General features: G+C 72.0%; 52 protein-coding genes and 1 pseudogene (2 of these 53 only partly in view). 20 read left to right on the top strand and 33 right to left on the bottom strand.

Features of this window, described 5'->3' with window-relative positions; translation table 11 throughout:
• Both ABZ567_RS12205 and ABZ567_RS12200 read right to left on the bottom strand, forming a co-directional pair.
• Positions 1-463, bottom strand: the 5' portion of a protein-coding gene (locus ABZ567_RS12205; RefSeq protein ID WP_360787444.1) for a permease prefix domain 1-containing protein. The gene continues 236 nt to the left of window position 1, outside the view; only the first 463 of its 699 coding nucleotides appear in the window; the start codon lies at positions 461-463; the stop codon falls past the left edge of the window.
• Positions 460-804 carry a helix-turn-helix transcriptional regulator gene (locus tag ABZ567_RS12200; RefSeq protein ID WP_360787441.1) on the bottom strand — a complete coding sequence of 115 codons (345 nt, stop codon included), beginning with the start codon at positions 802-804 and terminating at the stop codon, positions 460-462. The genes ABZ567_RS12205 and ABZ567_RS12200 overlap by 4 nt, the downstream gene beginning before the upstream one ends.
• A 97-nt stretch (positions 805-901) precedes the next feature.
• Here ABZ567_RS12200 and ABZ567_RS12195 point away from each other — a divergent pair, with 97 nt between their 5' ends.
• The gene (locus tag ABZ567_RS12195; RefSeq protein WP_360787438.1) at positions 902-1,381 is read left to right on the top strand and encodes a DUF2269 family protein; all 480 of its coding nucleotides are present in this window, start codon (positions 902-904) and stop codon (positions 1,379-1,381) included.
• A 15-nt stretch (positions 1,382-1,396) separates the two neighbouring features.
• Here ABZ567_RS12195 and ABZ567_RS12190 read toward each other — a convergent pair whose 3' ends face one another.
• The 4 genes from ABZ567_RS12190 to ABZ567_RS12175 all read right to left on the bottom strand — a co-directional run bounded on the left by ABZ567_RS12190 (position 1,397) and on the right by ABZ567_RS12175 (position 6,775).
• Entirely contained in the window at positions 1,397-2,068 is a 672-nt protein-coding gene (locus ABZ567_RS12190; RefSeq protein ID WP_360787435.1) for a hypothetical protein, read from the bottom strand.
• Complete coding sequence (locus ABZ567_RS12185; protein WP_360787656.1) at positions 2,068-2,604, bottom strand: SigE family RNA polymerase sigma factor; 537 nt, start codon at positions 2,602-2,604, stop codon at positions 2,068-2,070. The genes ABZ567_RS12190 and ABZ567_RS12185 overlap by 1 nt, the downstream gene beginning before the upstream one ends.
• Positions 2,588-3,661: a LacI family DNA-binding transcriptional regulator gene (locus ABZ567_RS12180; protein WP_360787432.1), complete on the bottom strand. Its 1,074-nt coding sequence runs from the start codon at positions 3,659-3,661 to the stop codon at positions 2,588-2,590. Before ABZ567_RS12180 ends, ABZ567_RS12185 begins: the two co-directional genes overlap by 17 nt.
• 192 nt (positions 3,662-3,853) lie before the next feature.
• Positions 3,854-6,775, bottom strand: coding sequence for a glycoside hydrolase family 48 protein (locus ABZ567_RS12175; protein ID WP_360787429.1), 2,922 nt, complete (start codon positions 6,773-6,775; stop codon positions 3,854-3,856).
• A 276-nt stretch (positions 6,776-7,051) separates the two neighbouring features.
• On the opposite strand from ABZ567_RS12175, the gene ABZ567_RS12170 reads away from it, so the two are divergent.
• The 3 genes from ABZ567_RS12170 (at position 7,052) to ABZ567_RS12160 (ending at position 11,347) form a co-directional block, all read left to right on the top strand.
• Complete coding sequence (locus ABZ567_RS12170) at positions 7,052-8,614, top strand: cellulase family glycosylhydrolase (RefSeq protein ID WP_360787426.1); 1,563 nt, start codon at positions 7,052-7,054, stop codon at positions 8,612-8,614.
• Between the two features lie 38 nt (positions 8,615-8,652).
• Entirely contained in the window at positions 8,653-10,395 is a 1,743-nt protein-coding gene (locus ABZ567_RS12165; RefSeq protein WP_360787423.1) for a glycoside hydrolase family 6 protein, read from the top strand.
• A 202-nt stretch (positions 10,396-10,597) separates the two neighbouring features.
• The gene (locus ABZ567_RS12160; RefSeq protein ID WP_360787652.1) at positions 10,598-11,347 is read left to right on the top strand and encodes a D-Ala-D-Ala carboxypeptidase family metallohydrolase; all 750 of its coding nucleotides are present in this window, start codon (positions 10,598-10,600) and stop codon (positions 11,345-11,347) included.
• A gap of 340 nt (positions 11,348-11,687) precedes the next feature.
• Here the strand turns inward: ABZ567_RS12160 and ABZ567_RS12155 are convergent, their stop codons facing one another.
• Complete coding sequence (locus tag ABZ567_RS12155; protein WP_360787420.1) at positions 11,688-12,710, bottom strand: LacI family DNA-binding transcriptional regulator; 1,023 nt, start codon at positions 12,708-12,710, stop codon at positions 11,688-11,690.
• Between the two features lie 370 nt (positions 12,711-13,080).
• Between ABZ567_RS12155 and ABZ567_RS12150 the strand changes: the two genes are divergently transcribed.
• The 4 genes from ABZ567_RS12150 to ABZ567_RS12135 all read left to right on the top strand — a co-directional run bounded on the left by ABZ567_RS12150 (position 13,081) and on the right by ABZ567_RS12135 (position 17,960).
• The gene (locus ABZ567_RS12150; RefSeq protein WP_360787417.1) at positions 13,081-14,430 is read left to right on the top strand and encodes an ABC transporter substrate-binding protein; all 1,350 of its coding nucleotides are present in this window, start codon (positions 13,081-13,083) and stop codon (positions 14,428-14,430) included.
• A 93-nt stretch (positions 14,431-14,523) separates the two neighbouring features.
• Positions 14,524-15,528: a sugar ABC transporter permease gene (locus ABZ567_RS12145; RefSeq protein WP_360787414.1), complete on the top strand. Its 1,005-nt coding sequence runs from the start codon at positions 14,524-14,526 to the stop codon at positions 15,526-15,528.
• Between the two features lie 4 nt (positions 15,529-15,532).
• The gene (locus ABZ567_RS12140; RefSeq protein WP_360787411.1) at positions 15,533-16,447 is read left to right on the top strand and encodes a carbohydrate ABC transporter permease; all 915 of its coding nucleotides are present in this window, start codon (positions 15,533-15,535) and stop codon (positions 16,445-16,447) included.
• Between the two features lie 79 nt (positions 16,448-16,526).
• Complete coding sequence (locus ABZ567_RS12135; RefSeq protein WP_360787408.1) at positions 16,527-17,960, top strand: GH1 family beta-glucosidase; 1,434 nt, start codon at positions 16,527-16,529, stop codon at positions 17,958-17,960.
• A 77-nt stretch (positions 17,961-18,037) separates the two neighbouring features.
• Here the strand turns inward: ABZ567_RS12135 and ABZ567_RS12130 are convergent, their stop codons facing one another.
• Together ABZ567_RS12130 and ABZ567_RS12125 are read right to left on the bottom strand one after the other, a co-directional pair.
• Complete coding sequence (locus tag ABZ567_RS12130) at positions 18,038-18,508, bottom strand: hypothetical protein (protein WP_360787405.1); 471 nt, start codon at positions 18,506-18,508, stop codon at positions 18,038-18,040.
• Positions 18,509-18,677: 169 nt separating this feature from the next.
• Positions 18,678-19,397, bottom strand: a complete 720-nt coding sequence (locus ABZ567_RS12125) for a helix-turn-helix domain-containing protein (protein WP_360787402.1) — start codon at positions 19,395-19,397, stop codon at positions 18,678-18,680.
• Positions 19,398-19,543: 146 nt separating this feature from the next.
• On the opposite strand from ABZ567_RS12125, the gene ABZ567_RS12120 reads away from it, so the two are divergent.
• On the top strand, positions 19,544-20,506 hold the full coding sequence (locus ABZ567_RS12120) for a glycerophosphodiester phosphodiesterase family protein (protein WP_360787399.1): 963 nt from the start codon (positions 19,544-19,546) through the stop codon (positions 20,504-20,506).
• An 18-nt stretch (positions 20,507-20,524) separates the two neighbouring features.
• Here the strand turns inward: ABZ567_RS12120 and ABZ567_RS12115 are convergent, their stop codons facing one another.
• The 4 genes from ABZ567_RS12115 to ABZ567_RS12100 form a co-directional block, all read right to left on the bottom strand.
• Positions 20,525-21,580 (bottom strand): CU044_5270 family protein, encoded by a 1,056-nt coding sequence (locus ABZ567_RS12115; protein WP_360787396.1) that lies wholly within the window; start codon positions 21,578-21,580, stop codon positions 20,525-20,527.
• Positions 21,577-22,347 carry an RNA polymerase sigma factor gene (locus tag ABZ567_RS12110; RefSeq protein WP_360787394.1) on the bottom strand — a complete coding sequence of 257 codons (771 nt, stop codon included), beginning with the start codon at positions 22,345-22,347 and terminating at the stop codon, positions 21,577-21,579. The genes ABZ567_RS12115 and ABZ567_RS12110 overlap by 4 nt, the downstream gene beginning before the upstream one ends.
• Positions 22,344-22,898, bottom strand: coding sequence for an HD domain-containing protein (locus tag ABZ567_RS12105; RefSeq protein WP_360787391.1), 555 nt, complete (start codon positions 22,896-22,898; stop codon positions 22,344-22,346). The genes ABZ567_RS12110 and ABZ567_RS12105 overlap by 4 nt, the downstream gene beginning before the upstream one ends.
• 62 nt (positions 22,899-22,960) lie before the next feature.
• The gene (locus ABZ567_RS12100; protein WP_360787388.1) at positions 22,961-23,665 is read right to left on the bottom strand and encodes a DUF2470 domain-containing protein; all 705 of its coding nucleotides are present in this window, start codon (positions 23,663-23,665) and stop codon (positions 22,961-22,963) included.
• 171 nt (positions 23,666-23,836) lie between these two features.
• Here ABZ567_RS12100 and ABZ567_RS12095 point away from each other — a divergent pair, with 171 nt between their 5' ends.
• Both ABZ567_RS12095 and ABZ567_RS12090 read left to right on the top strand, forming a co-directional pair.
• Positions 23,837-25,156: a hypothetical protein gene (locus tag ABZ567_RS12095; RefSeq protein ID WP_360787385.1), complete on the top strand. Its 1,320-nt coding sequence runs from the start codon at positions 23,837-23,839 to the stop codon at positions 25,154-25,156.
• Between the two features lie 92 nt (positions 25,157-25,248).
• Complete coding sequence (locus ABZ567_RS12090; protein ID WP_360787382.1) at positions 25,249-25,719, top strand: hypothetical protein; 471 nt, start codon at positions 25,249-25,251, stop codon at positions 25,717-25,719.
• An 83-nt stretch (positions 25,720-25,802) separates the two neighbouring features.
• Here ABZ567_RS12090 and ABZ567_RS12085 read toward each other — a convergent pair whose 3' ends face one another.
• The gene (locus ABZ567_RS12085; protein WP_360787379.1) at positions 25,803-26,078 is read right to left on the bottom strand and encodes a hypothetical protein; all 276 of its coding nucleotides are present in this window, start codon (positions 26,076-26,078) and stop codon (positions 25,803-25,805) included.
• Between the two features lie 155 nt (positions 26,079-26,233).
• Here ABZ567_RS12085 and ABZ567_RS12080 point away from each other — a divergent pair, with 155 nt between their 5' ends.
• Genes ABZ567_RS12080 through meaB form a run of 3 tightly spaced genes read left to right on the top strand, consistent with a single transcriptional unit; the run spans position 26,234 to position 31,199 of the window.
• Positions 26,234-28,045, top strand: a complete 1,812-nt coding sequence (locus ABZ567_RS12080) for a methylmalonyl-CoA mutase family protein (RefSeq protein ID WP_360787376.1) — start codon at positions 26,234-26,236, stop codon at positions 28,043-28,045.
• Positions 28,045-30,219, top strand: a complete 2,175-nt coding sequence (gene scpA, locus ABZ567_RS12075; RefSeq protein WP_360787373.1) for a methylmalonyl-CoA mutase — start codon at positions 28,045-28,047, stop codon at positions 30,217-30,219. The genes ABZ567_RS12080 and scpA overlap by 1 nt, the downstream gene beginning before the upstream one ends.
• A complete protein-coding gene (gene meaB / locus ABZ567_RS12070; RefSeq protein WP_360787370.1) occupies positions 30,216-31,199 on the top strand; it encodes a methylmalonyl Co-A mutase-associated GTPase MeaB in 984 nt (327 codons plus the stop codon). Before scpA ends, meaB begins: the two co-directional genes overlap by 4 nt.
• A gap of 133 nt (positions 31,200-31,332) precedes the next feature.
• Here meaB and ABZ567_RS12065 read toward each other — a convergent pair whose 3' ends face one another.
• Positions 31,333-32,529, bottom strand: coding sequence for a nitric oxide synthase oxygenase (locus ABZ567_RS12065; protein ID WP_360787367.1), 1,197 nt, complete (start codon positions 32,527-32,529; stop codon positions 31,333-31,335).
• 105 nt (positions 32,530-32,634) lie between these two features.
• On the opposite strand from ABZ567_RS12065, the pseudogene ABZ567_RS12060 reads away from it, so the two are divergent.
• Positions 32,635-32,751, top strand: a pseudogene (locus ABZ567_RS12060) (DNA alkylation repair protein); the annotation flags it as partial.
• Between the two features lie 16 nt (positions 32,752-32,767).
• Here the strand turns inward: ABZ567_RS12060 and ABZ567_RS12055 are convergent.
• The 13 genes from ABZ567_RS12055 to ABZ567_RS11995 are packed head-to-tail and all read right to left on the bottom strand — an operon-like array spanning position 32,768 to position 44,758.
• Positions 32,768-33,481 (bottom strand): hypothetical protein, encoded by a 714-nt coding sequence (locus tag ABZ567_RS12055; RefSeq protein WP_360787364.1) that lies wholly within the window; start codon positions 33,479-33,481, stop codon positions 32,768-32,770.
• Positions 33,482-33,528: 47 nt separating this feature from the next.
• Positions 33,529-34,071: a nuclear transport factor 2 family protein gene (locus ABZ567_RS12050; protein ID WP_360787361.1), complete on the bottom strand. Its 543-nt coding sequence runs from the start codon at positions 34,069-34,071 to the stop codon at positions 33,529-33,531.
• 26 nt (positions 34,072-34,097) lie between these two features.
• Complete coding sequence (locus ABZ567_RS12045; protein ID WP_360787359.1) at positions 34,098-34,709, bottom strand: hypothetical protein; 612 nt, start codon at positions 34,707-34,709, stop codon at positions 34,098-34,100.
• On the bottom strand, positions 34,706-35,266 hold the full coding sequence (locus tag ABZ567_RS12040) for a hypothetical protein (protein WP_360787356.1): 561 nt from the start codon (positions 35,264-35,266) through the stop codon (positions 34,706-34,708). Before ABZ567_RS12040 ends, ABZ567_RS12045 begins: the two co-directional genes overlap by 4 nt.
• The gene (locus ABZ567_RS12035) at positions 35,263-36,552 is read right to left on the bottom strand and encodes an MlaD family protein (protein ID WP_360787354.1); all 1,290 of its coding nucleotides are present in this window, start codon (positions 36,550-36,552) and stop codon (positions 35,263-35,265) included. Before ABZ567_RS12035 ends, ABZ567_RS12040 begins: the two co-directional genes overlap by 4 nt.
• Entirely contained in the window at positions 36,549-37,790 is a 1,242-nt protein-coding gene (locus tag ABZ567_RS12030) for an MCE family protein (RefSeq protein WP_360787351.1), read from the bottom strand. The genes ABZ567_RS12035 and ABZ567_RS12030 overlap by 4 nt, the downstream gene beginning before the upstream one ends.
• Entirely contained in the window at positions 37,787-38,821 is a 1,035-nt protein-coding gene (locus ABZ567_RS12025) for an MCE family protein (protein WP_360787348.1), read from the bottom strand. Before ABZ567_RS12025 ends, ABZ567_RS12030 begins: the two co-directional genes overlap by 4 nt.
• The gene (locus tag ABZ567_RS12020) at positions 38,818-39,864 is read right to left on the bottom strand and encodes an MCE family protein (protein WP_360787346.1); all 1,047 of its coding nucleotides are present in this window, start codon (positions 39,862-39,864) and stop codon (positions 38,818-38,820) included. The genes ABZ567_RS12025 and ABZ567_RS12020 overlap by 4 nt, the downstream gene beginning before the upstream one ends.
• Positions 39,861-40,922, bottom strand: coding sequence for an MlaD family protein (locus ABZ567_RS12015; RefSeq protein ID WP_360787343.1), 1,062 nt, complete (start codon positions 40,920-40,922; stop codon positions 39,861-39,863). Before ABZ567_RS12015 ends, ABZ567_RS12020 begins: the two co-directional genes overlap by 4 nt.
• Positions 40,919-42,172, bottom strand: coding sequence for an MCE family protein (locus ABZ567_RS12010; protein WP_360787340.1), 1,254 nt, complete (start codon positions 42,170-42,172; stop codon positions 40,919-40,921). Before ABZ567_RS12010 ends, ABZ567_RS12015 begins: the two co-directional genes overlap by 4 nt.
• Before the next feature lies 1 nt (position 42,173).
• Complete coding sequence (locus ABZ567_RS12005; protein ID WP_360787337.1) at positions 42,174-42,980, bottom strand: ABC transporter permease; 807 nt, start codon at positions 42,978-42,980, stop codon at positions 42,174-42,176.
• A 3-nt stretch (positions 42,981-42,983) separates the two neighbouring features.
• Positions 42,984-43,748 carry an ABC transporter permease gene (locus tag ABZ567_RS12000; RefSeq protein ID WP_360787334.1) on the bottom strand — a complete coding sequence of 255 codons (765 nt, stop codon included), beginning with the start codon at positions 43,746-43,748 and terminating at the stop codon, positions 42,984-42,986.
• Entirely contained in the window at positions 43,745-44,758 is a 1,014-nt protein-coding gene (locus ABZ567_RS11995) for an ATP-binding cassette domain-containing protein (protein ID WP_360787332.1), read from the bottom strand. Before ABZ567_RS11995 ends, ABZ567_RS12000 begins: the two co-directional genes overlap by 4 nt.
• A 628-nt stretch (positions 44,759-45,386) precedes the next feature.
• Between ABZ567_RS11995 and ABZ567_RS11990 the strand changes: the two genes are divergently transcribed.
• The 4 genes from ABZ567_RS11990 to ABZ567_RS11975 all read left to right on the top strand — a co-directional run bounded on the left by ABZ567_RS11990 (position 45,387) and on the right by ABZ567_RS11975 (position 50,243).
• On the top strand, positions 45,387-46,022 hold the full coding sequence (locus ABZ567_RS11990; protein ID WP_360787329.1) for a hypothetical protein: 636 nt from the start codon (positions 45,387-45,389) through the stop codon (positions 46,020-46,022).
• 119 nt (positions 46,023-46,141) lie between these two features.
• Complete coding sequence (locus ABZ567_RS11985; RefSeq protein ID WP_360787326.1) at positions 46,142-47,785, top strand: DUF6801 domain-containing protein; 1,644 nt, start codon at positions 46,142-46,144, stop codon at positions 47,783-47,785.
• Between the two features lie 83 nt (positions 47,786-47,868).
• Positions 47,869-48,813, top strand: coding sequence for a hypothetical protein (locus tag ABZ567_RS11980; protein WP_360787323.1), 945 nt, complete (start codon positions 47,869-47,871; stop codon positions 48,811-48,813).
• Between the two features lie 218 nt (positions 48,814-49,031).
• On the top strand, positions 49,032-50,243 hold the full coding sequence (locus ABZ567_RS11975) for a helix-turn-helix domain-containing protein (protein ID WP_360787321.1): 1,212 nt from the start codon (positions 49,032-49,034) through the stop codon (positions 50,241-50,243).
• A gap of 22 nt (positions 50,244-50,265) precedes the next feature.
• Here the strand turns inward: ABZ567_RS11975 and ABZ567_RS11970 are convergent, their stop codons facing one another.
• From ABZ567_RS11970 to ABZ567_RS11955, 4 genes are all read right to left on the bottom strand, one after another.
• Positions 50,266-51,057 (bottom strand): ABC transporter permease, encoded by a 792-nt coding sequence (locus ABZ567_RS11970; protein WP_360787318.1) that lies wholly within the window; start codon positions 51,055-51,057, stop codon positions 50,266-50,268.
• Positions 51,054-52,037 (bottom strand): ATP-binding cassette domain-containing protein, encoded by a 984-nt coding sequence (locus ABZ567_RS11965; RefSeq protein WP_360787315.1) that lies wholly within the window; start codon positions 52,035-52,037, stop codon positions 51,054-51,056. Before ABZ567_RS11965 ends, ABZ567_RS11970 begins: the two co-directional genes overlap by 4 nt.
• Positions 52,038-52,116: 79 nt before the next feature.
• Positions 52,117-52,965 carry a DUF4097 family beta strand repeat-containing protein gene (locus tag ABZ567_RS11960; protein WP_360787312.1) on the bottom strand — a complete coding sequence of 283 codons (849 nt, stop codon included), beginning with the start codon at positions 52,963-52,965 and terminating at the stop codon, positions 52,117-52,119.
• Between the two features lie 82 nt (positions 52,966-53,047).
• Positions 53,048-53,566, bottom strand: coding sequence for a hypothetical protein (locus ABZ567_RS11955; RefSeq protein WP_360787309.1), 519 nt, complete (start codon positions 53,564-53,566; stop codon positions 53,048-53,050).
• A gap of 215 nt (positions 53,567-53,781) precedes the next feature.
• Here ABZ567_RS11955 and ABZ567_RS11950 point away from each other — a divergent pair, with 215 nt between their 5' ends.
• A complete protein-coding gene (locus ABZ567_RS11950; protein ID WP_360787306.1) occupies positions 53,782-54,318 on the top strand; it encodes a hypothetical protein in 537 nt (178 codons plus the stop codon).
• Between the two features lie 81 nt (positions 54,319-54,399).
• On the opposite strand, the gene ABZ567_RS11945 is transcribed toward ABZ567_RS11950, so the two are convergent.
• On the bottom strand, positions 54,400-55,667 hold the 3' portion of the coding sequence (locus ABZ567_RS11945; protein WP_360787649.1) for an aspartate aminotransferase family protein. The gene runs 133 nt beyond the window's last position; the window shows 1,268 of its 1,401 coding nt (coding positions 134-1,401); its start codon lies beyond the right edge, outside the window — the gene reads right to left on this strand; its stop codon occupies positions 54,400-54,402.

The raw sequence follows: 55,667 nt of genomic DNA, 5'->3' as shown, positions 1-55,667 counted from the left end.
TGGGCAGCCGGCGGGCGAGGGGGCCGGTGACGGCCAGGGCCGCGGCGGCGAACAGCGTGGCGACGACGGCGACGCCTGCCGCGTTCACGGCCAGGAGTCGTGCGGCGTGGGAGACCGGACCGGACGGATCGGGACCGGGGGCGCCCGCCAGGTACCAGCAGGCGATCAGGAAGGGGACGGTGAGGGCGACGGACCGGGCGGTGTGCCGGGCCTGGGCGAGGGTCAGTTCCCGCTGGCAGCCGGGCACGAGCTCGTCGACGGTCCCGAACTCCCGTACCGCCGCCCGGAACGCCTGCCGGTGGGGCAGCCCCCGGTCGGCGTGGGCGTCCGTGGTGTCCAGGAGGCCGCCGCGGATCTCCTCGACCATCCGGGCCTTGGCGCGGGCCGGTCCGTGCAGGGCGGCCGTGAGGTCCGCGACGTACTCCCGGACGGGGTCGGTGTCGTCGTGGCCGGGGGCGTTCACGTGGCGAGCCCGGGCGGCGGGGTGGCGGGGTTCAGGACCGAGCCGATCGCGGCGGTGAACTCGTTCCACGCCGTCCGTTCGCCGGCCAGCGTACGGCGGCCCGCGTCGGTCAGCTCGTACGCCCGGCGGCGCCGTTCGCCCGAGGACTGCCAGCTGCTGCTCAGCAGCCCGGTCCGCTCCAGCCGGTTCAGCGCCGGGTAGATCGTGCCCGTGCGCAGTTCGAGCACGCCTCCGCTGCGGCTCTGCACCGCGGCGATGATCGCGTAGCCGTGCAGCGGGCCCGGTTCGAGCACGGCGAGCAACAGTCCGTCCAGGTGCCCTCGCACCGCATCCGCCTTCATGAGTAGGCAGCCTACCCAATGAACCGGTAGGCAGTGTATGTATTGGTGCCATACATATTGGCAGCCAATATATTGAGCCGAGCCGGAGGCCCGCGCCGTGACCAAGTTCCTGCTGTCCGTCCACGTTCTGGTGGCGATCCTGACCGTGGGGTCGATCACCGTGGCCGCGTCGATGTTCCCGCGCCACGCGCTGCGGGCCTGCCGCGGCGAGACGCCGGACGGCGGCCCCGAGGGGCTCGGGACGGCGGTCCTCCTGCACCGCGTCTGCTCCGTCTACGCCGTCGCGGGGGTCGTCGTGCCGGTGTTCGGGATCGCCACCGGCGCCCGGCTCGGCGTGCTGACCGACGCCTGGCTGATCGCCTCGCTCATCCTCACCACGATCGCCGCGGCCCTCCTCGGGCTTGCCGTGCTGCCCGGCCAGCGACGCCTGCTCGCCATGGCCGAGGGCCCTTCGACCGAGGAGGAGGCGCGGCCCACGGCGACCCGTCTGGCGATGCTCACCGGCGTCTTCAACGTCCTATGGGCGGTCGTCGTCGTCCTGATGATCGTCCGGCCCGGCTCCACCACGGGCGCGTGACCGCACCCCCGCGGGTCACTTCGGGGAAGTCGCCCCGAAGTCGCCCCGAAGCGTGGACCGGCCGCCGTCGGGGCCCGTCAGGACGACGGTGTACGTGTCGGCCGAGGCGTCCCGTACCCCCTCGGCGTGGTTGTACTGGCCCGCGAAGACATGGGGGCCGGGCGGAACCGTGCGGCCCGGCCGGAGGGTCCAGCGGTAGACCAGGGCCCCGGCCTCCTCGGCCACCGTCACGGTGAAGTCCTCGGCGGGGCGGGTGCGCCAGTGGCCCGTGCTCACCACACCGGGGGTGCGGGCGACCCGCAGCTCGACGGTGAGCCCGCCGACCGGGGTCTCCGTCGTCACGGCCAGCTCGCTCTGCGCCCACCACCGGTTGCCGGCCGGGTCGACGGTGGCGCCCACCCGCGCCACCGGGCCGGGCGCCGGCACCGCCGTGGCGGGTCCCGCCGGCCGCTCCCCCAGGGTGGTCGTCGCGAGACCGCCGAGACCGACCAGCCCGGCGACCGCCGCGGTCACGGCCACGACCGCCGTCATGCGCCGCCCGCTCCACCGGCTCGCCGGCCGCGGCGGCCGGCCCCCCGGAGCGGGCTCGGCGAGGCCGCGTTCCACCCGGGCGAGGATGCGCGCGCGGTCGGGCCGGTGCGCGAGCGCCGCCTCCCGCAGCTCGCGACGGAGCCGTGTCTCGTCCATCAGTGCCTTCCCGCGGCGAGTTCGGATGCGGCCCGGGGACCGAGCGACCGCTGGAGTTCCGCCATGCCCTTGGCGGTCTGGCTCTTGACCGTACCGACCGAGACGCCGAGCGCGAGGGCCGTGTCGCGCTCGGACAGGTCGAAGGCGTGCCGGAGCACGACACAGGCGCGCTTGCGGAACGGCAGGGCCCGCAGCGCCGCCCGGACGTCGAGGACGGCGGGCACGTCCGGGCCCTCGGTGTGGTCGGGGCGCCGGTCCCAGAAGGCGGCGATACGGCGCCGCTCACGGACGGTGCCCCGGATCCGGGTGCGGACGAGGTTGGCGACGACGCCCCGGGCGTAGGCGGCGGGGTGGTCGGCGGCGCGGACCCGGTCCCAGCGGTGCCAGAGGGCGAGCATGGCGTCGGCGGCGAGGTCGTCGGCGGCGTCGGTCTCACCGGTCAGCAGATGGGCGAGCCGGGCGAGTTCGGCGTAGTGGCGCTCGAAGAAGTCCCGGAATTCCGCGGCCCTTTCGCCGCCCTCAGTGTCCGTCGTGATCACGCCGGTCCTCGGTGCGGGCGGAGGGGGCGCCGGGCCCGGCCGGACCCGTGCTGGCGCGGGCGGTGAGCCGGGGGGCGATGAGTTCCGTGCCCCGGGGGTCCTGTCCCGAGAGGCGTCGGACGAGACGCTCGACCGCGAGCCGCCCCATGTCCTGCGCGGGTACGGAGACGGCGGTCAGCGGTACGGAGGCGTGGACCGCGACCTGGTCGGGGCAGATGGCGACGACGGAGACGTCCTCGGGCACGGCGCGCCGCTGCTGGCGCAGGAGCGCGAGCAGCGGTTCGACGGCGGCCTCGTTCTGGACGACGAGGCCCGTGGTGCCGGGGCGTTCCTCGAAGATCCGGGTGAGGGCGGCGGCGACGGCCGCGTAGGTGCCGTCGACGGGCCGGTGGAGCAGCCCGACACCGTGGGCGCGGGCGGCGGCGCGCAGCCCGGTGAGGGTGCGGGCGGCGAAGCCCGTACCCCGTGCGTACACGGCGGGCGGTTCGCCGAGGACGGCGATCCCGGTGTGGCCGAGGCCGGCGAGGTGGTCGACGCAGCGGGCTCCCGCGGCCTCGAAGTCCAGGTCGACGCAGTCGAGTCCGGCGGTGTCGGCGGCTTCGGCCGACTCGGTGGGGAGCCCGATGAGGACGGCGGGCCGGCGGGCCTCCCGGAGGCCCGGGAGCCGGGGGTCGTCGATCCCGACGTCCATGACGATCATGGCGTCGGCGATGGCGCTGCCCTCGACGCGGCGGACGGCCTCGGGGCCCTCCTCACCGGTGAGCAGGAGGACGTCGTAGCCGTGGGAGCGGGCCGTGGTGGTGACGGCCATCGCGATCTCCATCAGGACCGGTACGTAGAGACCGGTGCGGAGCGGCATCATCAGGGCGAGGATGCCGGTCCGGCTGCTGGCCAGCGCGCGGGCGCCGGCGTGCGGCCGGTAGCCGAGGGCGTCGATGCTGTGCTGGATCCGCTCGCGGGTGGGCGCGGATATGGAGCGTTTGCCGCTCAGCACGTAGCTGACGGTGCTGGCCGACACCCCGGCGTGGCGGGCGACATCGGCGAGGGTGACCACGTGCGCGCTCCTCGGCAGTCCCGGTGTTCCGGGCGTCCGGTGCCCGTCGGTGATTCGAACCCTGACCCTAAGCGGCCGCTCGGCGGGCTGTCCAGGCGGGTTCGGGTCAGGACAGCGGTCAGGACCGGGCGGTCCCCTCGCGGGGCCCGCCCGGTCTCGTCGTACGCGGAGCTCCTCCGTGCGGGGCGGCTGCTATTCGAGCAGTTCCGCGTACGAGCCCATGGCCAGGGCGATGTCCGCCTGGGCCCAGAACCGGTGGTACGTGAAGACGGGGGCGGCGCCGCCCGCCAGGTAGGCCTCGATCTTCGGCCAGGCCGGGTCGTCCTGGTAGAAGCTGCGCATCGAGGCGAAGGTGGAGGTGTTGTTCACCGTGTCGCCGTTCGGCATGACGCCGGTCCAGCCGCTCGGCACGTACACCGGGTCGTCGAAGCGGTTGTAGTCGGCGCGGGTCTCCTCGACGGCGATGCCCAGCGGGTCCTGGTGGTGGTCCCACATACCGTCGAGGAGGGCCTTGGCGACCCGCTTCGCCTCCGCGTGGCCGGACTTGGCCGCGTAGTAGGTGAGGGTCTTGGCGTAGGCGGCGGCGACACCGACGTCGTTCGTGTAGTCGGCGACGGTGACGTGCAGGCCGGCGTTGGCGCCGGGGTTCGCCGCGTTCCAGGTGTCGGGCTTGCCGGACCACTGGAGGGTGGACGGGATGCGGTAGGTGCCGTCCGGGTTGATGGTGGTCTTGGACAGCGCCCAGGAGACCCACTTGTCGAGGACGGTCTTCGCCTCGGCGTCACCGGTCTGCTGGTAGTACTCGGCGACCCGTTCCATGGACCAGGCCTGGAAGCCGAACCACTGGTTGGACGCGGGGTCGTGGTAGACGGGCTTCTCGTCGTAGTACAGCCCGTGGAAGGTGGGGGTGCCGGCCGGCGGGGTGGCGTAGCGGCCCTGCCAGCTGTTGGTGGCGCCGCCCGCGATGGCGCCCTCGTCGGACTGGAGCCAGCGGTAGAACTCCAGCTGCCGGTCGAGGCTGGTCGCCCAGTCCGCCTGTCCTGTCGCGGACTTGGGCTTGAGCGGGGCGTAGGAGCTGAGGGCGTAGGCGGCCAGCGGGTTCTGGTAGCCGCCGTGGGCGTGGCTGGATCCGATGCGCCAGGACCAGCCGGCGGAGGTGTCGGTGGCGCCGCCCCAGGCGTAGTACCAGGACATCAGGTAGTGGGCGCTGTTCTTGCCGGTGCCGGCCGGGCAGGCGGTCGGGCCGACGCAGTTCCCGGCCTTCTTGAAGTACTTGTCGAACATGGCGTACCGCAGGTAGTCGCCCATCTTGGCGGCCTTGCCGACGGTCGCTGACACCTGGGTGCCCTTGCCCTGCTGCTTGGCCCAGAGGTCGGCCCAGTAGGCGGCCTGGACGGCGCGGGCGTCGGCGTCGGGGGCGTTGGTGAACTTCCACTGCTTGGCGTAGGAGGCGTCCCCGGTGAAGAGGTCGAGGTAGCCGTTCTTCCCGCCGTAGGTGAAGTTGTCGCAGGTCGGGTGGGTGACGGTCTCCCAGACGGACTCCTGCGGGCCGCGCTGGAAGGTGTTGATGTACGAGGGGCCGGTCGCCGTCGGTCCGGCGGAGCACTTGCCGGGTTCGTTGCCGAAGCCGTAGACGTTGTCGACGTCCTGGATCCAGTGCATGCCGTAGATGTCGTCGGTGCCGTAGGCGCTCTTGAGTTCCGCGGCGATCGGGTCGGGACCGGAGGTGACGCCGGAGTCGAGCCGGGCCGGGTACTGCGAGGGCAGGTCCCACTCGGGGGCGTACGTCGCGGGCTTCGAGGCGTTGTAGGAGCCGGTGGTGGGCGTGTCGGCGTGGGTGGGGATCATGAACTTCTCCATGGTGTCCCAGGCGCCGTTGAACTTGTTCCAGTCACCGGTGATCTTGCCGTACATGGCCTGGAGCCAGATCAGGTAGCTGTACGCCTCCGAGGTCGTCTCGTGCCCGTGGTCGGGAGCCTCGACGATCAGGGTCTCCACGGAGTGGTACGGAATGCCCTCGGGCGAGAAGTAGCCGTTGGCCGGGTTGGTGATCTTCCCGTGGAGGTCGAGGAAGCGGGCGTCGTACGTGGAGTCCGCGGCCAGCTGGGCGACGGTGACCTCGGCCCTGGTGTGGCCGGGGGCGGACGCGGTGAAGACGGCGGAGCCGGTGCCGGTGGCCGCGGCGGCGACGGTCACCTTCTGGGCGGTGTTCCAGTTCGCCGGGGTGAAGGTGAGCGCGGCCGGGGTCGCGGTCAGGTTGGTGTTGCCGGAGGTACGGGCGACGCTCACCGTGACGTTCGCGCTCGGGGCGGTCGACAGCTTCAGGTCGAAGGTGCCGGTGGTGCCCTGGCGGACGCCGAGCTGGGTCGGGGAGGCGACGAGCGCGGGTCCCGCGGCGACGGTGATGCCGACGGGGGCCGACTCGGCGGAGGCGCCGAGGCTGTCGTAGGCCTTGGCGTAGAGGGAGTGGGCGCCGGCGCGGAGGCCGGCCGCGCTGTGGGTGAAGGGCGCGGTGGTGTCGGTGGCGAGGAGCGTGGTGTCGTCGTAGAACTCCACCTTGGCCACGGTGGCGCTGTCGGCGGCGGCGGCGGTGGCGGCGAGCGGCACCGGGTCGCCCTGGGTGTAGACGGCTCCGGCGGTGGGGCTGGTCAGGACGGTGACCGGGGGCTGGTGGGCGCCCGTGCAGGGGGCGCCGTTGACCGCGAAGGAGGTCGGGGCGGTGTTGGTCCCGCTGTAGGTGAACTGGGCGCCGGTGGTGACGGCCGCACCGGCGGCGAGGGTGCGGTTCCAGGACGCGTTGGTCACGGTGACGTTTCTTCCCGACTGCGTCCAGACGCCGCTCCAGCCGTTGGTGAGCTTCTGGTCACCGGCGTAGGAGTAGGTGAGCGTCCAGCCGTCGAGCGCGGTGGCGGCCCGGTTGGTGAGCGTGAGCTCGGCGGTGAAGCCCGAACCCCAGTCGTTGGTCTTGTAGTCGACGCTGCACTGGACGGCGGCGGCCTGGGCGGTCGTGGCGGTGGTGGCGCCGACGGCCAGCAGGCCGAGGGGGAGGGAGAGCGCCGCGGCGAGTGCGGTCAGCGGCCGGCGTGGGCTCGTTCTTGGTCGTAGGCGTGGCATGCGGGTGGTTCTCCTCGCGGCTCGGGAGGTCGGGGGGAGCGAAGAGCGCGGTAGGTGCCTGGAGACAAGCTCTGAACCAGTGGGAGCGCTCCCACTGTGCAGTTGGGACGCAACGGCGTCAAGGTGCGCGAAGAGTCGAAGGCAATCGACAAGGAAATTTACCCAACCCCTCTTTTGCTTGGCGCCAGTTGACGCTACGGTCTGCCCGACCAGTGGGAGCGAATCCGTCCGGTCGGCACACCGTCAGGGGTGTGCCCTCGCTGCGAGGACTCGCTCATGCGACATCCCCCACGTCTGACCGCGCTGCTCTCCGGAGTGGCGCTCACGATGGCGAGCAGCGCGTTCGCCCTCATGGGTACGGCCTCTGGAGCCGCGGCCGCACCCGACTGCACGGTGGAGTACTCGGTCTCGAACCAGTGGGCCGGGGGCTTCCAGGGTGCCGTCACCGTCACCAACGGCAGTGCCGCCCTGAACGGCTGGAACCTTCGCTTCTCCTTCCCGGCCGGCCAGGTCGTCGGTGAGGGCTGGGGCGGCAAGTGGTCCCGGTCCGGGACGGACGTCACGGTCGTGAACGAGAGCTGGAACGCCGTACTCGGCACCGGCGCGAAGGTGACGGCCGGCTTCATCGCCTCGTGGACGGGGAGCAACCCGGCCCCTACGGCGTTCTCGCTCAACGGCACCCCCTGCACCACGGACGGAACCACCCCGACCCCGACCCCGACCCCGACCCCGACCGACCCCACCATCCCTCCGACCGACCCGCCCACCACTCCCCCGACGACTCCGACCATCCCACCGACCATCCCACCGCCCACGCCGGTGTCCGGGGCGCCCGAACTCGGCGTCGTCGGCCACAAGTTCGTCGACCAGAACGGCGCGGTCCGCCGCCTGCTCGGCGTCAACCGCTCCGGCGGCGAGTTCATGTGCGTCCAGGGCCGCGGCATCTGGGACGGTCCCGTCGACGACGCCTCGATCAGGGCGATCGCCGGCTGGAAGGCCAACACGGTCCGCATCCCCCTCAACGAGGAGTGCTGGCTCGGCCTGGACAACATCAGGCCCGAGTACCGCGGCGCGCCGTACACGGACGCCGTGAAGGACCTGGTGACCAGGGTCCTCGCCCACGGCATGACCCCGGTCCTCGAACTGCACTGGACGTTCGGCCAGTACACCGGCAACTCCGCCGGCTGCTCCGACGTCCACGCCTCCTGCCAGAAGCCGATGCCGAACGCGCGGTTCACCCCGGCGTTCTGGACCTCGGTCGCGAACACCTTCAAGAACGACGAGCGGGTCGTCTTCGACCTGTTCAACGAGCCCTACCCGGACCGGGCGACCTCCACCGCGGCACAGGCCTGGTCCTGCTGGCGCGACGGCGGCACCTGCCCCGGCATCGGCTACGAGGTCGCCGGCATGCAGGACCTGTTGGACGCGGTCCGCGCGACGGGGGCGAAGAACCTCGTCCTCGTCCCGGGCATCGCGTACTCCAACGACCTGAGCCAGTGGCTCACGCACCGCCCCACGGACCCGGCGGAGAATCTGGCCGCCGCCTGGCACGTCTACAACTTCAACACCTGCTCCACCGAGACGTGCTGGAACGACACCCTCGCCCCGGTAGCCGCCCAGGTACCTCTGCTGGCGGGCGAGATCGGTGAGAACACCTGCGGACACGCGTTCATCGACCGCGTCATGAAGTGGTTCGACGACCGCGGCCTCTCGTACCTGGGCTGGACCTGGAACACCTGGAACTGCAACTCGGGTCCCGCACTGATCAGTTCGTACGACGGCACTCCCACCGCATTCGGCATCGGGCTGCGCGACCGCCTGCGTGCCCTCACCCCGTGAAGACCCACGAAAGCCACCTGAAAGGAACCCCCACCCGCATGAGCCGCACCAGTCGCACGAGCCGCACCGCCCTCCTGGCGGCCCTCGGCCTCATCACGGCCACCGGCGCCACCGCCACCGTCCTCGGCACCGCCACCGCCGGCGCCGCCGCCCCCGGCTGCAAGGTCGTCTACCAGGTCACCAACCAGTGGAGCACCGGCTTCGGAACCAACGTGACCGTCACCAACACGGGTGACCCCGTCTCCGCCTGGACCCTCGAATGGTCCTACGCCGGCAACCAGCAGGTCACCCAGGGCTGGAACGCCACCATCACCCAGTCCGGCGCCGCCGTCACCGCGAAGAACGCCTCCTACAACGGAGCCCTGAGCACCGGGGGTTCGACCTCCTTCGGCTTCAACGGCACGTACAGCGGCACCAACGCCGTGCCCGCGACCTTCAAGCTCAACGGCGTCGTCTGCAACGGGGCCACCGAGCCGACGGAGCCCCCGACCACCCCGCCGACCACGCCGCCGACGACCCCGCCGCCGGGCACCAAGGCCGACAACCCGTACGTCGGCGCCAAGGTGTACGTGAACCCCGAGTGGTCCGCCAAGGCGGCGGCCGAGCCGGGCGGCACCAAGATCTCCAACCAGCCCACCGGCGTCTGGCTGGACCGCATCGCCGCCATCAACGGCTCCGCCACCTCCATGGGTCTGCGCGCCCACCTCGACGAGGCCCTGAAGCAGAAGGGCAGCGGAGAGCTCGTCGTCCAGCTGGTCGTCTACAACCTGCCGGGCCGCGACTGCGCGGCGCTCGCCTCCAACGGCGAGCTGGGCCCGACCGAGATCGGCCGCTACAAGACCGAGTACATCGACCCGATCGCCGCGATCCTCGCCGACCCCAAGTACGCGAGCCTGCGGATCGCCACCACGGTCGAGATCGACTCGCTGCCCAACCTGGTCACCAACGTCTCGGGGCGTCCGACGGCCACCCCCAACTGTGACGTGATGAAGGCCAACGGCAACTACATCACGGGCGTCGGCTACGCGCTCAAGAAGCTGGGCGCGATCGGCAACGTCTACAACTATGTCGACGCCGGCCACCACGGCTGGCTGGGCTGGGACGACAACTTCGGCCCCTCCGCCGAACTGTTCAAGCAGGCCGCCACGGCCGAGGGCTCCACGGTCTCCAACGTCCACGGCTTCATCGTCAACACCGCCAACTACAGCGCCCTGAAGGAGGACCACTTCAAGATCGAGGACTCCGTCAACGGCGTCTCCGTGCGCCAGTCGAAGTGGGTCGACTGGAACCGGTACACCGACGAGTTGTCCTACGCCCAGGCCATGCGCGCCAAGCTGGTCTCGATCGGCTTCGACAGCAAGCTCGGCATGCTGATCGACACCTCCCGCAACGGTTGGGGCGGCACCCAGCGGCCCACCGGTCCGGGCGCGCTGACCAGCGTCGACACGTACGTCAACGGAGGCAAGTACGACCGTCGTATCCACCTCGGCAACTGGTGCAACCAGTCCGGCGCGGGTCTCGGCGAACGGCCCCAGGCGGCTCCCGCCGCGGGCATCGACGCGTACGTCTGGATGAAGCCCCCGGGCGAGTCCGACGGCGCCTCGAAGGAGATCCCGAACAACGAGGGCAAGGGCTTCGACCGGATGTGCGACCCCACCTACACGGGCAACGCCCGTAACGGGAACAGCATGTCCGGCGCGCTGCCCGACTCCCCGATCGCGGGCCAGTGGTTCTCGGCCCAGTTCCAGGAGCTCCTGAAGAACGCCCACCCGGCGCTGTAAGCCGCCCGGGGCGCGTGTACACACGCGGTGCCGCATCCGTCCGGGGGGACGGGTGCGGCACCGCCGCGTGCGCCGGGACCCGTCATTGGTCGGACATCTGGCAGTGCTCCCGCGTAGTTGACGCGCGTCGACCGAGCGTCCACTCTGCCCATGGCAGGTGCACATCAACCGACTGATGGAGGCCCGCACGATGGCCCGCACGATGCACGGACACGTTCTCGGTTCACTTCTCCCGAGGTTCCTCCTCGCCTTCGCCTTGCTGGTCACCGGCCTGGCGGGCGTCGTCGCCACGGCCGGGACCGCCCGGGCGGACGGCTGCTACACCTGGTCGCGCACCCTGTCCCAGGGAGCCTCCGGCGCCGACGTGACCCAACTGCAGATCCGGGTGGCCGGCTACCCCGGCAGCGGGGGCGTGCTCGCGATCGACGGGTCCTACGGGCCCGCCACCGTCGCCGCCGTCAAGCGTTTCCAGACGGCGTACGGCCTCGGCGCCGACGGAGTCGCCGGACCCGCGACCTTCGCCAAGATCTACGACCTCCAGGACGACGACTGCACCCCGATCCACTTCTCCTACGCCGAACTGAACAACTGCAACAGCACCTGGGCCGGGGGCGCGGTGAGCGCGGCCACCGCCAAGTCCAACGCCCTGCGCACCATGTGGAAGCTGGAGGCGCTCCGCCACGCCCTCGGCGACGCGTCGATCCGGGTCACCAGCGGCTTCCGCAGCCACGCCTGCAACGACGCGGTCGGCGGCGCCTCGTCGAGCCGTCACCTCTACGGGGACGCGGCCGACCTCGGCGCCGGCCCGCACTCGCTGTGCCGGCTCGCCCAGCAGGCCCGTAACCACGGCTTCAACGGCATCCTCGGCCCCGGCTACGCGGGCCACGACGACCACACCCACCTCGACCACCGAGGCAGCCGCTTCTGGTCCGCCCCCAGCTGCGGAATCTGACCCGCCCCACTGAACCCGAACACGCCGGGGCCCGTCCGGGAAGCCGAGCCGGCCAGGCTTCCCGAGCGGGCCCCGGCGCACACGCTGAGCCTGGCCGGGGAGGCGAGCAGGCCGGGCTTCCCGGACAGGCCCCGGCGCGCACGCCCACGCCCAGCCCCTCCGCACAGGCCGCACCGGGCGGGATCCTGCGGGCCGCCCCGGAGCCCCCACGCTCAACCCCTCCGGAAGGCCGAGCCGGCGGGGCTTCCCGGACGGGCCCCGGCGCGCCCGCACTCAGCCCGTCCGCGCCGGCCGCGCCGGGCCGGGGCTCGCGGACTGGCCGGCCACGGCGCCCCCGTGCTCAGCAGGACTCCCGTACCACCAGCTCCGTCGGCAGGACGTGGCGGCCGGCTCCTTCCGGCGCGCCCGCGATCTCCTGGAGCAGCATCCGCGCCATCGTGCGGCCCATTTCCTCGATGGGCTGCCGCACGCTCGTCAGGGGCGGGTCCATGAGCCGCGCCACCGCCGAGTCGTCGACGCCGACCAGGGCCACGTCCTCGGGCACCCGGCGCCCCGCCTCCCGCAGCGCACCGCGCGCGCCCGCGGCCATCACGTCGGACGCGGCGAAGACGGCGTCCAGGTCCGGCCTGCGGTCGAGGAGCGTCCGCATGGCCCGCCGGCCGCCCTCCTCGGTGAAGTCCCCGGTCGACACCAGCCCCTCGTCGGGCCCGATCCCGGCCTCCGCGAGCCCCGCCCGGTAGCCGCCGAGCCGGGCGCGTGCCACATACATGTCGAGCGGCCCGGTGACGGTCGCGATCCTGCTCCGCCCGCGTCCCACGAGGTGCGCGACGGCCGCGCGCCCGGCACCGATGTTGTCGGAGTCGACGTACGGCACGGGCTCGGCCTCCGCGCGGCGTCCGTTCATGACGACGGGGAGGCCCAGTTCCCTGATCCGGTCGGGCAGCGGGTCGTCACCGTGGACGGAGGCGAGCAGGACGCCGTCGACGCGCTGGGCCGCGAGGTACTGCTCGAAGCGCTGTCGCTCCTGCTCGCTGCGGACCAGCGTGAGCAGCAACTGCTTGTCGGCTTCGGCGAGTTCGACGCTGACTCCGCGGATGAGGTCCAGGAAGTAGGGCTCGGCGAAGAGCCGCGCCTCGGCCTCGGGGATGACGAGCGCGATCGCGTCGGTACGGCTGCCCGCGAGGGCGCGGGCGGCCTGGTTGGGTACGTAGCCGAGTTCGGCGACGGCTCGGGCGACGGCCGTACGGGTCTGTTCGCTCACCCGGGGGGAGCCGTTGATGACCCGGGAGACCGTGCCCCGGCCGACTCCTGCCATGGCGGCCACCTGCTCCAGGGTGGGTCTGCCGCTCTGCCGTCCGCTCACAACTCCCGAACTCCCCTCGTAGGACAACGTGCAGCTCACCACACGCCCGCCGGGAACGAAAGCAGCGATGGGAGCGCTCCCACCGTAGTCCACTCCCGCGCCCCCGCGCCACGCGCGTGCGTTCAGGAGATGACGCGAACATCTCGCCCCTGAGCCGCGAAACCCCCGGAAAACCTTCCGGTAACGAATCCGCGTTCATGTCTTGACACCCGTACCCGCCAGGCAGCAACCTTCCGGCAACGACGTGGGAGCGCTCCCATCCGGGACGCGTACAGCCTTGCATCAGGTCCTGGCGGACACCGCCGAGCCGCGATCATTCGGCCGGACCTCTTGGCGCACAACGAGCACCACCTTGGACGAGGAGAGTGGAATGCGCACTTCCAGCAGCAGACGCGGACGCCGAGCGGCGATCGCGGCGGTCGCCGTCGTCGTGACCGGCACGACCCTGCTCACCGGTTGCGGCAGCGACGAGGACAACGGCAAGGACGGCACCGGCGCCAAGGCCGGCGAGAAGATCACGCTGCGGGTCGGGACCTTCGGTTCCTTCGGCTACGACAACAAGACCGGCGCCAAGCTCTACGCCGAGTACGAGCGGCTCCACCCGAACATCAAGATCGAGGAGTCGAACGTCTCCGACGGTCAGAAGTACTGGGACACCCTGAAGCTGCGCCTCTCCCAGAACAGCGGCCTCGCGGACATCCAGGCGGTCGAGGTCGGCTACATCGCCGAGGCGACCGGACCGGCCATGGCGAACAAGTGGGTCGACCTGGGCAAGGAGGGCGGCGCCAAGCCCGAGGACTTCCTGGACTGGAAGGTCAAGCAGGCGACGACCGCCGACGGCAAGCTCATCGGCCTCGGCACCGACATCGGCCCCATGGCCATCTGCTACAACAAGGACCTCTTCGCCAAGGCCAAGCTGCCCACCGAGCGCGACGCCGTCGGCAAGCTGTGGTCCGGCGACTGGGCCAAGTTCATCGCGACCGGCGAGAAGTACAAGGCGGCCGCGCCCGCCGGCACCGCCTTCCACGACTCCGCGAGCGGCCTCTTCAACGCGGTCGTCTCCAGCGACCCCGTGCAGTACGCCAACACCAGCGGCGAGCTCGACTGGGAGAACAGCCCCGGGGTGAAGAAGGCCTGGGAGACCGCCGTCAAGGCGGCCCAGGGCGGACTCACCGCCAAGCTGCGCCAGTTCGACGAGAAGGGCACCTGGAACGCCGCCTTCAAGAACGGCAAGTTCGCCACCGTCGCCTGCCCCAGCTGGATGACCGGCATCATCAAGGACCAGGCGGGCCCGGCCAACCAGGGCAAGTGGGACATCGCCGCACCGCCGGTGGCCGGCAACTGGGGAGGCGCCTTCCTGTCCGTGCCGAAGTCCGGCAAGCACACCAAGGAGGCCGCCGCGCTGGCCGCGTGGCTGACGGCGCCGGAGCAGCACGCCAAGGTGTTCGCGGTGAACGGCAACATCCCCTCCTCCAAGGACACGCTCACCTCGTCCACCGTCCAGGAGGCCAAGCTGCCGTACTTCGGTGACACCCCCGTCGGCAAGATCTTCTCCAGCGCTGCCGCCGGGATCACGCCCGCGTCCATCAGCCGCTACGACGGCCAGGTGAAGACCTTCCTCACCGACAACGGCATCCTCGACATCGAGCAGCGCGGCACCGACCCGGCCAAGGCCTGGGAGAACGTCAAGAAGCTGGTCGACGACAAGATCGACCAGTAGCGGGGGGCGTCTGCCGGTCCGCCGCCGCCCGTGAGCGGCGGCGGACCGGCACCGTCCGCGCCACCGCACGCATCGACCTGGAAGGACGCCCCCGTGGCCACCTCCGTTCGGGCGAGGCCCGACGGCTCCCCGCCGCCCGCCGTACCGCCCTCCTCCCCCGGCCCGCGCGGCCGCCACTCCGCCCGGAGCGGCTGGCGGAGCACGCTCTACCGCTGGGACCTCAAGGCGATCCCGTACGTCTTCATCGCCCCCTTCTTCCTCACCTTCGCCGCCTTCGGGCTCTTCCCGCTCATCTACACGGGCTGGCTCTCGCTCAACCGGGTCGAGCTCGGCGGTGACCCGACGTGGAAGGGCCTGGAGAACTACACCGACCTGGCGACCAGCGAGTTCTTCTGGAACGCGCTCTTCAACACCTTCACCATCGGTGTGCTGTCGACCGTTCCGCAGCTGCTCATGGCGCTCGGTCTCGCGCATCTGCTCAACTACAAGCTCCGCGGCCGGGGCTTCTTCCGGGTCGCGATCCTCGCCCCGTACGCCACGTCGATCGCGGCGGCGACCCTGGTCTTCGCCCAGCTGTTCAACACCGACTACGGGATGATCAACGGCGTCCTCGGCTGGGTCGGGTTCGACCCGGTGAATTGGGAGTCGTCCAAGTGGCCGGCCCAGATCGCGATCTCCGTGATCGTCACCTGGCGCTGGACCGGCTACAACGCGCTGATCTACCTGGCCGCCATGCAGGCCGTGCCGCAGGACCTGTACGAGGCGGCGTCGCTCGACGGGGCCTCGCGCTGGCGCCAGTTCGTCAGCGTCACGATCCCCTCCATCCGGCCGACCATCCTCTTCACGATCGTCGTCTCCACCATCGGCGCCACCCAGCTCTTCGGTGAGCCGATGCTCTTCGGCGGCAGTGTCGGCATCAGCGGCGGCAGCGGCAACCAGTTCCAGACGCTGAGCCTCCTGATGTACGAGAAGGGGTGGATCACCGGCGCGCTGGGCCAGGCTTCGGCCATCGCCTGGGTCATGCTGCTGCTCCTGCTGTTCGTCGGCGGCGTCCAGGCGCTCGTCTCCCGCCACAACCGCAAGAAGCTGGGGGGCTGACCTCATGGCCCGCACACTCGACACGATGCCGCCCACCAAGACCGAGGCCCCGACGGCGGCCCGGCCGGGGCGCCGGTTCCGGCAGTCGGCCGGCCGCCAGCACCACGCGGGACCGCTCACCTACGTCCTGCTCGCCGTGGCCGCGTTCGTCTCGCTCTTCCCGCTGTACTGGAACGTGGTCGCCGCCTCGCACACCGGCGAGCGGGTCGTGGAGGCCCCGGCCCCGCTGCTGCCCGGCTCCCGCCTCATGGACAACCTCAGCTTCGCCTGGAACCAGGTCGACATGGGCGAGGCGCTGATCAACACCACGGTCGTGGCGAGCCTGGTGGCGCTGTCCACCGTCATGTTCTCCACGCTCGCCGGGTTCGCCTTCGCCAAGCTGCCCTTCCGGGGCCGGGGCATGATGCTCTCCCTGGTGGTCGCCACCATGACGATCCCGCCGCAGCTCAGTGTCATCCCGCTGTACCGGATCATCACCGACCTCGGCTGGTTCGACCAGCTCCAGTCGGTCGTCCTGCCCTCGCTCGTCGCCGCCTTCGGCGTGTTCTTCATGCGCCAGTTCCTGGTGGAGGCGCTGCCGATGGAGCTGGTGGAGGCGGCCCGGATGGACGGGGCGCACAGCCTCCGGATCATCTGGCACGTGGTCTTCCCGGTGGCGAGGCCCGCCATGGCCGTGCTCGGCATGCTGGTCTTCGTCCAGGCGTGGAACGACTTCTTCTGGCCCTTCATCGCCCTCACCCCCGACGGCAGCCCCACCCTGCAGGTGGCGCTCGCCGGTCTCGGCGCGGGCAACCACTCGGTGGACCACGCCATCGTGCTGACCGGCGCCCTGATATCCACCGTGCCGCTGCTGCTCGTCTTCGCGTTCCTCGGCAAGCACATCGTGGGCGGCATCACGGCCGGCGCCGTCAAGAGCTGACCGACGTCACCTCTCCGCACCGCACGTATCTCACGTATCGCACGTCATCACCCCGTACCCGCGTTGGGAGCTCTCTCCTATGACCGCGTCCGAAACCCGGCCGCTCACCGCCACCCGCTCGTTCCCGTCCGACTTCCTCTGGGGCGCGGCCACCGCCGCGTACCAGATCGAGGGAGCCGCGGCGGAGGACGGCCGTACCCCGTCCATCTGGGACACCTTCTCGCACACCCCCGGCAAGGTCTTCGAGGGCCACACCGGCGACGTCGCCGTGGACCACTACCACCGGTTCCGCGAGGACGTCGGCATCATGTCCGAACTCGGCCTGAACGCCTACCGGTTCTCCGTCTCCTGGTCCCGGGTGCAGCCCACCGGCCGGGGGCCCGCCGTCCAGAAGGGTCTGGACTTCTACCGGGCGCTCGTCGACGAGCTCCTCGCCGCCGGGATCGAGCCGGCCCTCACCCTCTACCACTGGGACCTGCCGCAGGAGCTGGAGGACGCGGGCGGCTGGCCCGAGCGCGCGACCGCCGAGCGGTTCGCCGAGTACGCGGGGATCGTCGCCGACGCCCTCGGCGACCGCGTGAGCCGCTGGACCACGCTCAACGAGCCCTGGTGCAGCGCCTTCCTCGGGTACGGCTCCGGGGTGCACGCCCCGGGCCGCACCGACCCGGTGGCGTCCCTGCGCGCCGCCCACCACCTCAACCTCGGGCACGGCCTCGCGGTCCAGGCCCTGCGGTCCGCGCTGCCCGCGGACCGGCTGCTCTCGGTCTCGCTCAATCTGCACGAGGTGCGGCCGCTGACCGCTTCCGCCGAGGACCGGGACGCCGCCCGCCGGATCGACGCCGTCGGCAACCGGGTCTGGCTGGGCCCGATGCTGGAGGGCACCTACCCCGAGGACCTGATCCGCGACACGGCGCGGCTGACCGACTGGTCCTTCGTCGAGGACGGGGACACGGCGGCGATCCACCAGCCGCTGGACCTGCTGGCGATCAACTACTACGCGCCGACGATCGTCTCGCAGGTGGCGGAGGGTGTCGAGAAGCCGCAGGACGACGGTCACGGCAACAGCGAGTTCTCGCCGTGGCCGGGCGCCGACGGGGTCGCCTTCCACCGGGGACCGGGCGAGCCGACCGCGATGGGGTGGGCGGTCGACCCGGACGCCCTGTACGACCTGCTGAAGCGGGTGTCCGACGCCTACCCCCAGCTCCCCCTGGTGATCAGCGAGAACGGGGCGGCGTACGAGGACGTGGTGTCGCCGGACGGCTCGGTGCACGACCCGCAGCGTGCGGCGTACGTGCACGCCCATCTGGAGGCGGTGCACCGGGCGCTGGGCGACGGGGTGGACGTGCAGGGCTACTTCCTGTGGTCGCTGCTCGACAACTTCGAGTGGAGCTACGGCTATTCGAAGCGGTTCGGCGCGGTCCGGGTGGACTACGACACCCTGGAGCGGACCCCGAAGTCGAGCGCCCGCTGGTACGCGCGGGTGGCGCGCACGGGTGAGCTCCACGCCCCCTGATTCCACCGACGCGGGAAACAGGAGGAAGGCCGTGCCGGGTTCCCCGGCACGGCCTTCCCTCATGGGGTGGGCGTCGGTCAGATGTCGATGACGCGGTAGCCGATGACGTAGACGCCGCCGGAGCCCTCGACGGTGCGCCACTGGGTCTCGGCGCCGAATTCGCTGCCGGTGACGAGCGTGGCACCGAGCTTGTCGTCCGGGCTGGTCGAGTCGTAGTCCCACACGGTCATCGTGCGGGCCTGCTCCTTGCCGAGGATGAGTGCCGCGCTGCCGTTGCCGTCGGCCATGGAGCGGACGTAACCGGTCCCCATGGTCTGGTACTTGAGGCCGTTGCCGGGCCAGACCTTGACGGCGTTGCCGTTGGCGTCGGTGATCTTGAGGTACGCCTCGTCGTGGTCGCCCTCGCTGTTCTTCTGGCAGTGCAGTTCGAGCAGTTCGATCTTCACGTAGTCGATCGGCTCGGCCTGGGCGGTGCCGGCGAAGACGCCGACGCTGCCGAGTCCGAGGAGGGCGGTGGCGGCCGTTCGGACGAGTCGGTTCTTGCGCATGTGGTCCCCCCACACATCGGGTCACTCGCGTGACGGTGGTTCCGGCCCGCCACTTCTCGGCGGGGCCGGTGTGCCGTTCCCCTCGGCACGTCCCCTACTGTGCCCGTCCGTCCCACCCGGTTCTACGCGCGTTCCGCTGGGCGGAACAGCGCCGTTCGACCGGCGGGGCTCAGAGCACGGGGGCGGCCGCCGGGACCCTGGTCCGCGGGCCGCCCCGGGCGAGGGCGCGGCTGATCGCGGCGCCCGCCTCGGCGACGCCCCGGGCGAGCGGGTCGAGCGGCCGGCCGGCCGGGACCATGCCGGCGAGGGCCGCGACGGTACGCCCGTCCGGGGTGCGGACCGGCAGCGAGGCGCAGCACACCCCGTCCATCACGTCCTCGCGGTCGAGGATCGCGCCGCCGCGGAGCGGGCCCCGCAGGGCCTTGCCGGCGGCGGTGTCGAGCCGGAACGCGAGGCCGTCGCGCACCGGGAACAGCGGTTCCAGGTCTCCCGGCACCGAGCTGATCGTGAGGGCCATGTCCTCGCGGAGCACGGCGAGGACCACGCTCGCGCCGGTGGCGGCCCGGAGCCGCTGGAGCGGCACCCGGGCGGCGGGCCGCAGTCCGGGGTGTGGCTCCCAGGCCTGGCCGAGGCGGTACAGCTGGGGCCCGACCCGGTAGCGGTTGCCCTTCCGTTCGACGGCGCCGAGCGTGACCAGTTGGTCGAGCAGCCGGTGGACGCTGCCCTTGGGCACCCCGCAGAGGAGCGCGAGTTCGGTCACCCCGGCCTCGCCGCCGCTCCGGCGCAGGGCGTCGAGCAGGGCGAATGCCCCTTCGAGCACACTCCGGCCGCGTACCTTCACGGTGTCGTGGCCCTCGCCGGCCGGTCTGCGTGCCTCGCCGGTGTCCATGAGTCCCCCGATCCCCACGCCCGGCCGTGGACCCCCGATGGTTCGGCTCCGGGCTCCCTCCCACCATGCCGCAGTCCGGGCGATTCCCGCCAAGGGCTCGGGGCGCCCGTCGTGTCGCCGTCGGCAGGCCCGTAGGGTGTCCGGTCATGAGAGACGCCCCACCGCCCGCATCCCGGAACCGTCGGCGCACGGTCGTCGGCCTGGTCGTCGTGGCCACCGCCGTGGCGGGGCTCGCGACCGCCTTCGTCGTCGCCGCCCCGCCCTCGCGGTCCGCGCCCCGTCCGGCGCCGGAGGCAACGGCGGCGAAGGCCACGACGTCGCGGGTCACGCCGTCGCGGGCCACGACGACGAGCCCCTGGATGCGCGCGCCCGGCGCACCGCCGACGGTGATCGCCCACCGGGGTGCCTCCTCGGCCGCCCCCGAGAACACCCTGGTCTCCGACGAGGTGGCCCGGCGGGGCGGAGCCGTCTGGATCGAGAACGACGTCCAGCCCAGCAAGGACGGCGTGCCGTACATCCTCCACGACACCACCGTCGACCGGACGACGGACGGCACGGGCCCGGTCCGCTCCCTGACGTCCGCCCAGCTGGACGCCCTGGACGCCGGCTCCTGGTTCGCGCCCGTCTACGCCGGGACCCGCGTCCCGACCCTCGCGGCCCAGTTGGCGGACCTCCGGGAGCGCGGCGGGAAGCTGCTCCTGGAGATCAAGGGCCGCCACAGTCACGCCGAGGTGGCCCGGATCGTCCAGGACGTCCGGGAGCAGGGCATGACGGACCGGGTCTTCGTCCAGAGCTTCGACATCACGTCCTTGAGGCACGTCCGCGACCTGGCGCCCGAGCTGCCGGTCGGCCTGCTGCGGAGCACGCTCGACGCGGACCCGGTCGCCCTCGCCGGGGAGCTGGACCTCGACGCGTACAACGTCTCGGACACGGCGCTGTCCACCCGCCCGGGGCTCGTGGCCGAGCTGCACGCGGCGGGTGTGGCCGTCAACGTCTGGACGGTGGACAGGGCGGACCGCTGGAAGGCCCTTGACGACCTCGGGGTGGACGGCATCATCACCAACCGTCCGACCGAGATGGGCGGTTGGTGGGCCGGGCGTACTCCCTGAGCGGCCCCGGCCGGGTCCCTACGGCGTGACCTTGATGCCGTCGACGAAGGCCCTGACCATGATCGCGTGGGTGAAGACGACGGTGCCGGGCTTGATGAGGCCGCCCTCGCCGCCGGTGCCCTTCACCTGGACGGTGCGTTCGCCCAGGAAGGTGAGGGTCTTGCTGTCGAAGATCCATTCGGTGCGTACGCCGCTGGTCTCGTCGAGCCGGGCGACCGCGACTCCCTCGCGGCCGGCGGCGTCGGTGGCGCTGTCCACCAGGACTACACCGGGGATCTTGGCGGCGGCCCGGTAGAGCGCGGCCGTCAGCTGCGGGGACGGCCAGCTCTCGACGAGCAGGTCGCCGATGGTGGTGAAGGCCTGCTGGTCCTTGCCGTTGCCCTGCCCCTCGGTCTCCTTGTAGATCTTCCGCAGCAGCGCGTCGGGGTCGGTGGGGAGGGTGGCCAGGTAGTCGTGCGTGGGCGCGCCGAGGTGCGGCTTCGGGGTGTTGCCGGTCTCGTCGGGGCCGGCCAGGGTGATGCCGCCGGGCTCGGTCGTGCCGGGCTCGATCAGCCACCCCTCGAGGCCGTCGGGGGACCGCCACGTCTGCCGGGTGTGCAGGGGCACGCTCACGAGGCTGCTCACGCCGTTCACGGCCCTCACGTGCGTGTTCGCGGCGCGCGTCTCGATGTAGAGGTACTGCCCGGCGCGGCCCTTCGGTGCGTCCGCCCCGGCCGCGGCCAGCGAGATCCGGTCGAGGAGGCGGGGCGCGCCGTGGGCGTCGACGGTGCCGATCGAGGTGGTCAGGGCGGGTCCGGTGGCGAGGTCGCCGGGGCCCTGGGCTCCGCCGGGGGTGAGGAGGAGGGCGCCGACGGCGAGGGCGCCGGCGAGCGCGGTCGCGGCCGGCAGGAGGATCGCCTTCCGCAGGAACGGGTTGCGGGGGGCGGCGGCGCGGCGGTCGTCGTGGATCTGGCTCATCAGGCGCTCCTTGTGGAACTGGTGGCGGCCCGGAGGAAGGTCGTGTTCCTCGGTCGCCGGGAGGTCTCCGCTCTCGTGCCGGTTCGCCGTACGGGGCCGGGTCGGGTCGAGGTTCATCGGATTCCTTCCTGCGCGGGCCGGACCGCGTTCACGCGATCACCTGTTGTCTGTCGGGGGCGGGGGGCGGGTTCCCGTTTTTCCCGGGCGGGTTCCCGTTTTTCCCGGGCGAGTTCCCGTTCGTCCCGGGCGGGTTCGCGTTCGTCCCGGGCGGGATCGCGTTCGTCCCGGGCGGGATCGCGTTCGTCCCGGGCGGGATGCACCGCCTCGCGGGCGAGTTCGACCTCGGCGCCGGTGCGGAGCCTGGCGCGGGCGCGGGAGAGCCGGGAGCGGACGGTGCCGACGGGGACGCGCAGCGCCTGGGCCGCCTCGGTGTAGGCGAGGCCCTCCCAGAGGCAGAGCACCAGGACTTCGCGTTCGGTGCGGCGGAGCGTGCCGAGCGCCCGGAGGGTGGCGGCGATGCGGCGCCGGTCGTCGATCCGGCCGGCGACCTCGGAGGCGTGGTCGGGTACCGGGGCCGCGGCCGGTCCCGCCTCGGCGTACGCGGCGGCGGCCGCCCGGTACCGGCGGTTGCCCCGGCAGTGGTTGCGGGCGACGTTGGTGGCGACGCCGAGCAGCCAGGGGCGGAGCGAACCCCCCTCGGGGTCCACCTTGCGCCGTAGCCGCCAGGCCTCCAGGAAGGTGGCCGCCATCACGTCCTCGGCGACCGACCAGTCGCCGGTCAGCCGGAAGGCGTGGTTGTAGACGCTCCGGGCGTAGGAGTCGAAGAGTTCGGCGAAGGCCGAGGGGTCTCCGTCCCGTATGCGTGCGCGCGTGTCTGTGTTCACGTCTCTGGTCTGTCCGGGCCCCGGGACGGGTTCCCGTGACCCCGGTCACGCCGGGATGCCAGCTCGTCGAGGAGTGCGGGGTTGACCACGCGCAGGATCGTGGCGACGTGCTCGGGGTCGGCCGCCGCCCACAGCACCTCCCGGGCCGCCCGGTACTTGACGGCGAGCCGCTCGCGCCGGTCGGGCGGCAGGGCGTCGGCCCGGTCCGTGCGGCTGTTGTGCGCGTTGTCGGCGATCTTCACGAGGGTGGCGTCGGGGTCCCGCGTGATGCGGCGGATCTTCTCCTCGTAGGGCGTGCCGGGAGTGTTGGTGACGGCTTCGACGATGGCGACGACCCGGTCGGGGATTCCGGCGGCGCGGAGCCCATCGGCCGTCCACGGGGTGTCCTCGATGACGTCGTGGAGCAGCCCGGCCATGGTCAGGTGCGGTCCGAACGGCTCCAGGCCCGCGGCGACCGCGCGGACGTGCCGGACGTACGGGACGCCCGCCTTGTCGGTCTGGCCGGCGTGGGCCCGGTCGGCGAGCGCGTCCACCTCGTCGGGAGTCTTCATCGCCCCATCATCGCGGGGAGAAGGCGGCCGGTCGCACGCTCCCCCGCTGCGCGGGTGTCCGGTCAGGTCAGCAACCGGTTGGGGTGGGAGGAGCGGCGGGCCGCCGCGAGGAGGGCGTGGATCCGGGGCCCGGCCTGGTCGATGTCGGTGACCGGGGTGGGGAAGGGCAGCCGGACGTCCTGGTGTCCGGCGGGGTGTTCGAGCCGCAGGGTGATGCCGTAACGGTCCAGGGCGACGGGGAGGGCGCGGACCATGTCCCGGTCGGGGCGCGGGCGGACGAGGCGGAGGAGCAGCGGCACGAGTTCGCCGTGGCCGTCGACGAGGTGGGTCAGCATGGACGCCTCGCAGGCGGCCATCGGGTCGACGTCGGTCGCGTGGAGTTCGTCGAGGGTGATGTACGTCCGGTCCTCGGCGTCCTCCAGGAGGGCCTGGCCGAACTCCATGCAGATGCCGACGCTCGCCTCCGGTTCGTAGGGCGCGGCCAGGAGTCCCGTCAGGGTGACGCGGGCGCGGAGCCGTTCGCGTACGGAGGTGGGGGCGATGTCGGTGAACTCCAGGCGTACGGGGATCCGTGCGGCCTGTCCGGCATGGCTCTCCTCGGAGGGGTCGTGGAGGTGGATGTGCCCCATCGGTCCGGTCCCGTCGAGGAGGTGGACCTCCTGGTGGACTCCGTCGGTGACGACGGTCATCGAGTGGGCGGCCGCGAGGATCGATCGCACGCGCTCGGCGGGGGTGGGCCGCGCGGCGCGGGGGCTGAAGGGTCGCATCCGAGTTCTCCCGGGACAGGTGACGAGACAGTTACTTAGGTAAGCCTAAGCTAACTTAACGTCTCGGGGGGTGGAAGGGCCTGCGCGGCCTCCCGTAACGGCGACGGAGGCACCATGTGATGATCTTCTCTTCATCGAGCGGATCCCATCGGGGATCCCGGGGGAGAGAACATGGCATACACGGACGCCAACGGCGTCGATCTGTCCGGCGTCACCGGCAGGCTCATCCAGACGGTCGACCTGGTGAAGAGCCCGGCCCCACAGGCGATCGCCACCGACACCGCCAACGGGCACGTCTTCGTGCTCCAGGTGGAGAGCTCGGCCACGGCGCCGCAGGGCAACATGTACCTGAACCGCATCGACCGCCGGACCGGCAAGGTCACCGGCTCGATGCAGCTGAAGGGCTTCGGACACGGCCTCTCGATGGGCGCCGAGCCCGTCGGCGCCGACACGTACCTCTGGACCGAGGTCGGCCCGCTGCACGTCACCTCGGACGGCACGACCTTCGGCAAGGCCGTCACCCGCTTCCGCTTCGTCGACGGCTCGGTCGTCGACGGAGCCGCGATACCGCAGGAGCGGAAGTTCACGCCGCCCGGCAGCACCTCGGGCGTCGGCCCGTCGCTCGACCCGGTGAACAACCTGCTGTGCGTCATGTACCACAAGGACGGAAAGCGGCACTTCACCCGGTACGACCCCGCCGCGGCCGCCGCCGGCTCGTGGACCCCGGTGGGCACCACCTTCGTGATGCCGGCCGGTGAGGACGTCACGCCCGCCGTGCCGTCGCCCCACCCGCTGAAGAAGACCCTCGTCTCGCAGGGTTTCACCGCGCTCGGGGACGTCCTCTACTCGTACCAGTGGGCGCCGTACGACAAGGAGAACAACCCGACGGTCCCCAGCGAGTTCCCCGGGATCGCCTTCCTCACCTCGTACTCGTGGACCACCGGGGCCCGCCTCGACCGGCAGGTCGTCACCAACGCCGACGGCCTCACCCGGCGCGAGCCCGAGGGCGTCGCCGTCGAGGTCGACCCCGCGACCGCCGAGACCCGACTGCTGTTCGGCTTCAGCAACACCGTCCCCGGCACCACCGGTTCGCGTGACGTCACGATCGGCTGGTACCCGACGAAGCCCGCGGTGGACGGGGTCAAGGTGCTCGCGGACTGGGAGGACCTCGCCCTCGAACCCGGCGTCTCCCCCGGCGCCCAGCCCCCGCGCGGTCGGCTGATCGCCCTCGCCGGCACCACCTACCTCCAGCTGCGGGGCACCGTCACCTGCTCCCCCGGCCTCACCGCCGACAGCAGGATCGGGACGCTGCCGCACCGGCTGCGCCCGACCCACCTCACCCGGCAGAACGTGCCCCGCAACAACAACACCGGCCGCTACGTGTGCCGGATCGAGGCGGACGTCCACGGCGCGCTCTGGGCGTACGGCGCCACCAGCGACAACGCCATCACCTGGATCGACCTCGACGGCGTCACCGTCGCCTGGCGGTGAGCCGCCGCCGCGCCGCCGCGACGGCGCTCCGCACCGGACCCGCCGCACCCGTCCCCCCGCCTGCCCGCCCCACCCGATCCGGAGGATCGAGCATGACCCAGCACACCACCAGCCGCCGCTCCCTGCTCGCCGCGGCGCTCGCCGCCCCCGCCGTCGCCGTCGGCGCCCCGCTGCTCACGGCCACCCCGGCCGCCGCCGTCGACCCCGTGGACGGCTGCCAGACCGTCGTCGACTGGACGGCGATCATCGTGGACCCGGCCGTCACGAACGTGGCCGGCGCCCCGGCCGAGGCCCGGGTGATACGTCTCGCGGGGACGGAGTTCCTCCAGCTGCGCGGCACGGTCACCTGCGACTTCAGCGCCGACGGCAAGCTCGGCACGCTGCCCGCCACCATCCGCCCGCCCAAGCTGACCCGCGGTGTCTGCCCGCGCAACAACAGCCAGGGCATCAACGCGATCCGCATCGAGGCCAACACGGCCGGCGCCGTCAACGTCTACGGCCCGCAGGCGACGAACAAGGTGACCTGGATCCAGCTCGACAACTTCTCCTCCGTCCTGCGCTGACCCCGCGCCGCGACCGCGCTCGCGACGGACACGCGCGCGTGACCGGGCGGGGCCCTTCTCGGGCCCCGCCCGGTCACGGCCCGTCAGGGAGCGTCGCCCGACCAGTCGAACCGGCCCGGGTCGCCCGGACGCGGGTCGTAGAGCGAGCGGCCGTCGGCGCCGTAACGGCCGAGCTCCGTCTCCAGGGCGACGCCGTCGGCCACGGCGTCCGGCGGCCGGTCGGTGACGTCGAGGAGTAGCCCGTCGAGCGGGCCGCCGACCAGCTCGGCGTAGACACGGCCGGGCCGGGGGCCCGGCCGCGGGTCGTCGTGCTCCTGGCCGTAGACCCGGCCCCTCAACAGCTCCTCGTCCCTGTCCATACGGCCAGCGTCCCAGCCACCACTGACAACGCCGTACGGGCGCCCGCCACCCGTCCGCCGCACGCCCCACCACACGGATCGCCGCAGGTCGACGAGAAGAAGGTCACAGTCGTACGCCCTCCTGCTCCTTTGTCGATCTCCCCTAGCATCCGAGCATGACGGTCCTGCCTGACGACGGGCTCCCCCTGGCGTCCGAATTCCCCGACGCGCCACACGAGCAGTGGCAACACCTCGTGGCAGGTGTCCTGCGCAAGTCCGGCAAGGAGGTCTCGGGCGACGCCGCCGAGGACGCCCTGTCCACACTCCTCGAGGACGGCCTCGACACCCGGCCCCTCTACACCGCGCGCGACGCCGCCCCCGACGCCGGACTCCCCGGCTTCGCGCCCTTCGTGCGCGGCGGACGCGCCGAGGGCAACACGCCCGGCGGCTGGGACGTACGCCAGCGCCATCTCGCGGCCGACGGCGACGCCGTCCTCGCCGACCTGGAGAACGGCGTCACGTCCCTGTGGCTGGGCGTCGGCGGCACCGGCATCCCGGTCGCCTCCCTGGCCCCGGTCCTCGGCGGCGTCTACCTCGACCTCGCACCCGTCGTCCTCGACGCGGGCGACGAGACGGAGGCGGCCGCCGACCGGCTCTTCCGGCTGTACGAGGAGCGGGGCGTCGCCGCGGACGCCGCCCGGGGCAACCTGGGCGCGGACCCGCTGGGCCACGAGGCCCGCACCGGCCGCCCGGCGTACGACCTCGCGTCCGTCGCCGGTCTCGCGCGCCGCTGCGCCGACCGGTACCCGGGACTCCGGGCCCTGACCGTGGACGCGCTGCCGTACCACGAGGCGGGCGGCTCGGCCGCGCAGGAGCTGGGCTGCTCGCTCGCGACGGGCGTGGCCTATCTGCGCGGTCTGACCGGCGCCGGACTGGGCATCGCCGAGGCGTGCGCGCAGCTGGAGTTCCGTTACGCGGCGACCGCCGACCAGTTCCTGACGATCGCCAAGCTCCGTGCGGCGCGCCGGCTGTGGGCCCGGGTGGCCGAGGTCTGCGGTGCCCGGGAGGCGGGCGCTCAGCGCCAGCACGCGGTGACCTCGCCGGTGATGATGACCCGCCGCGACCCGTGGGTGAACATGCTGCGGACCACGGTGGCGACGCTCGCCGCGGGAGTGGGCGGCGCCGACAGCGTCACCGTGCTGCCCTTCGACGAGGCGCTCGGCCTGCCGGACGCGTTCGCCCGGCGTATCGCGCGCAACACCTCCACCGTCCTCATCGAGGAGTCGCACCTGTCGCGGGTGATCGACCCGGCGGGCGGCTCCTGGTACGTGGAGCGGCTGACCGACGAGCTGGCGCACGCGGCCTGGGAGTTCTTCCAGGGCATCGAGCGGGCGGGCGGCCAGCAGGCCGCGCTGCGGTCGGGGACCGTCGGCGAACGCCTCGCCGAGACCTGGTCGGCGCGCAGCGCGAAGCTCGCCACCCGCCGTGAACCGATCACCGGCGTCAGCGAGTTCCCGAACCTCGGGGAGAAGCCCGTCGACCGCGTTCCCGCCCCCGAGCCGCCGGCCGGCGGTCTCCCCCGGGTCCGGCGCGACGAGGCATTCGAGGCGCTGCGCGCCCGTTCCGACGCGCATCTCGCGGCGACCGGCGCACGCCCCCGCGTCTATCTGGCCGCGCTCGGCCCGGCGGCCGCGCACTCGGCCCGTCTCGCCTTCGCCGACAACCTGTTCCGGACCGGCGGCATCGAGCCGGTCACCGACGGCGACTTCGAGGAGAGCGGGGCCCAGGAGGTCTGCCTGTGCTCCAGTGACGCGGTGTACGAGGAGCAGGCCGAGGTCACCGCCCGGAACCTGCGGGCGGCGGGTGCGCGGCATGTGTTCCTCGCCGGCCGCCCCGGGCCGTACCCCGGCGTCGACACGTACGCCTTCGCCGGCTGCGACGCCGTCGCCCTGCTCTCCACCACCCTCGACCGCATGGGAGTGTCCTGATGTCCATCCCCGACTTCTCCGGGATCGAGCTCGGGACGCCGACCGCCGACGGCGACCCCGAGGCCTGGCGTACGGCGGTCGAGAAGGCGACGGGCGGTGACGACCCGCTCTGGGAGACCCCGGAGGGCATCGGCGTCAAGCCGCTCTACACCGGGCAGGACCTGGAGGGCCTGGACTTCCTGGGCACGTACCCGGGCATCGCCCCGTACCTGCGCGGCCCGTACCCGACGATGTACGTCAACCAGCCGTGGACGATCCGGCAGTACGCGGGCTTCTCCACGGCCGAGGAGTCGAACGCCTTCTACCGGCGCAACCTCGCCGCGGGGCAGAAGGGTCTGTCGGTCGCCTTCGACCTGCCGACCCACCGCGGCTACGACAGCGACCACCCGCGGGTCACCGGTGACGTCGGCATGGCGGGTGTCGCCATCGACTCGATCTACGACATGCGGCAGTTGTTCGACGGCATCCCGCTGGACCGGATGACGGTGTCGATGACGATGAACGGCGCCGTGCTCCCGGTGCTCGCGCTGTACATCGTGGCGGCCGAGGAGCAGGGCGTGCCGCCCGAGAAGCTGGCCGGGACCATCCAGAACGACATCCTCAAGGAGTTCATGGTCCGCAACACGTACATCTATCCGCCGGGGCCCTCGATGCGGATCATCTCCGACATCTTCGCCTACACCTCGCAGCGGATGCCGCGCTACAACTCCATCTCCATCTCCGGCTACCACATCCAGGAGGCGGGGGCGACGGCCGACCTGGAACTGGCGTACACGCTCGCGGACGGCGTGGAGTACATCCGCGCGGGCCGGGAGGCCGGGCTGGACGTGGACGCGTTCGCGCCGCGCCTGTCGTTCTTCTGGGCGATCGGCATGAACTTCTTCATGGAGATCGCCAAACTGCGCGCTGCCCGACTCCTCTGGGCGAAACTCGTGCGGCAGTTCGACCCGACGAACCCCAAGTCACTGTCCCTCCGCACGCATTCGCAGACGTCGGGCTGGTCGCTCACCGCGCAGGACGTGTTCAACAACGTCACCCGAACCTGCGTCGAGGCGATGGCCGCCACCCAGGGCCACACCCAGTCGCTGCACACCAACGCCCTCGACGAGGCGCTCGCCCTGCCCACCGACTTCTCGGCCCGGATCGCGCGCAACACGCAGCTGCTGCTCCAGCAGGAGTCGGGCACCTGCCGGACCATCGACCCGTGGGGCGGCAGCGCGTACGTCGAGAAGCTCACCCACGACCTCGCGCGGCGCGCCTGGAAGCACATCCAGGAGGTCGAGCAGGCCGGCGGCATGGCGAAGGCGATCGACGCGGGCATCCCCAAGCTGCGCGTCGAGGAGGCCGCGGCCCGCACCCAGGCCCGGATCGACTCCGGCCGGCAGCCGGTGATCGGCGTCAACAAGTACCGGGTCGCGACCGACGAGCGGATCGACGTCCGCTCGGTCGACAACTCCTCCGTACGCGCCCAGCAGATCGCCAAGCTGAAGCGGCTGCGCGAGGAGCGCGACGAGCGGGCCTGCCAGGACGCGCTCGCCGCGCTCACCCGGGCGGCCGGCGGCGACGGCAACCTCCTGGAACTCGCGGTGGACGCGGCCCGAGCGATGGCGACGGTCGGGGAGATCTCCGACGCCCTGGAGAAGGTGTACGGCCGGCACGCCGGCCAGATCCGTACGATCTCCGGTGTGTACCGCAACGAAGCCGGCGAGTCCCCGTCCGTGGAGCGCACCCGGGCCCTGGTCGACGCCTTCGGCGAGGCCGAGGGGCGCCGGCCCCGCATCCTGGTCGCCAAGATGGGCCAGGACGGCCACGACCGCGGCCAGAAGGTGATCGCGACCGCCTTCGCCGACCTGGGCTTCGACGTCGACGTCGGCCCGCTGTTCCAGACCCCCGCCGAGGTGGCCCGCCAGGCCGTCGAGGCGGACGTGCACATCGTCGGGGTCTCGTCGCTCGCCGCCGGGCACCTCACGCTCGTCCCCGCGCTGCGGGAGGAACTGGCCGCCGAGGGCCGCGAGGACATCATGATCGTGGTCGGCGGGGTGATTCCTCCGCAGGACGTGGCGACGCTCCTGGAGATGGGCGCGGCGGCCGTGTTCCCGCCGGGGACGGTGATCCCCGACGCGGCCCACGACCTGGTGACGCGCCTGTCGGCCGACCTCGGGCACGAGCGGTGATCGATCTCGACACGTACGTACGGGGTGTACGCGAGGGGAAGCGGGCGCTCGTCGCCCGCGCGATCACCCTCGTCGAGTCGACCCGTCCCCAGCACCGGGCGCTCGCCCAGGAGCTCCTGACGGAACTCCTCCCGCACAGCGGGAACGCCGTGCGGATCGGGATCAGCGGTGTGCCCGGTGTCGGCAAGTCGACGTTCATCGACGCGTTCGGGACGATGTTGACGGGGCTCGGCCACCGGGTCGCGGTGCTCGCCGTCGACCCGTCGTCGAACCGTACGGGCGGGTCCATCCTCGGTGACAAGACCCGGATGGAGCGCCTCGCCGTCGACCCCGCCGCGTTCATACGCCCCTCCCCCACCGCCGGCACGCTCGGCGGCGTCGCGAAGGCGACCCGGGAGTCGATCGTCGTCATGGAGGCCGCGGGCTACGACGTGGTGCTCGTCGAGACGGTGGGCGTCGGCCAGTCCGAGACCGCCGTAGCCGACATGGTCGACTCCTTCCTGCTGCTCACCCTCGCCCGCACCGGCGACCAGCTCCAGGGCATCAAGAAGGGCGTCCTCGAACTCGCCGACGTGGTCGCCGTCAACAAGGCCGACGGCCCGCACGAGCGCGACGCCCGCGCCGCGGCCCGTGAACTCGCGGGCGCGCTGCGGCTCATGCACGGCGCCGAGGCCTTCTGGACGCCCCCGGTCCTCAGCTGCAGCGCCCGGGAGTCGGCCGGTCTCGACGAGGTCTGGGAGCGCCTGCGCCGGCACCGGACCCTGCTCGACTCGACCGGCCGCCTCACGGCCAAGCGGCACGACCAGCAGGTCGACTGGACCTGGGCCATGGTCCGCGACGAACTCCTGCGCCGCCTCCACACCGACCCGGCGGTCCGCGACCTGGCCCCCGCGCTGGAGCGGCGGGTCCGCGCCGGGGAGCTGACGGCGACCCTGGCCGCCGAGCGCATCCTGCACGCCTTCGGCGAGCCGCGCGCCTGACGACTGCTCCCTCGGGGGCCTCCTTCGCGGGAGGCCCCCTCTTTCGCGCGCCCCCGCATACCCACCTGATGCGCCGCCCCGCCGGGGGCGGCTCCCTCCGGATGCCGTCCCGGGCGGGCCGTGAGATGCCGGCTCACGTACGCGGCAGGAAGGCCGGGCGGAGCGTCGGGTCGACCGGGTCGTAGTACCGGTGGAAGACCGGGGTGGCGGAGCCGGAGACCGGGGGGACGATCCAGCTCCAGTCGGCGGGGGTGGACCTGCCGTGGCGGCTCTCCTGGGCGATGTGCCGGAGGAACCGCCGGGACTCGGTGTGGTGGTCGGCCATCGTCACCCCCGCCTCGTGGAAGGAGTGCAGCACCGCCAGGTTGAGTTCCACGAGCGCCCGGTCCCGCCAGAGGGTGCGCTCGGTCGAGCGGTCGAGTCCGAGCCGGTCGGCGACCACCGGGAGCAGGTCGTACCGGTCGGCGTCCGCGAGGTTCCTGGCCCCTATCTCGGTGCCCATGTACCAGCCGTTGAACGGCGCCGCCGGATACCGTACGCCGCCGATCTCCAGCGTCATGTCGCTGATCGCGGGCACGGCGTACCACCGCAGCCCGAGCTCCGCGAACCACGGGTGCTCGGGGTGGGTCAGCCGCACCTCCCGGACGGCGTCGTGCGGGAGCTCGTACCACTCCGGCCGCCCGCCGGGGTGCTCGCGCACCATCAGCGGCAGCACCTGGAAGGGGGCCTCGTCCCGCTTCCACCCCAGCTCGCGGGCATGTGCGGTCAGGGGCGCGCCGCGTGGGTCGCCGCGCCGGGCGCCGCCGGGCGTGCGGTGTCCGGCGTAGCGGACCAGCTGGTCGTTGAGGATCCGGGGCGCGGGGCGGCCCGGCCGGTCGGGGGCGAAGACGGAGATGACCGGCCGGATCCTGCCGTCGTTGCCGGCCAGCCGCAGATGGGCGAAGCACTCGGCGGCGACGGCGTCGGCGGTGGTGACGTGCCGCAGGTCGCGCACGACGAGGCTGCGCCAGTAGAGCCTGCCGATGCAGCGGGCCGCGTTGCGCCACGCGACGCGCGCGCCGAAGGCCAGCTCGGCCGGGGAGTGCTCGTACGTCCCGGTCCGGTCGATCTCGGCGAGCACCTCGCGGACCCGGCTCTCCCCCTCTCCGGCACCGGGCTGTTCGTCGTGGAACTGCCTGATGAACCGTTTCGCCTGCTGCGGGTCCGCGAGGTACGGGGCCGGGGCGGGTGGCTCCGGGGCCTGGGCGGCGGGGACCGGGGCCCCGGCCGCGTAGGGGCAGGTACCCGTGCCGGGGGCGGACTTCCGGCGGCGGTTGCGACTGAAGATCAAGGTGTTCCCTCCCGCCGCCATGACTACCGTACGGACCCGCGCGGACGCGGAGAGTGCGTGAATTCCGCCCCCGGGAGGGGGTCTCGCTGGTACGCTGCCGCGCCCCTCGCCATCGGCGAGCGTCTGGAGGTGCTCAAGGACTATCCGACGCCCCCGGGCTGCACGTCTCCGTTCGCGCCGCTCTGGATCAACGAGATGGTGCGCCGGCAGCAGGCCTCGTGACCATGCGGCCCGGGACTCAGCGGCCGAAGGTGTCGAGGTTCTCGACGATCCAGCGCCCGTCGCGGCGCACGACGTCGACGGCGAACATGGCTCCCGCGTAGACGCCCTGGTCCTCGGTCTTCGTCCGCTGCCCGCCGCCGGTGCCGGCCGTGCTGACGCTGCTCTGGTCGGCATAGACCAGGACCCGGGCGCGGTCGCCGTCGATCCGTTCGACCGCGCTGTCGGTGACCGTCGTGGTGATCACCGTCTTCTGCCGGCCCGCCTGGGCGAGCACCCCGCCGAGCAGTGCCCGGTGCTGGGCGACGGCCTTGCCCGTGAGGAGGGTCTTCCCGGCCTGGTGGAAGGGGGCGGGGTCGGCGTGGTCGTAGGAGAAGAGCGCCGCGACGGCCGCCGCGGTCTGCCCCTTGACCTCGCTGGTACGGGCGAGGTCGGTGAGGGCCGTGTTGCCACGCGCGGGATCGTCACGGAGCTCCCCCGCCCTGCTGGACGCCCATCCGGCGAAGCCGCCGAGGAGGAGCGTCAGGACGCACAGGATGACGAGCGGGACGAGGTGACGCGGACGTGCCGCCGCGTCCTCGGCGGCGGCTTCCCGCTCCGGCGCCGCGGCCGTCTCCCGTACGGGCGTCCCCGCCCGTCGCGGCCCGGTGGTCCGTACGACGGGCTCGGCCTGCGGCCCCGCGAGGGCCTGGCGGCGGCGCTGGCGGTTGAGGTGGTGGCGGGTGGTCGGCATCGTGCGTGTCCTTTCGGTGCGGGCGGCCTTCGCGGGTGCGGGCCCGGTCAGCCGGCCGCCGTGCCGCCCACGGGGGCCTGTCCCAGCGCGCTGAGCTTCCAGTGGCCGTCGGCGCGGGTGAGTTCGCCCAGCATGCGGCTGTCCTTGTCCGTGCTCCTGCTGTCGGGCGTCGTGACGGTGATGCGCAGGGCGACGAGCACCCGGGCCCGGCCGGCCCGGTCGTCGAGTTCCGTGACGGCCCCGGACAGCACCCGGGCCGTGGTCACCGTCCTCGCCGTCCGCACCTGGCTGGTGAACTCGTCGCGGCCGTCGACGAGTTGCTGGTGCAGATCGCCGGTCGTGGAGGTCTCCCAGAGGTCGAGTCCCTGCTCCACGCGCCGATGGTCGAGCGTGTTGAGGTTCTGCACGGCCTGCTCCCCCGCCGCGAGCGCCCGGTCGCGTTGCACGGCGTACGCGGCGGAGTCGTCGTGGGCGGCGGCGTACCAGTCCCGCCCGGCCCAGGCCGCGAAGGCACCCGCGACGAGGGTGAGGACGAGGGCCACGGCCAGGGCCGGCCGGATGCCCGTCGGCGTGCGGACCGGGGGTGTCATGGGGTGCTCCCGTCTCCCGCTCATCCTCAGCGGGCCTTGATGTCGACGATCAGCCACCGGTCTCCCTGGAGTTTCGCGGTGACGGTGAGCTGGGCCGCGGCGGAGGTGGCGGCGGCCTTGTCCCGCCGTGAGGTCTGGTCCAGGAACACGAGGAGGCGCGCGCTGTCCCCGTCGAGTTCGATCACTCCGGTGCGGACGGCCTGGGTGGTGAGGGTGATCCGCTGCTCGACCAGGCTGGCGCGGACCTGGGCGAACAGGTCGTCGTACTGACGGGCGGCGCGTCCGGCCAGCACGGACTCGGCGGAGCGTTCGGCGGCGTCCGCGCCGGCCGGGGCGTAGGAGAAGATCCGGGCGAGGCCCTCGGCGACGTCGCCGCCGACGCGGGTGGTGGCCTCGGTGTCGGTGAGCGCCTGGTTGCGCGCGGAGGGGGTCGACCGGAGCTGGTGGGCGCTGTGGAAGAACGCGCCCCCGCCGATGAGCAGGCCGGCGACGGCAGCGGCGAGGGCTGCCCTGCGCCAGGCGGTGGCGGACCGGCGCCCCCCGCCGCCCCCGGGCCCCGACGGGACGTGCGTCTCGTCCTGGTCGGCCCCTTCGGCTCCGGGTGTCCGGTTGGTCTCCTTGTGCAGAAGTCCCGTCACTCGCCGCTCCCGTTCTCGTCGCCGCTCCGGTCGCCGCTCGCGCCGCCGCCCGCACCGCCTTCCGCTCCGGTGACGGGGACCGTGCTCAGTGCCGCGACCCTCCAGGTGTCCTCGCCGGTGCGCGTCAGGACGGCCTCCAGACGTTTGCGGTCGGTGGTCGCGGCGGCGGCCCCGCGCGGGGTGACGTCGACGCGGACGGTCGCGATGAGTTTCGCCGTACCGGCTCTCGCGTCGAGCGCGGTGAGGGCGGCCTCGGTGACCGTGGCGCGCGCCGAGGCGCCCACCGCGGGCTCGGTGCGCCCGAGTTCGGTGCGGAGCGGCCCGGTGGAGGCCTCGCGCCAGGCCCGGATGCCCGCTTCGGCGCGTTCGCGGGTCGAGGCGTCGAGGGTGTTCAGGACGGTGACGCCCCGCCGTCCGTCGGCGAGCGCGGTGTCGCGTTCACGGCTGAAGGCGAGTTCCTGGTCGGTGCGGGCCTGCGCGTAGGTCCACGCCCCGGTGCCGCAGAAGCCGAGGGCGACGACGAGGACGCCGGTGGCGAGTACTCCCGCCCGCCTCACCGTACGCTCCCCTTCCCCAGACCGAGCAGCCCGGCCATGTCCGTCGGCCCGCCGCTCTGGGCGGGCAGCGCGAGCGCGCCGGGCAGGGTGGGCTGCGGGCCGGTCGTGGTGCCGGCGCCGCCCTTCGGGGCGTGGGCCGAGGGCAGGGAGCCGGGCTTGGCCGGAGCGGGCACGGGGCCGCCCTTCGGGGCATGGGCCGAGCCGCGGACGTTGACCCCGGCCGCGGCGGAGCCCGTACATGCGGCGCCGGTGTTGAGGGCGGGCGCGGTCCCGAGGTCGAGGCCGTTGCGGTAGCGCGTCCCGCCGTATCCGGAGGTGCAGGGCAGCGGCTTGAAGAAGGTGACGGCGAGGCCGATGTCGACGCGTCCGGCGTCGACGGCGGTGGCTCCGGCCGAGACGGCCGCCGGGAGTTTCACGAGGAGTTCCTCCGTGCCGCGCTGCCGGGTGACGGCGAGTTCCGAGGTCGTGAGGAGGTTGGCGAGGACGACGCTCAGGCTGGGGTCGAGGTCGTGCAGGAGGCCGCTGACCTGCCCGGCGGCGTCCGGGGTGACGCTCAGGAGGCGGCGCAGGTCCGCGTCGGAGCCCTTGAGGGTGGCGGCGAGGTCACGCGCGCCGGTGGCGAAGTCCCGGATGGCGCGGCTCTCGTCGGCCTGGGTGCGCAGGACGACCTCGCCGTCGTGGATGAGGCGGGTCGTGGCCGGCAGCGACCTGTCGGCGGCCTCGACGAAGCTGCTGCCGTTGTCGAGGAGGACCCGGAGGTCGTCGCCGTGTCCCTCGAAGGCCTTGCCGAGTTCGTCGACGACGGTGCGCAGGGACTCCAGGGGTACGGAGCCGGTGAGGTCGTTCATGCCGGCGAGCACGTCGGTGACGGGCGCCGGCACCCGGGTGTCGGACTGTTCGATGCGGGCGCCGTCGGCGAGGTAGGGGCCGTCGTCGCTCTCCGGGCGCAGGTCGATGTACTGCTCGCCGACGGCGGAGAGTCCGGCGACGACGGCCCGTGCGTCGGCGGGGATCCGGGGGGCCGACTTCTTGATGCGCAGTTCGGCCACGACTCCTTCGGCGGTGAGGCCGATGTCTCCGACGCGGCCCACGGAGACGCCCCGGTAGGTGACGTCGGAGTGGGTGAACAGTCCTCCCGTACGCGCGAGGTGGACCCGGACGGTGTAGTGGTCGCCGACGCCGACGTAGCGGCCGAGGTCGGCGTAGCGGACGCCGACGAAGCCGAGGACGACCACGGCGATGACGAGGAACGCGAGGTTCTTCAGCCGTACGGTACGGGTGATCACCGGTTCCCACCTCCGTCCTTCGGTGCGGTGGCCGGCCCGGACGTGCCGGTCCCGGAGGGGCCCGCCGGCTGGACGGACGGCAGGGGCAGCGCCGTCCGCGGGCTCTGGGCGCCGCCGCCCGTCTCCCGTCGCCGGTCGGAGGCGGGGCCCGGGGTCGGGGCCGGGGTCGGTGCGGGTTCGGCCCTGGGAATCAGCGGCGGGATCACCTGGGTCCCCGGGGCGGCGGCGAGGTGCAGATAGGTGTTGAGGTAGTCGCCCTTGATGCCCCGCATCACCTCGTCGGTGAAGGGGTACGTCAGGAGGACCTGGAGCGATTCGGGGAGGTCGGCACCGGCGTCGGCGAGTGCCGTCAGGGTCGGCGCGAGGGCCTTGAGGTCGGCGACCATGTCCTTCCTGCTCGCGTCGATGGTGCTGACGGCGACACCGGACAGGGTGTCCAGGGCGCGCAGCATGGTCAGCAGGGAGCCCCGCTGGTTCTCCAGGGTCTTCAGGCCGGGCGCGAGGCCGGTGAGGACCGTGTCGACGTCCTCCTTGCGGCCGGCGAGGGTGGCGGAGAGCCGGTTGACGCCGTCGAGGGCGCGGGTGATGTCGCCGCGGTGGGCGTCGAGGTTCGCCACGAGCGTGTTCACCCGCCTCAGCATGGAGCGCACTTCGGGCTCGCGGCCGCCGAGCGCCGAGTTGAGTTCCCGGGTGATGGTCTTGAGCTGGTTGACGCCACCGCCGTTGAGCAGCAGGGACAACGCGCCGAACACCTCCTCGACCTCCGTGTTGCGGCTGGTGCGGGCCAGAGGGATGACGCTGCCGTCGGTGAGACGTCCGCCCTTGCCCTTCGCCGGGGCGACGAGCTGGAGGTACTTCTCGCCCAGGAGGCTCGACTGTTCCAGGCGGGCGCCGGCGTCGGCGGGCAGCCGGACGTCTCCGTTGATCTCCAGGGTGACGCGGGCGGACCAGGTGCCGGTCCCCAGTTCGATGGCGGTGACGCGGCCGACGGCGACGTCGTTGACCTTGACCGCGGACTGCGGCGCGAGGCTGAGGACGTCGTCGAGTTCGGCCGTGACCGTGTACGGGTGCGAGCCGAGGTCGGCGCCGCCGGGCAGCGGCAGGTCCTCGATGCCGTCGAACCGGACGGGGTTCGCGGGGAGCGCGCCGAGGACGACGGCGAGCCCGAGGCCGAGCGCGACCAGCCCGGTGGCGCCGGCGCCGACGGCCTTCCCGGAGGGCAGGGTGCCGCGTCTCACCGCTCCCCCTTTCCGGTGCCCGCCGCGGCGCCGCCGGTCACCGGCAGCGGGAGCAGCGGTCCGCCCATGCTGATCTCGTTGAGGTTGGCGCGGCCGTGGATGGTGCGGGAGTCCTTGTCGTACGCGTCGACGAGGTTGTCCGCGGCGAGCGGGGCGACGTCGAGTGCCTCGGCGAGGGAGGCGCGCTGGTCGACGAGGGTCTGGGTGAGGGGGACGAGCCGGTCGACGTTCTTCTTCAGCTCGCCGCGGTTGTCCTTGATGAACGTCTTGACCTGGGCGAGGGCCTTGCCGAGTTCCTTGAGGGCCCCGGCGAGGTCGTCCTTGTTCTCGGCGAAGTAGCCGACGACCTCGTCGAGGCGTTCCTGCGCGGTGCGGACGTCGCCGTCCTTGTTCTTGAGCATGGTGGTGAAGGTCTGGAGCTGGGTGAGGGTGGCGAACAGGTGGTCGCTGCTGCCGTCGAGGGTCTTGGCGGCCTTGCCGAACTCCTCGATGGAGGTGCCGATGGCGGTGCCGTTGCCCTTGAGGTTCTTCGCGCCGGTGTCGAGGAGTTCGGAGAGGGCTCCCGTGGAGTTGGCGCCCTCGGGGCCGAGTGCCCGGCTCAGTTCGGTGATGGAGGCGTAGAGCTGGTCGATCTCGACGGGGGTGCGGTTGCGGGAGGCGGGCAGTTCGGCGCCGTCCGGGAGGGCGGGGCCGCTGCCGCCGCGGTGGGCGGGGGTGAGCTGCACGTACCGGTCGGCGACGATGCTCGGGGCGACGACGAGGGCACGGGCGTCGGCGGGGACGCGTACGCCCTCGTCGAGGCGGAGTCCGACGCGTACCCGGGTGCCCCGCGGCTCCACGGACTCCACCTCCCCGACCCGTACCCCGAGGACGCGCAGGTCGGATCCGGCGTAGATGCCGACCGCGCGGTCGAACCAGGCGGTGACGCGGATGCCGCCGGTGTCGAGGACGCGTACGGCGACGAGGCCGCAGGCGGCGAGCACCGCGAGGGCGAGGCCGGCGACGAGGGGTGTTCTGGTCCTGGTCTTCATTCACCGCTCTCCTTGGCCGTCGCCGTCTGTTTCGGCGGCTGGCATCCGGTCTTGGGCTGGGAGGCCTCGGGCAGGTAGGTACGGGGCACGACGCCGCACAGGTAGCTGTCGAACCAGCGTCCGCTGCCGAGGGTGTTGCCGACGAGCCGGTAGTAGGGGCCGATGAGCGCGAGCGTCTTGTCGAGCTGGCCGCTGTTCTTCTCCAGGACGCCGGTGACCCGGCTGAGGGCCTTCAGGGTCGGGCCGAGCTGCCGGTCGTTGTCGCCGACGAGGCCGCTGAGCTGGGTGCCCAGGTCCCGGCTGCCCTTGAGCAGGGCGCGGATGGCGTCGCGGCGCTTCTTGAGCTCCCCGAGGAGTGAGCCGCCGTCCTCGATGAGCGTCTCGAAGCTGGACTTCTTGTTCTCCAGGGTCTTGGTGAACTTCTCGCTGTTCCGCAGGAGCCTGGCGAGTTCGGTGTCGCGCTTGGAGACGGACTTCGACAGTTCGGACAGGCCGGTGGCGGCGTTGCGCACGTGCGGCGGCGAGTTCTTGAAGGTGGCGGAGATCGTCTCGAAGCTCTCGGCGAGCTTCTCGGTGTCGATGGCGTCGACGGTGCCGCTGAGGTCCTGGAAGGCCTGCGTCACGTCGTACGGGGAGGTGGTGCGCGACTGGGGGATGCGGGCCCGGGGGTCCTGGGGGGCGGAGCCCAGCGGGTCCAGTGCCAGGTACTTCTCGCCGAGGAGGGTCTTGATGGCGATGGCGGCGGTCGTCCGGTCGCCGAGCCAGGCGTCCTCGACCTCGAACGTCACCTTGACCTTGGGTCCGTGGAGGGAGACGCCGGTGACCTTGCCGACCTTGACCCCGGCGATGCGTACCTCGTCGCCCTCGTCGAGCCCGGCGGCCTCGGAGAAGTCGGCGCTGTAGGCGGTGTCACCGCCGACGAGGGGGAGCCGTTCCACGTTGTAGGCGAGGGCGGCCAGCAGGGCGAGGACCATGAGTCCGACGACGGCGACGGCGATCGGGTTGCGTTCCTTGGCCGGCTTGAACCGGGGGCGGGGGCTCATCCTCGGCACCTCGGTTCGGTCACGGCGATGCCGGTCGGCGGCTTGGAGCCGTCGGAGGTTTCCACGCCGCTCACGCGCGCCTCGCAGAGGTAGAGGTTGAACCACGAGCCGTACGAGGAGAGCCGGGCCAGGGCCGTCATCTTGGCGGGGGTGTTGGCGAGGAACCTCTCGATGGCGGGGGTGTGGTCGCCGAGGGTTCCCGAGAGCCGGCCCAGTTCGCGGATGTCCTTCTTGAGGGGGGCGCGTCCTTCCTGGAAGAGCCCGGCGGTGGTCGTGGTGAGGTCGCCGATGGCCTGGACGGCCTCGCCGAGGGGTTTGCGGTCGGTGTTGAAGCCGGTGACGAGTTTCTGGAGGGTGACGACGAGGTCGCCGAACGCGGCCTCGCGGTTGTTGAGGGTGGTGAGGACGGTGTTGAGGTGGGTGACGACCTGGCCGATGACCTCGTCCTTGGCGGCCACGGTCTTCGTGAGGGAGCCGATGTGCCGCAGGAGGCTGTCGACGGTTCCGCTCTCGCCCTGGAGGACCTGGACGAGCGAGCCGGCGAGGTCGTTGACGTCGCCGGGCGAGAGTCCTTCGAAGAGCGGCTTGAATCCGTTGAACAGCAGGGTCAGGTCGAGCGCGGGTGTGGTGCGGTCGAGCGGGATGGTGTCCCCGGCACGCAGGGTGGCGGTGCCGGAGAGGTCCCCGCTGCCCCGGCCCAGGGAGATGTAGCGCTGCCCGACCATGTTGAGGTACTTCACGGCGGCGGTGGTCGACAGGGGCAGGGAGCGGTCCTCGCGGACCGAGAAGGTGACCTCGGCGGTGCGCCGTTGGACGACGCGTACGTCGGTCACCTCGCCCACCTTCACTCCGGCGATGCGCACGGAGTCACCGTCGACGAGGCCGGTGACGTCGGTGAACAGCGCCTTGTACGTGCGGGTGGCGGAGCCGACGCCCGTGTTGGCGATGCTGAAGCCGAGCACGGTGGTGGCGAGCGCGGTGACGAGGACGAACGCGAGGGACTTCAGCAGGGTCCCGGTCAGGCCGCGTCGTCGTGTGTGCGTGGGCCGTGTCGTCATCGCAGGGTCACCTCCGCGCCGCGGAACGCGGGTCCTGCGAGCAGGCTGCTCCAGTCCGGCAGGTCACCGGGGCGCTTCTTCGCCGTGGGGGCGAGCAGTTCGTTGACGAGGTCGTTCTCCTGCGGGGAGTTGGCGGGCCCGAGCTGCTGGTCGGCGGCGGCGGAGGCCCGTACCGCGGGTGCGGCCGGGACGCCGAGATAGGGCACCGGGTAGCAGCGGGGGCCGCCGCCGGATCCGTAGGCGGGGGTGTCGCGGCCGGGGACGTAGGCGCCGCGCGAGGGCACGGTGGTCACGTTCACGTGCAGTCCTGGCCGGTCGGTGCCCTTGCCGAGTGCCTTGTCCATGGCGGGCACGAACTGGGCGAGGGTGCGCAGGGTGCAGGGGAAGGACGGGGAGTACCGGGCGAGCAGTTCCAGGGTGGGTCTGCTGGTGGCGCTGAGCCGGATGATGTTGTCCTTGTTCTGCCGCAGGAAGGCGGTGAGGTCCTGGGCCGTGCGGGTGGTGACGCCGAGGGTCCCGGCCAGCTCGCCCTCCTTCTCGGCGAGGGTGCCGCTGGTGGTGGTGAAGTCGGTGAGCGCCGTGACGATGTCCGGGGCGGCGTCCGCGTAGAGGTGGCTGACCTTCACGAGTTCTTTCAGGTCGCGGGTGAGGGTGGGGAGTTGGGGGTTGAACTTCCGCAGGTGCGCGTCGAGCCGGGCGAGGGTCTCGCCGAGTTCGTCGCCGCGCCCTTCGAGGGCCTGGGAGACGGCCGACAGGGTCGCCGACAGCTTCTGCGGCTGGACGGCGGTGAGCAGGGGCAGGACGTTGTCGAGTACCTGCTGGAGTTCCACGGCGTTGCTCGAACGGTCCTCGGGGATGACGGCGCCGGGGCCCAGGGGCCGCGCGGAGGGGTTCCCCGGCGGCACGAGGGCCACGAACCGTTCGCCGAACAGCGTCGTCGGCAGCATCTGCGCGCGTACGTCGGAGGGGACGTGCCGCAGGGTTCCCGGCCGCATGGCGAGGGTGAGCCGGGCTCCGCCGTCGGTGGCGTCGATGGCGCGGACCTCGCCGATGACGACGCCGCGCAGTTTCACCTCGGCGCCGAGGTGCATCTCGTTGCCGATGCTGCCGGTCTCGACGACGACCGGGTCGGACGCCGTGAAGCGTTTGTCGTAGACGGCGACCGCCAGCCAGGCGAGCAGGGCGGGCACAAGGAGGAACACGACGCCGGCGGACCGGCGGCGCAGGGTCTCGGCCGTTGAGTCGCTCATCTCACCCCGCCACCTTCACGGTCGTGGTCGCGCCCCAGAGGGCCAGCGACAGGAAGAAGTCGGTGACGCTGATCAGCACGATCGCGTTGCGTACGGAGCGGCCGACGGCGATGCCGACGCCGGCGGGACCGCCGGAGGCCCGGAAGCCGTAGTAGCAGTGGGCGATGATCACCATCACGCTGAAGATCAGCACTTTGAGCACCGAGAGGAGGACGTCCGTCGGTGACAGGAACAGGTTGAAGTAGTGGTCGTACGTCCCCTGGGACTGGCCGTTGAAGAGGACCGTCACATAGCGGGAGGCCAGGTAGGAGGAGAGCAGGCCGATCGCGTAGAGCGGGACGATGGCGACGACACCCGCGATGATGCGGGTGGTGACCAGGTACGGCATGGAGCGGATGCCCATGCCTTCGAGGGCGTCGACCTCCTCGTTGATGCGCATGGCTCCGAGCTGGGCGGTGAATCCCGCGCCGACGGTCGCGGAGAGGGCGAGCCCGGCGACGAGCGGGGCGATCTCCCGGGTGTTGAAGTACGCGGACACGAATCCGGTGAAGGCGGCGGTGCCGATCTGTTCGAGGGCCGCGTGGCCCTGGAGGCCGACGACGGTTCCGGTGAACAGCGTCATCGCGATCATGACGCCGACGGTGCCGCCGATGACGCCGAGGCCTCCGGAGCCGAAGGCGACCTCCGCGAGCAGGCGCTGCACCTCCTTGAGGTAGCGGCGCAGCGTCCGGGGGATCCAGAGCAGGGCCCTGACGTAGAACAGGAGTTGGTCGCCGGACCGGTCGAGCCAGACGAACGGGGAGGCCATCGGTCAACCTCCCTTCGGCGGGACGATCTGGAGGTAGATGCCGGTCATCACCATGTTCACGAAGAACAGCAGCATGAAGGTGATGACGACGGACTGGTTGACGGCGTCGCCGACTCCCTTGGGGCCGCCGCGGGGGTTGAGTCCCCGGTAGGCGGCGACGATGCCCGCGATGAACCCGAAGATGAGGGCCTTGAGTTCGCTGACGTAGAGGTCGGGCAGTTGGGCGAGGGCGGAGAAGCTGGAGAGGTAGGCGCCGGGGGTGCCGCCCTGGAGGACGATGTTGAAGAAGTAGCCGCCGAGCGTGCCGACGACGGAGACCATCCCGTTGAGGAGTACGGCGACCGCCATGGTGGCGAGGACGCGGGGGACGACCAGGCGCTGTACGGGTGAGACGCCCATGACCTCCATCGCGTCGAGCTCCTCCCGGATCTTGCGGGAGCCGAGGTCGGCGCAGATGGCGGAGCCGCCGGCGCCGGCGATCAGGAGGGCGACGATCAGCGGGCTGGCCTGCTGGATGACGGCGAGGACGCTGGCGCCTCCGGTGAACGACTGGGCCCCCAACTGCTGGGTGAGCGAGCCGACCTGGAGGGCGATCACCGCGCCGAAGGGGATGGAGACGAGGGCGGCGGGCAGGATGGTGACGCTCGCGATGAACCAGAACTGCTCCAGGAACTCGCGGAACTGGAAGGGGCGCCTGAAGACGGCCCGGCTCACCTCGGCGGTGAGGGCGAAGAGACGGCCGGTCTGCCGCAGCCCGCCGGTGATCACGAGCCGCTCCCCGGGGCCGGCATGCTCAGGGTGGAAGCCGCCGCACTTCCCGCGTAGGTGTCGCGGATGGCGGCGCGGGCTGCGGGCGGCAGTCGGTCGAGCATGCCGAGGACCCGTTCCCGGCGGCGGGCGACGGCGGCGCGCGGCGGCAGGCCGGGCGAGGGCTCCAGCTGCGGGACGATGCCGGGAGGCCCGCCCGCGCGGTGGTGGGCGGGGTTGACGGACTCGGCGGCGAGCAGAGCGGCGTCCTTCTCCTCGGACATGCCGATGGGGCCTTCGCGGCGGCCGGCGAGGAACTGGGTGACGACCGGTTCGTCGCTGGTGAGGAGCACCTCGCGCGGTCCGAAGGTGACGAGGTTGCGCCGGAAGAACATCCCCATGTTGTCGGGGACGGTGGCCGCGATGTCGAGGTTGTGGGTGACGATCAGCATCGTCGCGTCGATCCGCGCGTTGAGGTCGATGAGGAGCTGGGACAGATAGGCCGTGCGGACGGGGTCGAGCCCGGAGTCCGGTTCGTCGCACAGGACGATCTGCGGGTCGAGCACGAGCGCCCGGGCGAGGCCGGCGCGCTTGCGCATGCCGCCGCTGATCTCGCCCGGCAGTTTGCCCTCCGCGCCGAGGAGGCCGACGAGTTCGATCCGCTCCATGACGATGCGCCGGATCTCGGACTCCCGCTTGCGGGTGTGCTCGCGCAGCGGGAAGGCGATGTTGTCGAAGAGGGTCATGGAGCCGAAGAGGGCGCCGTCCTGGAACATGAGGCCGAAGAGTTTCCGGGTCTCGTAGATGTCGCGTTCCGGACTGCTGACCATGTCGACCCCGTTGATGAGGACGCGGCCCTGCTGGGGTTTGAGCAGTCCGATGAGCGATTTCAGGAAGACGGTCTTTCCGGTTCCGGAAGGGCCGAGCATGACGCTCACCTCTCCGGCCGGCAATGTCAGCGTCACGTCCTGCCAGATGTTCTGCTTGCCAAAGGACATGGTCAGACCCTCAACGACTACTTCGATTCCCATCCCACCTCCAGCAAGCGTGTGTCGGGTGTGCGCCGCGGGCGCACGGTAAGTCGGTGCGGATCATCCGGACAAGAGCCGGGCACCGAAAACCTAGATCCGCTTCCGTGTTTGTCACGGCGGAGACAAAGCCGGGATCGGCTTTTGTCTCCGCCGAGACAGAGCGGGCCGCAGAGCCGTACCGACCTGCACCTCGACACCGCCCCGGGAACGCTACGGCCGAGTAACCTTCCACGGCAATACCGGATTCCGAGTTTTCCCGAGACGGGGCCGAACCCCGGCGAATTTGTCAGACGGGAGACAGTTCCACTTCTCGGTCTGTCACCGGAGAGAGCAGGAAGGGCGCTTTCAGCCAGGGGAACTGTCGAATTCGGGACACATCTCCCGGGCCCGGGTGATCGATCATAATTGTCGACTTTGCGCACCCCGGAACCAAGGGGATTACCGGCACCGCTCACCCGCCTGACAGGCAATACGACCACTTCAAAGAATCATGGGCTGCGCCATTGTTCAGCTAAGTTTCCCGCAAGTAACGTCAGGTTTCGCGGCCGAGAAATGTCGGGCCGTCGGCCGCTCGACCCCCACCGCGGCCACCCTCTGCCGGTCAATCCCCAAGGAGAGTCCCAGAGCCATGAAGAAGCAGATCAGAAACCTCGCCGTCGTCGCCGGAGCCGCCACGGCCGCCTTCGCCCTCGCCGCGGCCCCCGCCTCGGCGGTGCCCTCGACGGTCTGGACCGTCAACCCGACGCCGACCAGCTTCACCGCGGCCAACAGCGGCAACGTCGTCCTCAGCGTCAACGGCATCGCCATGACGTGTACGAAGTCGAACGCCTCGGGCTCCATGGCGAGCGCCACCGGCAACCCGGCGACCGTCGCCTCCATCAGCGCCATCGCCTTCGGCGCCACCGGCGCGCCCTGCACCAGCGTCCTGGGCAACGTGACCACCGTCGCGACCACCCCCTGGACCGTGGTGGCCCAGGACTACACCGCCGGCACCGGCGTCACCAAGGGCTACGTCGGCAACGTCGACGCCAAGGTGACCGTCGGCGCCTGTGTCTTCCGCGTGACGGGCAAGGCGTCCGGCACGTACACCAACTCGACGGGCGCCCTCGCCGTCAACAGCGTCGCCGGCGAGCTCACGGTCGTCTCGTCGACCAACTGCGGCTCCGCCGTCCCGGTCGGCGCCAAGCCGACCTTCAAGGGCACCTACCTCGTCAAGAAGGCGGGTACCACCACCATCCCGACGATCGTCGGCTCCAACCCGTAGGACGCAGGAACCCGCGTCCGTCCGGCCGGCGACCCCGGCCGGGCGGACGCGGGCCTGTCCGCACCCCGGACCGCCCTCACCCCCGCGCACGCACGCGCACGACCCGAGCGGAGCACCAGATGAGAGGCCAGCGAGCCGCCCTGCGACCCTCCCGCGCCCACGCGCGCGGCGCGGCGATCGCCGCCCTCGTGGCACTCGCCCCCCTCCTCCCCGCGGCCGCGGTGGCCCTGGGCTCCCACGAGGTCGACACCGAACTCCCCTATCTCTGCGCGTTCCCCTCGGGGCAGCAGCCCGCGACGGTACGGATCCGGGCGACCGTCCCCGAGCGGGCGGCCGTCGGCGAGGAGGTCCGGCCCACCGGGGTCAGCACGACGGTGGAACTCCCGGCCGCCGCCGACCTCGTCGCGCTGAAGGCCGCCACCGTACGGGCGGAGACCCTGCTCACGGTCGGCGCCGAACAGAACGGTCGACGCACCGACGTCACCTGGCGCGGAACGGCGCAACCCGTCGACGTACCCGCCGAAGGGCCGCTCCTCCTCACGACCACCGGCGACGTCCCCTCCCTGACGACGGACAGCACCGGCGAACTGGCCCTCACCGCCGAGGCCTTGAGCGTCGAGCTCGCCCCGAGCGCGGCCGACGGCGCGCCCACCACCCCCGCCTCGCTCTCCGTCACCTGCGTTCCCGGTCAGGACACGGAGGGCGGCCGGGTGCTCGCCAGGGTGCCGGTCGGCTCCGGCACGCCCGGCGGAGGGCCGGACTCACCCGCCACGCCCTCGGTCACCCCCTCCTCGGCGTCCCCCTCGTCCGCCTCCCCCTCCTCCCCCGTCCCGCCCTCCCCGGCGCCGCGACCGTCGTCCCCGACGGAGCGCGAGACGGCCGGCGGGACCAGCGGGGCACCGGAGGACCCCGAGGCCGGCAAGGGGGCGGACAGCGGGCCGAAGGTGGCCGCGGAGGAGACGCCCGGCGCCCCGGCGGGCCCACGGCCCGCACCGCCCTGCCGCAACGACAAGCCGACCCCCACGTCGCTGACCGCGTACATCACGGGCTACGCCAACGTGCGGAAACTGAACGGCGCCACGCTCGTCCCCGTGTCCTGCGTCCTGATCGAGCAAGGCATACCGGAGATCGAGTTCCGCCCGGACGGCAGCCTCCACCTGGTCCAGAAGTCGGACGCCGCCCTCTCCCACCAGGGGCGCAAGCAGTCCCCGCCCTTCCAGGCCACCTTCCTCACGTTCGACTTCATGCCGGCCACGGCGACGATGGTCCTGGAGCAGGCGGGTCCCATGACCGTCGAGTCGGACATCCTCCTCGTCTTCCCCGACAACATCGCGGAGACCTGGATCCGCGTCCCCCTCGTCCTGCGCGTCCTCGACGTCCGCGTCGACGGCACCCGCCTGGACGTCGGCCCCTCCTGCCGTACGGCGGCGCCCCTCAGCTCCCCGGAACCCGACCCCGCCACGTACCCCGGGGACCATCTGGTGCTCCTGGGCAAGGGACAGCTCCTCAACGGCACCGACGCCACCGGCTACGTCCTCACCAGTGGCGGCCCGCTCACCGGTGAGGTGACCGTCCCCGCCTTCACGGGCTGCGGCGCCGGCGGCGAGAACCTCGACCGGCTCCTCACCGCGTCCATCTCGGGCCCCGGCAACCACATCAAGCAGATCCAGGGCCAGACCTGCGCCGTGGGTGTGGAGGTGCCCACCGAGGGCCAGTGCACCGAGGACCGCCAGCCGTACGTCGTGCCCAAGCCCGAACGCTGAGCCGCCGCACCCCGCCCCACCCCCTTCCCCACCCGCTCATCCCCCGGCAACTCCCCTCGCCCCCCTCAACGGAAGGCACCGCCATGCCCGTCCTCTCCTCCCGCACCCGACTCGCCACGCTCTCCGCCCTCACCGCGCTCGGCGCCTTCGTCTCCGTGGGCACGGCGACCGCGGCCGCCCCGCAGATGAACGGCGCCTGGGGTCCCTTCCCCCGCTGCCCCGTCGACGCCCCCGCGATGCTCGCCGCGGACGGTCTGGAGACCTCGCCGCAGTGCGTCTCTTCGTCCTCCGCCAGCGGCTCCATCAAGCTGGGCAACACGACCGTGGTCACCGGCAGGACCGACCTCCAGATCGGCGTCGTCCAGAACCCCGACGGCACCAGCACGGTCGTCGCCCCCGCCGCCGGCTCGATCATCGCCGACTCCGCCACCGTCCCCGGCGGCCTGCTCGGCCTGATGTGTCCGAGCGACATCCCCTTCATCACCGAGATCTGCAAGCAGCTGTCGGACGCCAAGCTCAACAAGATCACAGCCACCGTGGAATCGATCGGCACCCCCTCGGACTTCGACCAGATCGCGGGCGTCCTCACCGACATGCCGATCGTCAACATCCCGGTCCGCATCCACCTGCAGAACCCGTTCCTCGGCAGCAACTGCTACATCGGCACCAAGTCCAAGCCGATCATGCTGCGACCCAGCAACCTCACGTCGCCGTCCTTCGCCGTCGAGCGCTTCAACGGCGACGGCTCCCCCAACGAGGAGGGCGACATGAGCCGCCTCAACATCCTCGGCTCCACCCAGGTCGACCGGACCTTCGCCGTCCCCGGCGCGAGCGGCTGCGGCCTCGGGCTGTTCGGCCTGATCGACGGCGCGGTCAACCTCAAGACCGGACTGCCGTCCGCCGCCGGGAAGAACAGCCTCACCCTCAACGACACGCAGACCTATCTGACCGGTCTCTACGCGCCCGGTCTCGTCGCCCCCGACGCCGGAAAGGTGCTGTCCCGGAACTGGCACTCCGCCGTCAAGTAACGGCCAACCAGCGGCGATTCCCGGCCTACTCGGCGACCTACGCCCTCCAGGGACGCCAACTCCTGCGCAAGTTGTGTACAGCACACAGCAGGTGTCCTAGCTTCGGCAGTCCACGTCGGTACGCGCCTGACGGCCCCCGCGGCGCCCGCCCCACCAGGTCGGGCGCCGTCGACCGTCACTCCCTCACCGGTCGCGCAGGAGAGCAAGGGATCGGTTCCATGCCCGCAATCGCACACTCACCGGCCACCGGTGAACCGCTCGACCCGCTCCCCAGGGAATTCGCCGACCTGATGCGGCCGGAGATCCCCGGACTCATCAAGGAGATAGGCGTGGAGGTCCAGCGGGCCTACCCCGTGTACGCCCATCTCTTCAACGGGCCCCACTCGGACGCGATCCGCCAGGGCGTGGAGCAGGCCCTGGCGGCGTTCGTGGAGCGGGTCGCGGCCCCCGGGACCAACTCCGCCCTCCGGGACGAACTCCTGCGCAAGTTCGGCCGGGTGGAGGCGTACGAGGGTCGTGACCTCGACACCCTGCAGGGCGCCTACCGCCTCGGCGCGCGCATCGCCCTGCGCCGGGCCAAGAGCATCGGGCGCACGTACAACCTCTCCCCCACCCTCATCCTGGCCTTCGCGGACGCCCTCTTCGCCTACGTCGAGGAGCTGGAGAACCTCTCCCGCGAGGGTTACGTCATGGTCCAGGCCCGCGGGACGTCCGACGTGGCGGCCCTGCGCAGACAGCTGCTCCACCTCGTCGTCGCCGGCCCGCCGCTGCCCCGGGCGACCATCGCCGAGCTGTGCCAGGAGGCCTCCTGGCAACTCCCCGCCGAGTGCACCCTGGTCGCCCTCCGTCCGCCGGTCGCCGAACTCGTCCAGGCCGGCCTCGACCGGGACGTGCTCGCCGACCTCGGCCTCCCCCAGCCGCATCTGCTCATCCCCGGCCCCCTCACCGCCGAGCGCCTCGCGATGCTCCGTTCCGCCCTGGCCGGGACGCCCGCCGTCGTCGGTCTGACCGTGCCGCCGGGGCAGGCCGCCCACTCCGTCCGCTGGGCGCGGCGCGTCCTCGAACTCATCGACGACGGCGTCGTGGCGGACGCTCCCCTCGTGCACTGCGAGGACCACCTGACAACGTTGTGGTTACTGGCCGATCCGGCTCTCACCGCCCAGCTCGCCCAGCGTGAACTGGCCCCGCTCGACGGTCTGTCCGGCACCCGGCGCGAGCGGCTGATCGAGACCCTGCGCGTCCATGTCTCCACGCGCGCCCCGGCCGAGCAGGTCGGCGAGATGCTGGGGGTGCACGCCCAGACGGTGCGCTACCGCCTGCGTAACCTGGACAACCACTTCGGGGACCGGCTCCTGGACCCCGACCGCCGCTTCGCCCTGGAAGCGGCACTCCGCGCGCTCCACCTCCGGGAGGCGAAGCGCACGGACTGAGAGCGGTTCCCGCCGGGTCGGGTCACTCGGGGTCGCGGTCGTAGACGGCCTTGGACCAGAAGTAGCCGAGTGCGGTGAGGGCGAGGCACCAGGCGACGGCGAGCCATCCGTTGTGGCCGATCCCGGTGCCGAGCAGCAGACCTCGCAGGGTCTCGATGACGGGGGTGAAGGGCTGGTACTCGGCGATGGGCTGGAACCAGCCCGGCATCGTGTCGGCCGGGATGAAGGCGCTGGAGATGAACGGCAGGAGGATCAGCGGCATGGCCATGTTGCTGGCCGCCTCCGGGTTCGGACTGGCCATGCCCATCCCGACCGCGATCCAGGTGAGCGCCAGGGCGAACAGCGCGAGCAGTCCGAACGCCGCCAGCCACTCCAGGGCCGTGGCGTCGCTGGACCGGAAGCCGATGGCCACGGCGACGACGCCGACGAGGACCAGGCTGGCGAGCACCTGGAGCACGCTGCCGACGACGTGCCCGATGAGCAGGGAGCCGCGGTGGATCGCCATCGTACGGAAGCGGGCGATGAGGCCCTCGTTCATGTCCATGGAGACGGCGATCGCGGCTCCGATCACGGTGCTGCCGATGGTCACCGTCAGTAGGCCCGGGACGATGTAGGCGATGTACTCGGAGCGGTCGGCGCCGCCGCCCCCGATGCCCGCGCTCATGACGTCTCCGAAGATGTAGACGAAGAGCAGCAGCAGGACGATCGGGGTGAGGAGCAGGTTGAGCGTCATGGACGGGTAGCGGCGGGCGTGGAGGAGGTTGCGGCGGAGCATCGTGGTGGTGTCGCGGGCGGCGAGGGCGAGGGTGCTCATCGGGTGGCCTCCTTGGGCGGGTTGTGCTGGGCGGGGACGGTGGCGGTGAGGGCGAAGAAGACGTCGTCGAGGTCGGGGGTGTGGACGGTGAGTTCGTCGGCTTCGATGTGGGCGGTGTCGAGTCGGTCGAGGATGGTGCGCAGGTTGCGCTGGCTGCCGTCGGAGGGGAGTTGGAGGGTGAGGTCGTCGTCGTGGCGGGTGGCGTCGTGGAGGGTGGTGGCGGCGCTGCGGTAGGTGGCGGGGGTGGTGAAGCGGAGGCGGACGTGGCCGCCGGGGACGAGGCGTTTGAGTTGTTCGGCGGTGCCTTCGGCGGCGATGGTGCCCTGGTGGAGGACGGCGATCCGGTCGGCGAGCTGGTCGGCTTCCTCGAGGTACTGGGTGGTGAGGAAGACGGTGACGCCGGTGGTGACGAGTTCGCGGATGATCTGCCACATGGTGTGGCGGGAGCGGGGGTCGAGGCCGGTGGTGGGTTCGTCGAGGAAGATGACGCGGGGGTCGCCGACGAGGGTCATGGCGATGTCGAGGCGTCGTTTCATGCCGCCGGAGTAGGTGGAGGCGGGTTTCCTCGCGGCGTCGGCGAGGTCGAAGCGGGCGAGGAGTTCGGCGGTGACGCGTCGGCCTTCGGCTTTGGGCAGGTGGTGCAGGTCGGCCATGAGGAGCATGTTCTCCTCGCCGGTGATCAGTCCGTCGACGGCGGAGAACTGCCCGGTGACGCCGATCGCGGCACGCACGGCCTGGGGGGCGGTGGCGAGGTCGTGGCCGGCGACCTGTGCCTGGCCGCCGTCGGCGGTGACGAGGGTGGAGAGGATCTTCACGACGGTGGTCTTGCCGGCACCGTTCGGACCCAGGAGGGCGAACACCGACCCGGCCGGGATGCGCAGGTCGATGCCGTCGAGGACGGTCTTGTCACCGTAGGACTTCCGCAGTCCGATGGCGGAGACGGCGGCCGGGGAGCCGTCCCCCGGGCCAGAGGCAGGCATGGGCATGACAGAAGAAGGCATGGAGCCCTCCGTTCGAAGGTGGGAGCGGGCGGGAGGACGGGCGGGTGGGGGCTGACGCTCAGGCCTTGGCGCGGCGAACGTCGATGTTGCCCCAGCGGGTACGGGCACGGATCCTGACGGTCTCCTCCGTGTCCTGCGGGGTGTCGGACGCGGCGAGCGTGTTGCGCACCTGCCCCCGGTCGGAGCTGACGTCGAGCCAGGCGGCGGTGCCCTCGCGGATGCCGACCTCGATGGAACCGTAGGACGTCTCCAACTGCACGGTGTCGCGGGCCACTTCGGCCACGCGGAGGGCGCCATGAGCGGTGGTGGCGGTGACCGCGGCCTCGGCGCGGCCGATCTCGATGTCACCGTTGGCCCCGCTCACCCTCAGGTCGCCGGTCGCGACGCCGACGGTCGTGGTGCCGTGCGAGTTCTTCAGGACGGCGGCGCCGTCGACGAGGCCGACGCGCAGCCTGCCGGAGCTGGTGGTGATCTCGGCCGCGCCGTAGACGCGGTCGACGACGATGGACCCGTGCGAGGCGTTCAGGTACAGCGGCCCGGTGGTGTCGAGGCGGACGTCCCCGGACGAGGTCTTCACATGGACCTCACCGAGCCGGCCCTCGCCGAGCACCTGGGCCCAGGCGCCGGTCACGTCCACGCGCGAGCCCGTGGGCAGCTCGACCGTCACGTCGACGACGCCGGTGCGGCCGAGGCCGAGCAGAGTGGACTTGGGCGTCCTGACGGTCAGTACGCCACCGGCGTACGCGATCTCGGTCCGCTCGGCCGCCCGCACGTCCTGGTCCTTCTTCGGGTCACGCGGCCGCACCTCGACGAGGGTGTCGACGCGGTCGCCGGCGGAGAACCGGATGGCGCCGCCTTCCACGTGGGCGGTGACGGAGATCGCTTCAGGGGTGTCGAAAGAAGGCATGGCAGTCCCGTCCTCTTGGGTCTTCGGGGCGTCCCCGCTGGTGGGACGTCGTGTGAGGTGAAGTGGCGCGGACCGGGTGCGGCTAGCGCACCCAGCCCGTGATGCTCTGGCCGATGGTCTGGGCCCGCTCGGTCGTACGCGGCCGGGTGCCGCCGTCGACCGCGGCCGACACGGCGCGCACCAGCCACGCGTTGACCGACAGGCCCTCACGGGCCGCGGCGTCCTCGGCACGGGCCTTGAGGTGGGCCGGCAGACGCAGGTTGACGCGGGCGGTGCCGCCCTCGTCGCCCTCGGCGGGAGCCGGGGCCGGGAGCGGTTCGGAAGGCGCGGCCGACTCCGCGTGGCCGCCGGCGTCGGCGGACGGCAGCGTCACCACGAAGTCGGGGTCGAGTCCACGCAGCCGTACGTCGACGGAACCGGGGGCGAGTTCGCGGGTGATCTCGTCCGTCGCGGCGGAGAGCACATGGAGCATGGTCAGCCGGGCCGCCGACTCCAGGGGCGCGGTGAGCCGCTCGGCCAGCGCGCGCGCTTCGTCCCCGCCGGCTTCGGCGGCCACCGCGAGTTCGCGGCGGAGGGTGTCGACATACGGGGTGAGGTCCATGACGCCATCATGGCACCGTAGTGGCGCCACACGCAAGCTCATGGCGCCACTTGGCACCACATGGCACCGGGGCGGCGCCACCGGCCCTCACAAGTCCTCGATCGCGGCGCGGCGGGGGCGAGCTCAAACCCGCGAATCACTCACCCCGGAGTGATCAGCCGACTACCGTACGGATATGCCGCGCTGCCTGCCGCGGCCACACGAGGAGGAATCCTGTGTCGTCGCCCTGTGACCCCGCGTACGCTCCCGCCGGCGATGTCGGTGCGGCCCTCATGATGATCGACTCCCAGCTCAAGGCCGTCTACGACGGAAGGACCGAGGCCGATCCCGAACAGCGGAAGCTGGTCGAACAGCTCACGACGTCCATGGGCCCCACCGGCGTCGACGACGTGCTGGACGGCGCGTGCACGATCATCTTCATGTTCATGAAGTGGCTGCGGATGGCCTACGAGGACCACGACAGGGACGTCATCGAGTACGTCGTGCCCAACCTCGTGGCCTCGATGCGCATGATGCCGAAGAGCATCCGCCCCGAGACCATCCCCACGATGGCGGGCCTCGTCGTCGCGGCGGGCACCGGCCTGAGCCCCAGCCTGTGGCGCCGGCAGTACGGCGACTGGACCACGGAGGAGATGAACCCCCTGGAGGCCACCGCCTTCCTGCTCGCGGAGCACATCAACCGGCTCACCGACGACCGCCAGTTCGCCACCCGTCTGATCACCGAGGCGCTGTCCCGGGCGGAGGAGAGCTGAGCCCACGGCCGGGGCCGGGCCGCCCGGGACTTCCCGGCGCGGCCCGGCCCCCTGCCCCCGTTCCCGGCTCGGAGGGAGCGGTCAGCCCACGTACTTGTCGGCCGCGTACAGGGCCTGGTCGAGGATGGCCAGGCCCTCTCGGGCCTCCTCGTCGGTGATGGTGCACGGGGGGACGACGTGGATGCGGTTGTAGTTGTACACCGGCCACATCCCGCCCTCCTTGCACGCGGCGACCACCTCGTCCACGGGACGGGCCAGTTCGCCGCCGGCGGCGTACGGGACGAGCATCTCGCGGGTCTCCCGGTCACGGACGAGCTCCACGGCCCAGAACACGCCGAGTCCGCGCACCTCGCCGACCGACGGGTGCCGGTCCGCGATCTCGCGCAGGCCCGGACCGATGACCTCCGCCCCGACCCGCGCGGCGTTCTCGTTGATGCCCTCCTCCCGCATCGCGGTGATGGTGGCAACCGCGGCCGCGCACGCCAGGGGGTGGCCGGAGTAGGTGAGGCCGCCGGGGTAGGGCATCTCACGGAAGGTCTCGTGCACGGCGTCGGAGAGGATGACCCCGCCGAGAGGCACGTAACCGGAGTTGACTCCCTTGGCGAAGGTGATCAGGTCCGGGGTGACGTCCCAGTGGTCGACGGCGAACCAGGCGCCCGTGCGGCCGAAGCCGGACATGACCTCGTCCGCGATGTAGAGGATCCCGTACCGGTCGCAGAGCGTCCGGACTCCGGCGAGGTAGCCCGGCGGGGGGACGAGGATCCCGGCGGTGCCGACGACCGTCTCCAGGACGATCGCCGCGATCGTGGACGGCCCCTCGAACGTGATGACCTGCTCGAGGTGGGCGAGGGCCCGCTCGCACTCCTCGGCCTCCGTGGTCGCGTGGAAGTGCGAGCGGTAGAGGTAGGGGCCGAAGAAGTGGGCGACGTTCCCCGACGTGCTGCCGGAGTTCTCGTTCGCCCAGCGGCGCGGGTCGCCGGTGAGGCTGATCGCGGTCGACGTCCCGCCGTGGTAGGAGCGGTACGCGGAGAGGACCTTCGGGCGTCCGGTGTGCAGGCGGGCCATGCGGACGGCGTGTTCGTTGGCCTCGGCCCCGCCGTTGGTGAAGAACACCCGGTTGAGGTCGCCCGGCGCGATCTCCGCTATCAGCCGGGCGGCCTCGCCGCGCCGGTCGTTGGCGAAGGTCGAGGCGATCATGCAGATCCGGTCGGCCTGGTCCTTGATGGCGGCGACGACCTTGGGGTGGGCGTGCCCGATGTTCAGGTTGATGAACTGCGAGGAGAAGTCGAGGTAGCGCCTGCCCTCGTAGTCCCAGAAGTGGCGGCCCTCTCCCCCGGCGACCGGTATCG

The sequence above is a fragment of the Streptomyces sp. NPDC016459 genome, assembly GCF_040632845.1.
Taxonomy (GTDB): Bacteria; Actinomycetota; Actinomycetes; order Streptomycetales; family Streptomycetaceae; genus Streptomyces.
Note: the sequence above shows the minus strand (reverse complement) of the source record. Positions and strands in the feature narration are given on the sequence as shown.

Bases quoted from the DNA above. Each gene is read 5' to 3' on its own strand.
- ABZ567_RS12200 (WP_360787441.1), bottom strand. From the start codon at position 804: ATGAAGGCGGATGCGGTGCGAGGGCACCTGGACGGACTGTTGCTCGCC.
- ABZ567_RS12190 (WP_360787435.1), bottom strand. From the start codon at position 2,068: ATGGACGAGACACGGCTCCGTCGCGAGCTGCGGGAGGCGGCGCTCGCG.
- ABZ567_RS12175 (WP_360787429.1), bottom strand. From the start codon at position 6,775: ATGCCACGCCTACGACCAAGAACGAGCCCACGCCGGCCGCTGACCGCA.
- ABZ567_RS12170 (WP_360787426.1), top strand. From the start codon at position 7,052: ATGCGACATCCCCCACGTCTGACCGCGCTGCTCTCCGGAGTGGCGCTC.
- ABZ567_RS12165 (WP_360787423.1), top strand. From the start codon at position 8,653: ATGAGCCGCACCAGTCGCACGAGCCGCACCGCCCTCCTGGCGGCCCTC.
- ABZ567_RS12160 (WP_360787652.1), top strand. From the start codon at position 10,598: ATGCACGGACACGTTCTCGGTTCACTTCTCCCGAGGTTCCTCCTCGCC.
- ABZ567_RS12150 (WP_360787417.1), top strand. From the start codon at position 13,081: ATGCGCACTTCCAGCAGCAGACGCGGACGCCGAGCGGCGATCGCGGCG.
- ABZ567_RS12140 (WP_360787411.1), top strand. From the start codon at position 15,533: ATGGCCCGCACACTCGACACGATGCCGCCCACCAAGACCGAGGCCCCG.
- ABZ567_RS12135 (WP_360787408.1), top strand. From the start codon at position 16,527: ATGACCGCGTCCGAAACCCGGCCGCTCACCGCCACCCGCTCGTTCCCG.
- ABZ567_RS12130 (WP_360787405.1), bottom strand. From the start codon at position 18,508: ATGCGCAAGAACCGACTCGTCCGAACGGCCGCCACCGCCCTCCTCGGA.
- ABZ567_RS12125 (WP_360787402.1), bottom strand. From the start codon at position 19,397: ATGGACACCGGCGAGGCACGCAGACCGGCCGGCGAGGGCCACGACACC.
- ABZ567_RS12120 (WP_360787399.1), top strand. From the start codon at position 19,544: ATGAGAGACGCCCCACCGCCCGCATCCCGGAACCGTCGGCGCACGGTC.
- ABZ567_RS12115 (WP_360787396.1), bottom strand. From the start codon at position 21,580: ATGAACCTCGACCCGACCCGGCCCCGTACGGCGAACCGGCACGAGAGC.
- ABZ567_RS12105 (WP_360787391.1), bottom strand. From the start codon at position 22,898: ATGAAGACTCCCGACGAGGTGGACGCGCTCGCCGACCGGGCCCACGCC.
- ABZ567_RS12100 (WP_360787388.1), bottom strand. From the start codon at position 23,665: ATGCGACCCTTCAGCCCCCGCGCCGCGCGGCCCACCCCCGCCGAGCGC.
- ABZ567_RS12095 (WP_360787385.1), top strand. From the start codon at position 23,837: ATGGCATACACGGACGCCAACGGCGTCGATCTGTCCGGCGTCACCGGC.
- ABZ567_RS12090 (WP_360787382.1), top strand. From the start codon at position 25,249: ATGACCCAGCACACCACCAGCCGCCGCTCCCTGCTCGCCGCGGCGCTC.
- ABZ567_RS12085 (WP_360787379.1), bottom strand. From the start codon at position 26,078: ATGGACAGGGACGAGGAGCTGTTGAGGGGCCGGGTCTACGGCCAGGAG.
- ABZ567_RS12080 (WP_360787376.1), top strand. From the start codon at position 26,234: ATGACGGTCCTGCCTGACGACGGGCTCCCCCTGGCGTCCGAATTCCCC.
- scpA (WP_360787373.1), top strand. From the start codon at position 28,045: ATGTCCATCCCCGACTTCTCCGGGATCGAGCTCGGGACGCCGACCGCC.
- ABZ567_RS12055 (WP_360787364.1), bottom strand. From the start codon at position 33,481: ATGCCGACCACCCGCCACCACCTCAACCGCCAGCGCCGCCGCCAGGCC.
- ABZ567_RS12050 (WP_360787361.1), bottom strand. From the start codon at position 34,071: ATGACACCCCCGGTCCGCACGCCGACGGGCATCCGGCCGGCCCTGGCC.
- ABZ567_RS12025 (WP_360787348.1), bottom strand. From the start codon at position 38,821: ATGAAGACCAGGACCAGAACACCCCTCGTCGCCGGCCTCGCCCTCGCG.
- ABZ567_RS12020 (WP_360787346.1), bottom strand. From the start codon at position 39,864: ATGAGCCCCCGCCCCCGGTTCAAGCCGGCCAAGGAACGCAACCCGATC.
- ABZ567_RS12015 (WP_360787343.1), bottom strand. From the start codon at position 40,922: ATGACGACACGGCCCACGCACACACGACGACGCGGCCTGACCGGGACC.
- ABZ567_RS12010 (WP_360787340.1), bottom strand. From the start codon at position 42,172: ATGAGCGACTCAACGGCCGAGACCCTGCGCCGCCGGTCCGCCGGCGTC.
- ABZ567_RS12005 (WP_360787337.1), bottom strand. From the start codon at position 42,980: ATGGCCTCCCCGTTCGTCTGGCTCGACCGGTCCGGCGACCAACTCCTG.
- ABZ567_RS11995 (WP_360787332.1), bottom strand. From the start codon at position 44,758: ATGGGAATCGAAGTAGTCGTTGAGGGTCTGACCATGTCCTTTGGCAAG.
- ABZ567_RS11990 (WP_360787329.1), top strand. From the start codon at position 45,387: ATGAAGAAGCAGATCAGAAACCTCGCCGTCGTCGCCGGAGCCGCCACG.
- ABZ567_RS11985 (WP_360787326.1), top strand. From the start codon at position 46,142: ATGAGAGGCCAGCGAGCCGCCCTGCGACCCTCCCGCGCCCACGCGCGC.
- ABZ567_RS11980 (WP_360787323.1), top strand. From the start codon at position 47,869: ATGCCCGTCCTCTCCTCCCGCACCCGACTCGCCACGCTCTCCGCCCTC.
- ABZ567_RS11975 (WP_360787321.1), top strand. From the start codon at position 49,032: ATGCCCGCAATCGCACACTCACCGGCCACCGGTGAACCGCTCGACCCG.
- ABZ567_RS11970 (WP_360787318.1), bottom strand. From the start codon at position 51,057: ATGAGCACCCTCGCCCTCGCCGCCCGCGACACCACCACGATGCTCCGC.
- ABZ567_RS11965 (WP_360787315.1), bottom strand. From the start codon at position 52,037: ATGCCTGCCTCTGGCCCGGGGGACGGCTCCCCGGCCGCCGTCTCCGCC.
- ABZ567_RS11960 (WP_360787312.1), bottom strand. From the start codon at position 52,965: ATGCCTTCTTTCGACACCCCTGAAGCGATCTCCGTCACCGCCCACGTG.
- ABZ567_RS11955 (WP_360787309.1), bottom strand. From the start codon at position 53,566: ATGGACCTCACCCCGTATGTCGACACCCTCCGCCGCGAACTCGCGGTG.